The following is a 57671-nucleotide window of genomic DNA, read 5'->3' as shown; positions in this document are numbered from 1 at the left end:
AATTTGTTACACCGCCTAAGTTAGGCGGTGTTTTTTTATCTATCAAAAATCTCATCCGCATATCTGGCAGCAATATCACTTTATTACTCTTCTTTCGGATTAATTATCGTTATATCAACACAAAGTGTATGGCTTTGCGATGAGCCTCAACATTATGCTAAGTAATGGTTGTCTGTAACGCGATCAAAAACAAAAAAGGCGCAAATTGATGTCTCAATTTGCGCCTTTTAACGTATTTTATCAGTCAGCTATGGACGGTAAACTTTTACGTTGCTGAAGCCTTGCTCTTGCAAGTAAAGCGCTTGCAGACGGCTCATCACACCGCGGTCACAGTAAAGTAGGTATGTCTTAGACTGGTCTAAGTCACCAAACTGTGTACCCAGCTTGTAGAAAGGGATATGTTTCACATCCACACCTTCGATTTCAAGTGGGTTATCGTCTTCCTCTTCAGGACTACGAATATCTAGCACAACCGCGTGCTCTTCTACCGCTTGAACTTGCTCTACTTCTGGTGCGGCTTGCTCAGACTCTTTCGCGATATCACGAATGTCCATCATGCGAGCTTCTTGAACCACTTGCTCAAGGATACTGAAGTCGAATTTCTCTTCTTCAGCTTCTAGCTTGCCTTTCACCGCTTTCACGGTTGGCTTCTTAGAGATAACACCACAGTATTCTGGCATTGTCTTTGCGAAATCTTCTGTGCCGATTTCACGTGCTAGATTGATGATGTCTTCTTTATCCCAGTTGATAAGTGGACGCAGAATCAGCGTGTCAGTTACGTTATCGATGTGGCGTAGATTGGTTAGCGTTTGGCTCGATACTTGACCTAGTGCTTCACCTGTTACCAATGCTTCGATCTTCATCTTCTGAGCGATCATGCCTGCTGCACGCATAAACATACGCTTCAAGATCACGCCCATTTGGCCGTCATCGACTTTCTCTAGGATTTCCGCAACCACAGGCTCGAAATCAACTGAGATAAAACGTACTTTTGCTGAAGAACCGTATTTGTTCCATAGGTAGTGAGAAACCTGCTTAACGCCGATTTCGTGTGCTGGACCACCTAAGTTAAAGAAGCAGTAATGTACTTTTGAACCACGCTTGATATGAAGATAGCTTGAAACACCAGAATCGAAACCACCCGAGATCAGGCTTAACACGTCTTCTTGCGTACCCAGAGGGAAACCACCTAGGCCTTTATGACGAGACAATACTTGGTTTAGCTTGTCGTTCGAGACTTCTACCTTGATCGTCACGTCTGGGTTTCGTAGCTTAACACTAGCGCTTTCAATCGCTTGATTTAAACCACCGCCTACATAACGCTCTAGTTCAATGGAGGTAAAGTCATGCTTGCCACGACGCTTCGCACGTACAACAAAGGTTTTATTTTCGAGTGCAGCACGGTTGAGTTCTAGCACTTGCTCGAAGATATCGTGCAAGTCTTTAAATTCAGTTTGCTTCACTTCCAGTACGTGGTGAATGCCTGGTGTATGAGTCAAAACCTCAAGAACTTCAGCGTGGAATTCGTTACTCTCAGAGGTCACTTCAATGTGATCACGACGGTTAAATACCGCGACAGACTCCGTGCGGCTCTTAATGATGTTACGAATGTTGCACTCTAAAATCTTTGTGAAGCGCTTACGCACAGATTCACTTTTTACAAAAATTTCTGGATGGGGCTTTACAATAAATTTCATAGTCTAATTCGCAGGTTAGTTTCGCAATCAACAAAGAGTGACACTCAACTTCAATACTTCATACGCAGTAAAACCGCGTTTCAGTCACAAAAAGTAGTCTGAGCTCACTTTTAAGGCGCAAGATTATACACCCAAGCGGATTGGAAAAACAAAAAAAGCGAGCAATCTGCTCGCTTTCTTATCTCTTTACTGACTTAAAACTAAAGCCTAGTTATTGAATTACCGGCACTTCTTCACTGTAGAGAGGCTCGCCTTGCATAATGCTGATTTCAACCCGTCGGTTAAGCGCGCGATTTTCATCAGAATCATTCGGTAACAAGGGTTCCGTATCCGCCATGCCTCGTACTCTTAAACGTTGATGAGAGAAGCCTCTCACTTTCTCCATCTCTTGCGCGACTGATACTGCACGCTGAGAAGAGAGATCCCAGTTAGAACGATAAAGTTCCGAGTCTAGCGGTCGATTGTCTGTATGGCCAGATACTCGCACAATGCCTGGCACGTCTTTTACTAGCTCTGCAATCTGACGAACTAAAGGACGAAACTTAGGCTGCAAGAAGGCCGAACCTTCTGGGAATGCACCTTTTTCACGCACACGTATAACAATCTGCTGACCGAGGTTTTCAACTTCAATGGCGCCTTGTTCAATCTCTCGCTCTAAGGCTTTCTTGATGCTTTCCATCAAGGTTTCCATCTCTTGCGACATCTCTTTAGATTGCTGTTGCTGCATGTCCGCTTCGGCAGATTCATTGTTTTGAGTTGACGTTTCTGGCGATTGCCCACCCGTTAACTTGCCTTCATCACGTTTTGTGCCACCAGCTCGATCAGACTCCCCTTCATGAAATTCGAGCGTCTGCTGAGTGATGTCCATGGTTTGCTGCATGATGACATCAATCGGAGTTGGTTCCGGCCGACCCGGTCGAAACTCTTGGGCAATAATGCTAGTACCTTTGGGAATGTCTTTCACTTCAAGCTGATTTTGCACACCGAAGGCAAATTTCATTGATCCTGCAATTTGTTTGAACTTCAGTACATCCATCTCAGAAAACGAGAGCAGAAGAACAAAGAAACACATCAGTAGCGACATCAAATCTGCAAATGTCCCCATCCATAACGGGAGGCCAGGTGGCGGACAATCGCATTTGTTATCTTCATCATCCATCACGACTCTCCAAGTTACTCGTCAATCTCAAGGGCACGTTTACCTTCATTGAGGTAGTTCTTCAAGTAACTATCGATCACTCGCGGGTTTTGGCCATCTTGAATCGCTAATACGCCATCCATGATCAAACGGCGATTTAGCGTTTCTTGGTCACGACGAAGAGAAAGCTTATCCGCAATAGGGAAAAACACCATATTAGACAGGATCGCGCCATACAATGTGGTCAAGAGTGCAACGGCCATTGCTGGTCCAATCGCTTTAGGGTCATCCATGTTTGAAAGCATCGCAACAAGACCAACCAAGGTGCCAATCATTCCCATCGCAGGAGCAACGTCGCCAAAGGCGCGAAATACGCCAGTACCTTGCGTATGTCGTTCATCCGTAAGCGCGATGTCTTTTTTGAGTGCCGCTCTCACAACGTCGGCATCATGGCCATCAACCAGTAGATCAATGCCTTTCTGCATGAATGTGTTGTTTATTTCCATCTCTTCAAGAGCAAGAAAACCACCTTTACGCGCCGCATCGGCCATTTCCACAATTTTTGCGATCAGGTCTTCGGGTTCATCCGCTTTAAACATGAAGGCTTTGCCAGCAATCTTTGTCGCACCAAAAAACTGTCCCATTGTGAACTTCATCAACACGACGAATATTGAGCCACCAACGACAATAAGGATCGACGTGACATCGACAAACATGCCGATGCTGCCACCAAGCACCATCGCCATAATGACGAATGCAAAACCACCAATCAAACCTAATAGGGTTGCTAAATCCACAAAGCACTCCTCACGCTATACTCAAATACTGCCATTGGGCGGATTATTACCTGTATCGACAACTCGCGCAGAATTTTTAGAAAAATCTTAGTTAATGGATCACAAATTACACTTAACAACCTCAACCAAAATATGGGGTTTCATCGCTTAGACTCGTTGAACGCTAATTTTGTGACAATTATATAAGGTTAAATTTGACCAAGTTACTAGGCTAAGGTAACTTTCGTGCATCTTACCCGAGGCTTGATTAAGGCAGAAAAAAGATGGCGGTCAAGAAACCAGAAAACATGACCTTTGAAGCAACCATTGAAGAGCTTGATAGCTTGGTTGATCAATTAGAAAATGGCGATCTTGCTCTAGATGATGCCCTGCGTAAGTTTGAACGAGGCATTGCCTTAGCTCGTGCAGGCCAAACTAAATTAAGCGACGCCGAACAGCGCGTGAGCATTCTTCTTAGTGAAGATGATGAAGCACCACTGAGTGACTTCAAACCAGATTCAGAATAACAATCAGTAGTGAGCAATGTGATGCAACAGACATTGACGTCTTTTCAACAAAGAAACAATCAGCAATTGAATTTGTGGCTCGATCAGCTTCCATATCAAGAGCAGCCATTGATTCAAGCAATGAAATACGGCCTTTTGCTAGGTGGAAAACGCGTTCGCCCTTTTCTTGTTTACATCACAGGTCAAATGCTCGGCTGTAAACCTGAAGACTTAGACACCCCCGCCGCTGCTATCGAATGTATACATGCCTACTCACTCATTCATGATGATCTGCCAGCCATGGACGATGATGAACTGCGTCGAGGTCAACCAACTTGTCATATTAAGTTTGATGAAGCAACCGCAATACTGACAGGTGATGCACTACAAACCCTTGCCTTCACTATTATTGCTGATGGTCAATTAAGCCCGGCGGCAGAAGCTCAACGCATCAACATGATCAAAGCATTAGCGCATTCTTCTGGTGCCAGCGGCATGTGTGTAGGGCAAGCCTTAGATTTAGGCGCGGAAAATCGCCAAGTTTCTCTTGAAGAACTGGAAGAGATACACCGTAAAAAAACCGGAGCTCTGATTGATTGTGCGGTAAAATTAGGTGCATTAGCTGCTGGTGAGAAAGGTATCGAGGTTCTACCTCACTTGGAGCGCTACTCAAAAGCAATTGGTTTGGCGTTTCAGGTTCAAGACGATATTCTTGATATCATCAGTGACACAGAAACACTGGGTAAGCCTCAAGGTTCCGACCAAGGTCTGAATAAGAGCACTTATCCTTCCCTGCTGGGTTTAGAGGGAGCCATAGAGAAAGCTCACACTCTGTTACAGGAAGCACTTCAAGCATTGGAAGCTATCCCATACAATACTCAGTTACTCGAAGAGTTCGCCCGATATGTCATCGAGCGCAAAAATTAACACTATAAGCGCGCATTTATATGACTCTTGATATTTCAAAGTACCCAACACTGGCGTTAGCAAATACACCGGAAGAATTACGTCTTCTTCCGAAAGAAACATTACCAAATCTGTGTGATGAACTGCGAACGTATCTGCTAAATTCAGTGAGCCAATCTAGCGGACACTTAGCGTCTGGCTTAGGCACCGTAGAGCTAACTGTCGCTCTGCATTATGTTTACAACACCCCTATCGACAAATTGATCTGGGATGTTGGTCATCAGGCTTACCCGCATAAAATCCTCACCGGACGTCGCGATAAAATGCCAACAATTCGCCAAAAGGATGGTCTACACCCTTTCCCTTGGCGTGAAGAAAGTGAATATGACACCTTATCTGTCGGCCACTCTTCAACATCGATTAGTGCAGGTCTTGGCATGGCCATCAGCGCACAAAAAGAAGGTAAAGGCCGTAAAATTGTCAGTGTGATTGGCGATGGCGCAATTACAGCAGGCATGGCATTCGAAGCCATGAACCACGCTGGCGACGTTCATCCTGATATGTTGGTGATTTTGAACGACAACGAAATGTCGATTTCAGAAAACGTCGGCGCCCTGAATAACCACCTTGCGAAGGTACTTTCTGGTAGCTTGTACACTTCTATCCGTGAAGGCGGTAAAAAAGTGCTGTCTGGTGTTCCACCTATTAAAGAGTTGGTTCGCCGTACGGAAGAGCACCTAAAAGGCATGGTAGTGCCTGGTACTCTGTTCGAAGAGTTCGGCTTTAATTACATTGGCCCGATTGATGGGCACGACGTCAATGAACTCGTCAAAACGCTGAAAAATATGCGTGAGCTCAAAGGTCCTCAGTTCCTACACATCATGACCAAGAAAGGCAAAGGTTATGAGCCTGCCGAGAAAGATCCTATCGGCTACCATGGTGTTCCTAAATTCGATCCAACGCATAATTGTCTGCCGAAGAGCAGTGGCGGTAAGCCAACTTACTCAAAGATCTTCGGTGACTTTTTATGTGACATGGCGGCCCAAGATCCTAAGCTAATGGCAATTACGCCAGCAATGCGCGAAGGATCAGGTATGGTGCGTTTCTCAAAAGAGTACCCAGACCAATACTTTGATGTGGCGATTGCTGAGCAGCACGCAGTGACACTTGCAACAGGTATGGCAATTGCGGGCGATCATCCAATCGTAGCTATCTATTCGACTTTCTTGCAACGTGGTTATGACCAACTGATCCACGACATCGCGATCATGGATTTACCAGTGATGTTTGCGATCGACCGCGCAGGTCTCGTTGGCGCAGATGGTCAAACTCACCAAGGTGCGTTCGATTTGAGCTTTATGCGCTGTATTCCGAACATGGTGATCATGGCGCCAAGCGACGAAAACGAGTGCCGACAAATGCTTTACACTGGCCATAAGCATTCTGGCCCGAGTGCGGTTCGATACCCTCGTGGTAGCGGCATGGGCGTAGAAATCGAAACTGAGTTTACGGCGTTAGAAATCGGTAAAGGGCGCATGGTTCGCCAAGGTGAAAAAGTTGCTATTCTGAACTTTGGTACTTTCTTGGGCAACGCGCTAGAAGCGGCAGAATACCTTAACGCCACTGTTGCTGATATGCGCTTTGTGAAGCCGCTCGATGAGGCATTGATTCGTCAACTAGCCGCAGATCATGACGTGCTCGTGACGTTAGAAGAAAATGTTATCGCGGGTGGTGCTGGCGCTGGTGTCGTTGAGTTCATGATGAAAGATAAAATCATTAAACCTGTGTTGAACCTAGGTTTACCAGATGAGTTTATTCATCAGGGAACACAAGATGAACTGCATGAAGAGCTTGGTCTCGATGCAAAAGGAATTGAAAAATCCATCTTGGATTATTTAGCAAAATAGAATGTAAAAAGGGATGTTCATAGCATCCCTTTTTTACGTTCAGTGTTTAGTTCATCCAGCCCGCATATTTTGCGACTAGAAACAGGGCAACACCGGCCATAGCTCCCGCCACGATATCATCAACCATAATACCCAGCCCACCGTGAACTCGCTTATCTAGCCACCCAATTGGCCAAGGTTTTACCATATCGAAAAAACGAAATAAGATGAAGCCAGTGATCAACCACTTCCATTCAGTGAGTGGAATATTCAGTGCAGGTACAATGCTCATCGTAATCCAAAAGCCTGCAAACTCATCCCATACGATTGAACCATGATCATGCACCTTCATGTCTGCAGACGTCACTTGGCATATTTGAATGCCGATCACACACGAAATCAGAACAACAATGACATACGCCGTAAATGGTAATTGTGCCAACAACAAAAAGAAAGGCACGGCCGCCAGTGTGCCCATTGTTCCAGGGATAAACGGGGATAATCCACTGCCAAAACCCGTCGCCAATAGATGCCACGGGTTCTTTAATGAAATCAGAGAAAGAGGGTTGGTCATATCCTTAAACCTATACTGCTAGTTTGGTTTCAATCGTCATGCCTGTGAGTTGCTCAATAGTAACAGGCTCTTAGCTAGAGCTTAGCTCAGATCATTTAAAGTGGTCGAAGCCACTTAAGTCCCAATCAAGTGGTTGATTGTTATCATGCAGCTCGAAGGTTCCATTTGGTCGGATTTGACCAATACATGTGACCTTACAGCCAGTATGAGATAAAGCGCTTTGTAACGAGCCTCGATTTTGCTCCGGCACGGTAAAACACAACTCGTATTCTTCGCCACTTGCTAAAGCATACTGCTGCGCGCTGATCTTATCATCTAAAAACTGGACTAATTCTGAAGAGATCGGTAGCTGAGAGACATCAATACTCACCCCAACCTGAGATCGCTGTAAAATGTGCTTAATATCAGAGATTAAACCATCTGAAATATCTATCGCCGACGAGGCTAAGCCAACAAGAGCTTGTCCAGCAAGCACACGCGGAGAACTAAGGTAATGAGCTCGCTCTAGTGCTTCCGCGCCGGCTCTGCTGCGCAGAGAGTCATCTAGAATCACATCCAAGCCAGCTTTTGCATCGCCAAGGTTTCCCGTTACATATACCCAATCCCCAGGCTTGGCTCCGGATCGCGTGAGCGCTTTGTCTTCAGGTACAAAACCTTGCACCGTGAGTGTCAGACACAATGGCCCTTTGGTGGTATCACCGCCTATTAACTGAATACCATAGTAATCAGCCAGTTCGAAAAATGCATCACAGAAAGGAGCAAGCCATTCTTCATCTGGCTCAGGCATCGTTAATGCAAAGCTCACCCACGCAGGCGTTGCGCCCATCGCCGCCAAATCACTGATGTTAGAAGCCAATGCTTTGTGTGCGACCCATGCTGGGTTCGCGTCGGCTAAGAAATGCGTTCCAGCTACCAATGTATCCGTGCTAATCGCAATCTGAACATTAGCTGGCGCTTTGACCAAAGCACAATCATCACCAGCGGCTAGATGGACATCTTTACGTTGGCTCTGACGACCGACGAAGTACTTGTCTATCAGATTAAATTCACCAGACATAATTCACTTACTTTTTGATGTAAAAGCTTTTGATACAAAAAAGGTCAGCATGTGCTGACCTTTTCATTGAAGAAATCGTTATTTCTTACGAATGTGAGGTGCTGCTTTATCAAGTACACCATTCACAAACTTGTGGCTATCTTCTGCTGCGAAAACTTTTGCAAGTTCAATCGCTTCATTGATAACAACTTTGTAAGGAACATCTTCGCGACGAGTCATCTCGTACATAGCAAGGCGAAGAAGAGCAAGTTCCATCATATCTAAATCCTGCATAGGACGAGAGATGTATGGACGAATTTTGCTATCTAGCTCAGCGTGGCTAAGTACAACACCGCTTAATAGTTCACGGAAGTAAGCTACGTCTGTCTCTGGAGCAGCAAGCGCTGGCTCAGATGCATGAAGTTCTTCTTCATCGTATTTGTCGCCAGACAAAAACTGTTCTTCAATCTTGGCAACATTCTCTTTAGTAATTTGCCATGAGTAGATCGCCTGTAGAGCGAATTGACGTGCGTTACGACGTGCGGCTGGTTTCACACTGGCCCCCATTAGGAATCAATTTCAGATAGTACATTAATCATTTCAAGTGCGCTTAGTGCAGCCTCTGCACCTTTATTACCAGCCTTGGTTCCTGCGCGTTCAATCGCTTGATCGATCGTATCAACAGTCAAAACACCAAATGCTACTGGAATGCTGAATTCCATAGACACTTGTGCTAGACCTTTGTTCATTTCACTACAAACATAGTCAAAGTGAGGCGTTCCACCGCGAATAACAGACCCTAGAGAAACAATAGCGTCGAATTTGCCAGTTTTAGCAACACGCTGAGCTACTAGAGGTAGTTCTACGGCACCTGGACAACGCACAACCGTGATGTTGTCTTCGCTTACTTGTCCGTGACGCTTTAGTGTATCGATCGCACCAGAAAGTAGGCTTTCGTTAATAAAACTGTTGAAACGAGAAATAACGATAGCAATTTTTGCATTTGGCGCTGGGAAGCCACCCTCGATCACTTTCATAAGCTTTCCTTTAACTCTATTTATAAGTGAAATATGTTCATCAAGTGAGAATCGCCGGATTCTAGCACAAATTTGTGAGCAATATCTAATGGAAATTGGAGGCAAATCACCGGTTCCTAGCCATTGACGAGTTAAGCACGTCAAAGACTAGGAACTTATTGTTCGGTTGTTACTCGCAGACGTACTCAACAACGTTCAGACCAAAACCACCTAACGCGTGGTACTTTTTGTTGGTCGATGACAGAAGACGCATATCATGTACACCGAGATCCGCAAGAATCTGTGAACCAACGCCAACACGGCGAGACGTGCCTTGTTTTTTAGCAAGCGTTGGGGCTTCACCTTTGTCTTGCGCTTCGAACATCTTCACGCGATGAATAAGTAGATCGGTCGATTCTTCATGGCCAAGAACAACCAGCACACCGCCTTCTTCACCAATGCGTGTCATTGCCTTATCTAGTGTCCAGCTGCGCTCTGCATTACGATCGCTACGTAGTAAGTCGGTAAAAACGTCTTGAAGATGAACGCGAACCAGTGGCGCTTTTTCTTTCAAATCGCCCTTGCACATTGCGTAGTGCACTTGGTTATCAATGGTGTCTTTGTACGTGACTAACGTGAACTCGCCAAACTCTGTCGGTAACTTACACTCTGCCACACGTTCAATCGTTGTCTCAGTGTTATTGCGGTACTCAATTAGGTCGGCAATAGTGCCCAATTTAATACCGTGCTTCTCTGCAAAGATCTCTAGATCTGGGCGACGGGCCATCGTGCCGTCGTCATTTAAGATCTCAACAATCACCGATGCTGGCTCTAAACCAGCAAGACGAGCCAAATCACAGCCAGCTTCAGTGTGACCTGCGCGAGTCAGTACACCGCCGTCTTGAGCTGCGAGAGGGAAGATGTGACCAGGCTGCACCAAATCCGCAGCTTTAGCGTTTGGCGCGACTGCTGCTTGAACGGTACGTGCGCGATCTGCGGCTGAAATACCAGTCGTTACCCCTTCTGCTGCCTCAATCGAAACAGTAAAGTTGGTGGTGTATTGCGCATTATTGTCTTGCACCATTGGTGGCAGACCTAGACTTTCGCAACGATCTTTGGTCATGGTTAAACAAATCAGGCCACGGCCATAGGTTGCCATAAAGTTGATGGCTTCCGGCGTAATATGCTCGGCAGCCATGATCAAGTCACCTTCATTCTCGCGGTCTTCATCATCCATTAGGATGACCATTTTGCCTGCGCGAATATCATCAATAATTTCTTGTGGCGTACTGATTGGCATAGTCTGTTATCCCGTTATTCTAAAGTTGTTATTGCGACAGCAATGAAAAATTACGTTGCAGTGAATGCTAGTTAGGTCAATAGTTTGAGCTTTGCATTAAGCAAGTCAATGAATCTCGCGGTGTTCTGTGAGTCTGCTCTTTATCGCATGCCTCACGCAGCCACTCCCAAGACTTATGCAAAACCGTTTTGCTGTAAAAAGTCCATCGTGATACGAGACTCGGCCTTATCTTCTTGTTGTCCTTGCAGTAAACGCTCCATATAACGCGCAAGTACATCAACTTCTAAGTTGACTTTGCGCCCCACTTGAAACTGGTCAATCGTAGTTTCTTCACTCGTATGAGGAACGATCGTCAGCTTAAAAGCATTTTTACGTAAGTCGTTGACGGTTAGGCTAATACCATCAACAGTAATCGAGCCTTTCTCTGCAACGTACTTGCTAATTTCCGCAGGCATTGCAACCCAAAACTCTATCGCACGGCCAACTGAATTGCGTTCGACAATTTCACCAACCCCATCGACATGGCCAGAAACGATATGTCCACCCAATCGCGTTGTTGGCAACATGGCTTTTTCTAGATTCACCTTATCGCCTACTTGGTATTCAGCAAACCCAGTTTTCTTCAAGGTTTCTAATGACAGATCAGCACTGTAATAGTGGCTTCCGAAGTCAACTACCGTTAAGCAAACACCATTGGTCGCAATGCTATCGCCTAACTTAACGTCTGACATATCAAGCGTACCCGTTTCAACCGTGACGGTGATGTCTTCGCCCTTCGGCGTAATCGCAGCTAACTTGCCAACTGCTTCTACTATTCCTGTAAACATACTATTTCTTATCTAATTTCATTACGTTTTATGGTGGCGGTGATGCGAATGTCTACCCCAACCATACGAACGTCTGTAATGTTTAAATCTATGACGTCAGCCATAGCGCTTAACCCTAAAGCACCGATAAGCCCCCGACCATCGCTGCCCATGAGTTTTGGCGCAAGGTAAACAATGAGCTCATCTACAAGATTAGCCTTTATCATCGCACTCGCTAGCGTAGCTCCAGCTTCAACCCATAAGTGATTGATGTGGTGCTCATCCGAGATACGTTTTAATGTCGTTGATAAGTCAATTTGGTCAGCGCTGTCCAATAGAGGGATACAGTCTCCATCAGAGCGAACAATAACTCGCTCTCCATCGGTATGGAACAGCTTGAGCGCATCAGTTAAATGGTTCTGACGATCTAAGATTACACGTACTGGTTGACGAAGCTCTTCTTGTAAATACTGCGCTTGAACACTATCAGGTAAGTCATCCCAGCGCACGTTGAGTGATGCATTATCATCAATCACCGTTTTGCTAGTAGAAAGAATGCCACCACTTATCGCTCGATAACGCTGCACATCTTGGCGGGCCGCTGGGGAGGTGATCCATTGGCTCTGACCATTACTGAGTGCGCTTTGCCCATCCAAACTGGCTGCCATTTTTAATTGAACAAACGGCATGCCTGTACGCATGTACTTTATAAAACCAGGGTTAAGGGCAAGGGCATCTTGCTCTAACAAGCCGATTTGTACTTCAATTCCGGCATCACGTAACATCTGGATGCCGCGACCTGCAACTTTCGGGTTTGGGTCTACCATGGCGCAAACCACACGTGCCACTTTGGCTTTAATCAGCCCTTCGGCACATGGCGGTGTACGGCCGTAATGAGAGCAAGGTTCTAGCGTCACATAAGCGGTTGCACCAACTGCTTTTTCACCCGCCATGCGCATCGCGTGCACTTCGGCATGCGGCTCACCAGCACGATGGTGATAGCCTTCACCGACAATTTCTTCATCACGAACGATGACACACCCTACATTTGGATTAGGGGCGGTGGTATAAATGCCACGTTCCGCTAACTTAATAGCTCGTGACATCATGGCGAAATCTAAATCAGAAAACGCTCTTTCAGGAGTGTGTTGAGTCATGAGCTACTCAGTCTTCTAGGCGGGCAATCTCTTCGCCAAACTCGCGAATATCTTCAAAGCTGCGGTAAACGGAAGCGAAACGAATGTAAGCCACCTTATCGAGCTCTTTGAGCTGGTCCATGACTAAATTACCAATCATTTCACTCGGAACCTCTCGCTCACCCGTCGCACGCAGTTGTGATTTGATCATACTGATCGCTAACTCTATAGAATCGGCACTCACTGGGCGTTTCTCTAAAGCTCGTTGAATACCGCCAACCATTTTATCTTCATCAAATGGTTCACGGTTGCCATTCGATTTGATCACTTTAGGCATCACTAACTCTGCGCTTTCAAACGTAGTGAAACGCTCGCTACACGCCAAGCACTGACGGCGACGTCGAACTTGATGGCCATCAGCCACTAAGCGGGAATCAATAACTTTGGTATCGTTCTCGGAACAAAAAGGACAATGCATATCACCTCCATATCTATACCAAAATAACCTCATGAGCAATCACGGATAACCACGCGTTCATGGTTATACGGACTCTATTAAAGCTATTTGGGTATAACGCTTTCAAACCGAAATAAAAGCTCATGTAGTGTAGCGGAATTGGTATGTTAGACAAAACAAAAAGGGGCGCAAAGGCCCCTTTTTCACTCAAGATCTCGTCGAATGTGTTAACTGCGTGCTAAGTAGTTCGCTTTACCAACCCACTTGTAGCTAGTTAGCTCTTCTAAGCCCATCGGACCGCGTGCATGTAGCTTTTGCGTAGATACTGCGACTTCTGCGCCAAGGCCAAATTGCGCACCGTCTGTAAAGCGCGTTGAAGCATTCACATAAACCGCCGCCGAACCGACAGAATTGATGAACAGTTCTGAGTTTTCCAAACTATTGGTCATGATCGCATCTGAGTGGCTCGCGTTATGGACACGCATATGAACAATGGCATCTTTCACATCAGACACAACTTTTACACCAAGAGTGTAGCTCAACCATTCCGTATCAAAGTCACCTTCAACAGCATCGCGAATTTGTGTTGCTTGAGCCATCAGTGCTTTTGCCTTAGGCTCTGTCACGAAGGTCACTTTATCGTTCATGCGCTCTACGATCATTGGTAGGAATTGCGCTGCAATTTTTTCATGCACGAGCAGCGTATCTAATGAGTTACACGCAGATGGACGTTGAACTTTAGAGTTCTCAACCACATTCAGGGATTTCTCTAGATCAGCGGATTCGTCGACAAAGATATGGCTGATACCAAAGCCACCAATAATCACCGGAATCGTGCTGTTTTCTTTACACATTTTGTGTAGGCCAGCACCACCGCGTGGAATGATCATGTCGACGTAATCGTCCAACTTAAGCAATTGAGAAACAAGCTCACGATCTGGTTTTTCAATGTACTGCACAGAAGCGGCTGGAAGGTTCGCCTTTGCGAGCGCAGACTGAATAACCTTCACTAATTCCATATTCGAGAAAAAGGTCTCTTTGCCACCACGTAAAATGCTTGCGTTGCCGGTTTTCAAGCACAACGCTGCAATATCAATGGTTACGTTTGGACGCGCTTCATAAATTACGCCCACGACACCAAGCGGCACACGACGACGAGACAGTGACATCCCATTTTCCAGTACCTTACTGTCTATTTCGCTGCCTACAGGATCGTTCAAGCTAATGACGTTGCGAACATCATTCGCAATTGCAGTCAGTCGTTCTTCATTAAGCAAAAGGCGATCGAGCAGCGCATCGGTTAAACCCGCTTCACGGCCAAGTTCGATGTCTTTAGCGTTTGCCGCCAAAATAGCAGCAGAGTTTGCTTCTAGCTCATCAGCAATGATGGCTAATGCTTGGTTCTTTTGCGCAGTTGACGCTGTCGCTAATTCGAAAGCTGCATCTTTAGCAGCTTTACCCATATTCGTTAAATCCACTTTGCTTCCCTCTAATTCTATTCCTGAATGACGACCAAATCATCGCGGTGAATCACCTCAGAGCCATAATCATGCCCCAAAATAGAGATGATATCTTTACTGTGTTTACCAGTAATTTTAGTTAGGTCATCACTTGAGTAGGCGCTGATGCCACGAGCCACCAACTTACCGTGAGCGTTTGTTACACGCGCCACTTCGCCTCGTGCGAAGTCACCACTAACTTTGATGACCCCTTTAGCAAGTAGGCTACTGCCCTTGCCGACCACAGCATTGACTGCACCATCATCAATAACGATGTCGCCCGATGCCGCAGGTCCCGCTAGAATCCAGCGTTTACGGTTCTCTAAGGCTTCAGCGCAAGGTAGGAAGCGCGTGCCCTGAGGTTCAGCACTTAAAGAGTCAAAGATAACATTCGGCGCACTACCAGCAGCAATAATAACCTCGATACCTGCGCGGCGAGCGATGTCTGCGGCTTGCAGCTTCGTTGCCATACCACCAGTACCCAATGTTGTACCGCTTCCACCTGCGATTTTACGCAGCGTATCGTCGATGGTTTTTACTTCCTTGATAAGCTCTGCGTTCGGATCTTTGCGAGGGTCAGCAGTAAACAGACCTTTTTGGTCCGTTAAAAGCAAGAGCTTATCTGCACCACATAAAATGCCTACCAAAGCGGAAAGGTTGTCGTTATCGCCAACTTTAATCTCGCTAGTCGCAACGGCATCATTTTCGTTTACGATAGGAACAATATCGTTCGCAACGAGCGCATTAATAGTGTCACGCGCGTTAAGGAATCGCTCACGATCTTCTAAATCGGCACGGGTTAGTAGCATTTGGCCAATCTTGATACCATAAATACCAAACAAAGACTCCCATGTTTGAATCAAGCGACTCTGCCCCACCGCGGCAAGTAACTGCTTACTCGCCATCTCGTTGGGCAATGCGGGGTAACCAAGATGCTCACGGCCTGCTGCAATCGCACCAGACGAAACCATTACGATTGAATGGCCTTGTTTTTTAAGCTCAGCACACTGGCGTGCTAACTCAACCATGTGTGCACGGTCGAGTGCCAGAGTGCCGCCTGTCAGCACACTTGTACCCAGTTTCACAACGACAGTTTGTGGTTGTGAAACAACTGCATTTTGTTGATTCGTTGTCATGATGTCTTCTGAAGTGAAAAACAAATAAAGAGAGGATGTTTTAACAATCAAATAGGGAATTAACAAGAGAAAAGGTGCGTTTTCGCACCTTTTTGTTTGGTATTAAATGAAAACAACCAAATTAAGCGAAATCGAAAGACTCCGTGTGATATTCGACTTCTAATTTGAAGTGTTCTTCTAAAGTATCAACCAGCTTTTGATGGAATGTGCTCTGCGTGAGATACACTTCCTCTACCACTTTTTTGGGAAGGGCTTCAGATACCCATTGCCCTTCTTTGTTGTACTTGCCAATATGATATTTAGCAGTAAAGCCTCCCTCGATGGATTCCAAATCCATCCACCAGCCCCAAAATTCACGCTTCTCAGGCGATTTTTTGTCGTCTACACATACAGATAAACAATCAAAATAATAGCGCCCTTCTTGCGATTGTGGTTCGCGCAGGTAAGGCCCTATCGCCTTCAACTTTGACATCAAGCGAAAGTGAGTCGGGCCCTGAGTCGTCTCTGACATATGAATCTCCGTTTTCATAGTTAAAAGTAAACACCCAAGAATGATTATTATTTTTAATTATCATGAGCTTATTTTTTGCTCAGATATATCACTCTTAACTAATTTAGGAGAATTGTCACCCTAATAATTCATCTTCTAGCCACTTTATGGCTAAATCGAGGGATTGCTCATATCCTTTTGTAATTGTTTTGGAACTGATTTTTTTCGCTCTACCATACTGGCTAAATAGAGCAACAAGTTGATTATCACTGTGTGGCGACACTGGATCGCCTTCAAGACTCAAAGCCAAAATAGGCACTTTGGTTTTTCGACTGCTCAGGAAGCCCTGAACCTTCAATGACCACGCCATCATCTGACCAGCCATGCTATTAATATCAACCGCATTTTTCCCCAAACGGGAAGCCAAAAGATCTAAATACATCTTCGGCATTTTTTGTAACTTCTGAGGGGAAGTAAAAATATCATGTACGGGCGCGCCTAGAGCGACACAAGCTTTGATCTTTTCCTGCTCGACAAAAGAGAGTCTGATCATGGCATTACCACCAAAACGAAACCCAACTAACCCCACTTTGTGATGATCAACCCAAGGTAGCGAGTAAAGCTCATTCAATACCGCTTGATGTAGGCAACTTGAATTCTCGGTCAAGGGCCAATGAGAGCTATGCCCTACCGAAGGCATGTCTACGGTTAACATCGCAATATCTCGCGGTGCAAGACGATTACGGAACAAACGCCACATGTCGGTTTGTAGAGTATCCAAACCAGCGCTCACCATGACCACAGGCAACTGTTTATCCGTTCTTGGTAAATGGAGGTTCGCGATGATTTTGCGATTTTGGTAAGGCACTTCAATTTGCTTGATGGTGTACTTAGTTTTTTCTGCGCCGTCAGAATACGCTTTGTTTGCCAGTACTTGAGCCTGCGATGCCAAGTTATCATTTTTTAAATGTGGGTAGCCTGCAATACTAAAACACAAAGAAGCAGTGAAGAGTTCATCCGCTGCCTCTTCTCCTTGCATTTCATTTGCTCGCTTCTGATGATCCATACCAAGCTTGATCCACTCAAATGTCCAGTTACCACTGTGATAACCCATTACAGTGTCTAACCAATCATCATTGGTTCGCGAGTGAGATGATGAAGCAATTTTGGACAGTACGCCTTCCATTTCGATCGGAGACAATCCTTGCCAAGCCCATTGCAAGCGACGCAAATGACGATACCAAGCACGATCACCCTGCGCTTCTCGTTCATCAAGTATTTTTTTACTGGTCGGCATGTACTGGGTAAGCGCGGAGGTTTCTTTTGCTTGCTTATGTTTCACGAACAAAGTTTCGGAAAGATTTTTACTGACGTCTTCAGACATAGGAAGAACCCTAGGCTATTAGCATGATTTAATATCATAATAAAAAAAATGCCCCTATAAAGGGGCATTTCTCAATATTCTTTAACCGCGCTTATTTTTGCTTGCGGTTTACTGGCTCAGCATACTGGATTGACATATCCCAAGGCTGCTCGATCCAAGTGTCTTGAGCAATATCTACAACGTAATCATCCAGCAGCTCTTTGCCTGATGGTTTCGCACACACAGCGATCATTTTCGCTTTTGGATACATCTCACGTAGTTTGCGCGCTGTATCACCACTGTCTACTAGGTCTTCAACGATTAGGTAACCTTCGCCATCACCTTCAGGTGCTTTTAGTACCGTCATATCGCGCTGATGATCATGGTCGTAGCTTGAAATACAGATTGTATCAACGTAACGAATACCCAGTTCACGAGCTAAAATAGCGCCAGGAACCAAACCGCCGCGGCTTACCGCCCAAATTCCTTTCCATTGCTCAGCTGGCATTTGTTTCTCAGCCAGTTCACGGCAGTAAGTCTGCATTGCATCCCAAGTGATAATGAATTTTTTACTCATTGTAATAACCTAATAATTTGAAAATATGCATCCTCAAAATCTAGCGAAGTCACTCAAAAGCGGAATGCTCACTAACTTCTCCAAAATGTTTGGAGACGAGGATTTCAAGCTGCGCAAACGATTATTCTACCGAAACACACCGCTAATACCAACGGTGATATCAAAATTCTCTGCCTATTCCGCAGAAAAACCGTCTTCTGTGAACAACGTAAAAAAGAAAAAGCCAGCGTGAATAAATCCACACTGGCTTTTTGCTCGAGAAATTAACCGACGAGGTATTTAACGATGAAGATGGCTGACATCACCCATACACTCATCGACACTTCACGGCCCTTACCGCTGAATAACTTGATCGCCGCGTATGCGATAAAGCCTAACGTGATACCTTCTGCAATCGAGAATGTTAGCGGCATAACTAAACAAGTCACAACAACTGGGGACGCTTCAGTTAGGTCACGCCAATCAATGCTTACTAGCCCAGACAGCATCAAGATCGCCACATAGAATAGCGCACCTGACGTTGCATAAGCAGGGATCATACCCGCAAGTGGTGAGAACAATAGAGCAAGTAGGAAGAGTACACCAACAACCACGGCTGTTAGACCAGTACGCCCACCCGCAGCCACACCAGAAACGCTTTCAATATAAGATGTCGTGTTAGAGGTACCAAGTAATGCACCTACTGACGTTGCTGTTGAGTCTGCAAGTAACGCTTTGTTTAAACGAGGGATGTTGCCATTCTCATCAGTTAGACCTGCTTTTTGAGAAACGCCAACGAGCGTACCTGCGGTGTCAAATAAATCGACAAATAGGAAAGCAAATACGACGGAAATCATGCCTACTTCAAACAAACCAGAGAAATCCAGTTGCATGAAAGTTGGCGCAATGCTTGGTGGCGTTGACATAATACCGCCCCACTGCACATCACCAAATAGAAGACCAAGCGCTGTAACGCCAAGAATGGCGATCATCACCGCACCTTTCACACCACGATGAACCAGTGCAATCGTAAGAAAGAAGCCAATCGCGGCCAATACAGATGGCAATGATGTGATCTCTCCCATAGAAACTAATGTCGCAGGGTTATCAACGACGATACCTGCATTTTTTAATGCGATAAACGCTAAGAAAAGACCAATACCAGCTGAAATACCTGTTCGTAGAGAATGCGGGATCGAGTTAATAATCCACTCACGGATCTTAAATACGCTTAAAAGAATGAACAGAAGGCCAGAAACAAATACAGCCGCTAACGCAACTTGCCACGTATAACCCATTCCCAATACAACAGAGTAAGTAAAAAATGCGTTCAGGCCCATTCCTGGTGCCTGTGCGATTGGGTAATTCGCAACAAATCCCATAATAAAACAGCCGATTGCGGCAGCAAGACAAGTCGCGACAAAAATGGCACCACGGTCCATACCGGTATCCGACAGGATCGCTGGGTTTACAAAAATAATGTAAGCCATAGTTAGGAAGGTCGTAACACCTGCAATGATCTCAGTACGCACATTTGTGCCATTTTCACTGAGTTTAAAAAGCCTCTCGAGCATGATCGAATCCTGTAAAGGTAAAAAAGTAAACGGTTGCGTAATCGATTGGCGGGAATTATAAAGTTATCAAATAGCAAATTCTAGATAGAATCTTCACTCTAATGCGTTTTTTTTCTTTGGATATGAAACACATTCTCTAACCTATCAAAGTAGGCAAAGGAATATATTCTTACAAAACAATAGGTAACCTAGATAACACAGTTCCCTAAAAGAGAATAAAAACTGAGCAATGTACTAAACTTTCAGATGAAAAAGGCCCATTTTTAACATGGTATCTAACAGATTTGGTGGAAAAGTCGATAAAACCGAAGAATGGGGAATAGAAGAAGGCTTTGATGACAATAAGTGAGTCAGGAAGAGCAAATAGAGATAAAAAAACGCCACCCAATTTGGGTGGCGGTGAATCATGTCAGCACTATCACTGAAAAAAAATTCCAATTTATAGGGGTGAACAAACTGTTCGAGTCACATGCGTTGACTTCACTTAGTAGCCAAAGCTTGTTGGGTATACAAAGTTACCGGTGTAAACAGACTTGCTATTCCAGAACATTGTACTTGGTAAACCTTTCATAACTATCACCTTTTAAATCAATTAAACATTCGTTGATTTCTCGGTTCCTTGGAGGCGATAAAACGGACTCATCCTTTGAGCATTTCATTCTTCTCTCAGAAGCTGGTTACAAATATACCACCAAGAAATTTAATTACAAGCATTTTAGTGACTGGAATCACAAAAAATGCACAAATTGACCTTTATCAAAGTTTACGTGTAATTAAATTACAATTTTATGAATTAAAAAATAAAGCCACTTTCAGAATGTATGATAGAGAACACATAGTGCTTGTTATTGTATTCACAAACTGTGACAGTTCTGAGAGAAATCCTTGTGATCGCGACTACTCGTACTCCTTATCTGGTGGTATGCTAACGGCAATTTGAAGGCCAAATCGTCTAGCATTTAATGCTACCTTGACAATATTTTTACGGTATATATTTGGCAAAGCACATCAAAAGGAGTCCTCCGTGTCTGAGTTCCATTCTGAGATCAGTACCTTATCACCTGCTCCACTTTGGCAGTTTTTCGATAAGATTTGTTCTATCCCTCATCCATCGAAACATGAAGAAGCATTAGCACAGTACATTATCAACTGGGCAACAGAGCAAGGCTTTGACGTTCGCCGTGATCCAACCGGTAACGTGTTCATCAAAAAGCCCGCGACACCAGGAATGGAAAATAAGAAGGCTGTTGTACTTCAAGCACACATCGACATGGTGCCGCAGAAAAACGAAGACACTGAACACGACTTCACCAAAGATCCAATCCAGCCTTACATCGATGGCGAATGGGTAACTGCGAAAGGCACGACGCTTGGTGCAGATAACGGTATTGGTATGGCTTCTTGCCTTGCTGTATTGGCATCTAAAGATATTAAGCACGGTCCACTCGAAGTTCTGCTGACGATTGATGAAGAAGCAGGCATGACTGGCGCATTTGGCCTTGAAGCTGGTTGGTTAGAGGGTGAGATTCTTCTAAATACAGACTCTGAGCAAGAAGGCGAAGTCTACATGGGTTGTGCAGGTGGCGTTGATGGCACCATGACTTTCGATATTTCTCGAGAATCAACGCCTGCAGGTTTTGTAACACGCCAACTGACGCTGAAAGGCCTAAAAGGTGGTCACTCAGGTTGTGACATTCACACAGGTCGCGGTAATGCCAACAAATTACTTGGTCGTTTCCTTGCCGGTCATGCTCAAGAGCTTGATTTACGTTTAGTCGAATTCCGTGGTGGTAGCTTACGTAATGCAATCCCTCGCGAAGCGTTTGTTACTGTCGCGCTTCCTGTCGAAAACCAAGACAAACTTGCTGAGCTGTTCAACCACTACACTGAGCTGCTTAAAACTGAATTGGGTAAAATCGAAACAGGTATCGTAACCTTTAATGAAGCGATCACGACTGACGCGCAAGTATTTTCAATCGCCGATCAGCAACGATTCATTGCGGCACTTAACGCTTGTCCAAACGGCGTAATCCGTATGAGTGATGAGGTGGAAGGCGTTGTTGAAACTTCTCTAAACGTTGGTGTGATCAGCACAGAAGAAAATAAAGTCACCGTGCTTTGCTTGATTCGTTCTCTCATTGACTCTGGCCGTAGCCAAGTGGAAAGCATGCTGCGCTCGATTACTGAGCTAGCAGGCGCACAAATTCAGTTCTCAGGCGCTTACCCTGGCTGGAAGCCAGATGCAGATTCCGAGATCATGGCAATTTTCCGTGATATGTATGAAGGCATTTACGGTCATAAGCCGAACATCATGGTCATCCATGCTGGTCTTGAGTGTGGCCTATTTAAAGAACCATACCCACACATGGATATGGTTTCTTTCGGTCCAACAATAAAATTCCCTCACTCTCCAGATGAGAAAGTGAAGATTGATACTGTTCAGTTGTACTGGGATCAGATGGTCGCGCTTTTAGAAGCGATTCCAGAGAAAGCATAATTCAATCACGAAAAATGACAAAGGGTGCCATACGGCACCCTTTTTTTGGTTTAGTTGAACCCAACTACACACGGTTTTGCGCGTAAGCGGCTAATTCATCCATTGAGGTTTGTGCAGCAACTTCACCATCAATGTAGTAAGTAACAAACTCACCATCGCGTACACCCATGAGTGTCGCCTTTTCACCGTTACTGTAAGTAATATCCATTTGAACAGTGTTCTCATCGATTTGCTGCATTCGCCCCTGCTCAATGACACGGTTATCCGCTAATGGTGCGATTGGTGCCGTCGTTAACGACTTATCTAACTGGTGATTGACATCAATGTAAGTATCTACCTTTGTATCGAAGATATGTGGCTTACCATTTAACGGGTTCTTACCCGTCCAAAATTCTAGAGAGTTAAACACGATATAATCCGCTGCGATCGCGACACCATAAACAGGCGCTAAAAGCATATTTAGACCACCTCGAGCGTAACGGTTGTCAACAGCTTTCAAGTTAAACCCCATAACATAACCTGTCACGGCATTACTACCTACGCAACCTGAAAGTGAAACTGCTACCGCAGTCAATGCACCAATTTTAGCAATTGCCTTTTTCATCAAAACCTCTAGTTAGAAAGTGTGAAACCTCAAATTCGGCGCGGATATTATCGGATAAAAAGTAGGGTTAAAAGTCCGTTTTTTTGTCCTCCATGAACAGTATTATTTTTAATACAGTCACATTTTTTAAGGCTATTATTGCGCACTCTTCTCTATGTCTTGTTATGTATTAAACTGATAGAAAAGATCATATTGAAAACAAAAACTTCACACATACCAAAATTTCACGCATGACGATTAAAGTAATTTGTCGTGTCCTTAATGAGAATGATTAGTGCGATTTTGCAGCAATTGTTACATTGCTGATGACGCATTTGACAGAGATGGTTTATGGCCAGAAGTAAAAAAAGCAAAGTGTTTGAGCTCTTAGGACATCAAATACAACCAGGACAACGATTAGAGATCGAATTTGAAGCAGCGAAGCTATATACACATTCGCCTTTATCTATTCCTGTGGAAATCATCCATGGGAAACAAGAAGGACCAGTGTTAATGGTGAATGCTGCTATCCATGGTGATGAGCTTAATGGCGTAGAAATCGTTCGTCAGATCATTAACCAACTGGATCCACAAAAACTGAAAGGCACTGTCATTGCAGTACCTATCGTTAACGTTTTTGGTTTCATCCATAAATCTCGTTACTTGCCCGACCGACGAGATCTCAACCGTTGCTTTCCTGGCAGTGAAAAAGGCGCACTTGCATCTCGTATGGCACACGGGTTCTTTAACAACATTGCCAAGCGTTGTGACTACATTTTGGATCTACACACAGGAGCCATTCACCGCACGAACTTGCCACAGATTCGCGCAAACTTAAGCAACCCAGAAACTCTACGTATTGCTCAAGCATTTGCGACGCCAGTGATTGTTGATTCAGCATTGCGTGATGGCTCTTTACGCAGTGAAGCAGAAAAATGCGATATTCCAGTGCTCACCTACGAAGCTGGCGAAGCATTGCGTTTTGATCCACTTTCGATAAGCGCTGGTGTACTCGGGGTTCGGCGCGTAATGCAAGCCATTGGTATGTTGCGTGCGAGCAGGAAAAAGCTGCCTGAGCCTATCATAGCGAAGTCCACCAGCTGGGTTCGCGCGTCAGGTAACGGCATTTTGCGTACTGTCGTTAATCTGGGAGACAAAGTAGAACAGGGGGAAACGCTCGCTTATATTAGCTCTCCTCTTGGTCATGATGAGATAGAACTAAAAGCCCCGAAGCGTGGTTTGGTTATCGGTCAACAAACATTACCATTGGTGAACGAAGGCGATGCAATTTTCCACCTTGCCTATTTTAACCAAGGTGATAATGCTTTAGAGCAAGCAGTCGAAAGCTATATTGAAGGCCTCACTGAATTCGATGCCGAGCCGCTGACAACCGGACAGATACCGTTAGAAACTCAGTAATTCCTATCAAATAGGCGCCTGATTAGCTCAAAAGGAGCAACAGTGCTCGCACTATCTTGTTTAAAGCCAATAAGCTCAGCGTCCATGATGCTGGGCTTTTTGTTTTATGTACGCTAACGATACTTATCGTAGTTTCCACGAATGGATAAAAAACTTTACAATCCGTCGCAAAAACACATTTGATAATTAATCTCATTATCATTTATTAATCGTAATAATGTTCTTATAATCCCAGCTTCATAAAAACACTATAAATCATCAATATGAAACGATTAAAAAGTCATCCATTCAAAGTAAATCTCATTTCACTGGCTTTGCTCTTCCCTCTTTATTCATATGCCGAGACAGCGCCAAATGAAGAGCTTGAAGTCATAGGCGTTCGTTATGCCAAACCTATTACCATTGCTGAGCCTGCGCAAACCACCATTAATTGGTCAGAGATTGAAGAGCAACAGTACTCTAATTTTGCCTCAATGATCGATGCCGTTCCCGGTGCATCAATAGATGGTGGCGGTCGTTCTGGTGGCGAACGTATTAACATTCGTGGTTTTGATGATCCAAGCGATATCGCCGTCTTTGTCGATGGCGCTCCAATTGGCTTTCAACAATACCGCTACGGTACCTTCTTTTTTGATCCGTTCTTAATTGGCGAAGCAGAAATTATCAAGGGCGCGCACGACTATCGAGCACTCAACGGGAAGTTTGGTGGCTCCATTCGCATTAAAACCAAAAGTGTCGATGATCTCCTGTACGGCGAAAGAAACTTTGGTGCTCGCATCTCAAGTGCATACAACACCAACGGCGATGAGAACGCCTACACGCTAACACTCTATGGTAAAAACGATACTGGTTTTTATTTTCTAGCGAATGGCTCGGTAAAAGATTCTGATGACATTAAAGTCGGAGGTGGTGAAACGCTAGATTACTCAGGTTATGAGCAAGAAAACATGCTCGTAAAGGTCGGTTATGAAAATAACGATCACGAGTTTGAAATTAGCCATACTCGCTACAAAGATGAAGGTCGTAAACCTTGGGCTAACCGTCGCGGAAAAATGCCTAACATCACCGAATACAATATCAAGAAATACGGCTCATTAGAAAAAGCCCAATACGCTTACACCGTCGATAACAAATACACGGACAACACCACAACCATCTCTTACCACTACATGCCGACTAACCCGTATATTGATTTCAATATCAAAATGGCACGTTCCGAAAACGATCGTCATTGGGTTCGCCCTGACGTAGCATTCGAGAAAATGTTCGTTTCTGTTGGCAGTTACGGTCATGAGTCATGGCTGAGTTACGAGCGTGACTACGTTGATGTGTTTAACCAAGCACAATTCGGAGACCACACTCTAGTCACTGGGCTTCAATATCAAAAAACCGATAGAGACTCGTTAGTATTCAACGCATCATACGACAGTAATGAAGCGAAAAACTACGGTTGGTACACCCCTTACTACGAACCATCTGGCACGCAGTCAATTTATGCCGCTTACATTGCTGATCACTATCAAGCAACAGACCGCCTAACAATCACACCTTCTCTGCGTTACGAATACATCAAGAGTGAAGGAAAAGGGAACGCAGCGCCGGATTATAATGATCCAGCTGCCGGACATGACTATGGTGAAACGACGCATAAAGGCTTTAGCCCACGTTTGGATATCGACTTTGATGCGAGCAATAATACGCGTTTAAACGCCTCCTACGCCTACGCTCTAAAAGCACCAACCGTTGATAACATCTACTCAGTGCAATATGCGCGCGCTACCGCTACGGCTACTGCTTTGAATCTGGACGTGTCTCGTATCCATGCTTATCAAGCAAGCGTTATCAACTTAACGGAAGGGCTGGTGAACTCTCGCGATAACCTCGCAACAGAGTTAACTATGTTCTATAACGATGTTAGCGACACAGTTGATATACGAACGGGCGAAAACCTCGACAAAAATACTACTGAGTTACAAAGCTGGAATACAAACCTAGATGGCTTTAAAAACTATGGCTTTGAGCTAATTTCACAATACCGGATTGAAGATTTCTACAGTAATTTCTCAGCAAGTTACATTCGCGGCAAAAACAAAGGTAGCCTATCTGACTCTACAGGTTCAGATGATGATCATCCTGATGTACCGCCATTAAACATTAATCTGGGTTTAGGTTACGAATGGATTCCTGGTTTACGTACGGGCTGGGAAGTCCGTTGGTATGATGCGCAAACCAAAACCAAGGCAAGCGGTAACAATTTAAAAGTGAAATCGCCAAGTGAGCAATACACGCTACAAAACGCTTACGTGGTTTGGGAAATACAACAAGTCGAAGGCTTGAGCATTGGCGCGGTTGTGAAAAACTTAACCGATCGTTACTACGAAGCATACCTATCTAATGGCGTGCCTTCGCCTGGTCGCGAAGTCAAACTGCACCTCACTTATCAATACTAACCATACCTAAAAGATGCAGGGCAGACATTAACTGCCCTGTTATATCGTATCCAATGGCCATAATTGCACGCTGTTTTATTTATCAGTATTATCATTTCCTTTTGCTTGCATACACATTATGAACAATCTAAAAACACGGCTTCTTCTGATTTGCTTCTTCCCTGTAGGTAGCCTAGCGCAAGCTTCTGAGAACATTGCAGACTACTTACAAGAACAAAGCAAGCACCAAGTTTCAGAAGATTTTTACGCACAGCCAGCAGCAAATAACCTGAATCTAGATGCAAAAACTAACTCTTTAACTTGGCACGAAGATGGTAAGCCGGATCACTGTCGTTACGCCAAGCAGCCCAAAGACGTCGCAACACATTTCGACTACGGTGAAGCAAACGATCTATCTGACGGCTTACAACACTTTGATTTACCAGAGAGACATTCTGCAAAGGTCAAATCGACACATCGCACTTATGCTAATAACCCTCACCTTCTTCCTGGCAATAAACAATTTGCCGCCCCTGAAGACGGCACGTTTAGCCTGTCCGTATCGTCGGATTGTTTTTAGCCGATATAAATAAAAAATGCCCTGAGACAAAACTCAGGGCATTTTCACTATTTGTTTGATGGGTAACGTCACCATCTCACCGATTTAAACTTATTCTTCGTCAGTGTCTACTTCGGTTTCACGTGCTTTGCGGGCTTCTTCTTTACGAACTTTTGCCGCTAGTTGTTCTGCTTCACGCTCTTGACGTTGCGCTGCTTTACGCTCGTTACGAACCACTTGGTTTTGGATAAACCCAGCCAGTTCTTGTTCAGCCCAAGCTTGTGCTTTCTCTTCGCTGTCAAAGCCTGTTTCACGCTTTGATACTACAGTCTTACGAGATGTCACTTGGCGAGTGATTTCTGCGCTCCAGCCGTTACGTTTTTCAGTGACGCGGATAGCAAATTTTGGATTCTTAGACATTTCTTTCATTTCCTAAGGGATTTAGGGATCAATCAGGGATTCGGTCAACTTGATAACTCCATCTAAGCTGAGCTGTTTAACACCATCCCTTGGTAAGCGCGGTATTAGAGCATAAAAGTAATCTAAACGCTGCAAGTTTTTTACGCTAGATAATAGATGACAAAGAAGAGACAGAACAAAGCAACGTTTCGCCAAGTCACTAGAAAGAGCGACGAAGAAAAAAGAAAGCGCTGGTCTCTCAACCAACGCTTTACTTAAGCTAGATTAACCTTTGGTTAATTAACCGATATTCTTACGGGCATTTTGGAACATACGCATCCAAGCGCCATTTTCACCCCAACCTTCCGGAGCCCAAGAATTTGCAACTGTGCGGAATACGCGCTCTGGGTGAGGCATCATGATAGTTACGCGACCGTCTGCTGTTGTTAAACCGGTAATCGCGTTTGGCGAACCATTCGGGTTGTTCGGGTATTGTTGTGTTGGGTTACCGAGGTTATCCACGTAACGAACCGCAACCGTACCTGATGCTTCAATCGCTGCTAGGTGCTCTGCATCACGTACTTCTACACGCCCTTCTCCGTGGGAAACCGCGATTGGCATACGCGAACCAACCATGCCGTCGAAGAATACAGAATCAGATTTCTGAACTTCAACTAGACTAAAGCGCGCTTCAAAACGCTCAGATTCGTTGCGCACAAAACGTGGCCACAAGTCTGCACCTGGGATCAGCTCTTTCAGGTTTGATAGCATCTGACAACCGTTACATACACCTAAAGAGAACGTCTCTTCACGGTTGAAGAAGGCTTGGAACTGTTCACGAGCTTGTGCGTTAAACAGGATAGACTTAGCCCAACCTTCACCCGCACCTAGTACGTCGCCGTAAGAGAAGCCACCACAAGCTACTAGGCCATGGTATTCATCCAGTACCGCTTGGCCCGTTAGGATATCGCTCATATGGATGTCGGTTGCTTCAAAGCCTGCTCTGTCAAACGCTGCTGCCATTTCGACGTGGGAGTTAACGCCCTGCTCACGTAGGATTGCCATCTTAGGTTTAGCACCTTTCGCAATGTACGGTGCTGCAACGTCTTCATTTACGTCGAAGCTGAGCTTAACGTTTAGACCCGGGTCAGAGTTGTCTTTCTTAGCTTCATGCTCTTGGTCTGCACACGATGGGTTATCACGTAGACTTTGCATCTTATGCGTTGTTTCAGCCCAGATAACGCGTAGTTCGGTACGTGAACGTTCAAGCACAACTGCATCACCAGAAGTGATAACAAAGTCGTCTGAAGCTTCAACAGAACCAATCACATGTGAGCATGCCTCTAAGCCGTTTGCCGCCAGAGTAGATAGAACTGAATCTAGATCATCATTCTTAACTTGAACAACCGCACCTAGCTCTTCGTTAAATAGAACGGCTAGCGCATCGTCACCCAGCTTTGCGATGTTCGCTTTTACGCCACAGTGACCCGCGAACGCCATCTCAGCCAGTGTAACAAAAAGACCGCCGTCGCCTTTATCGTGGTAAGCCACTAGCTTGTCATCACGTACTAACGCTTGCATTGCATCAAAGAAGCCTTTTAGCTGCTCTGCATTATCTACGTCAGCAGGTTTGTCACCCAGCTGTTTGTATACTTGTGCCAATGCTGTCGCACCTAAGCGGTTTTTTCCGTTACCCAAGTCAACAAGAACTAGAGAGGTATCTCCTTTGTCAGTGCGTAGTTGTGGAGTCACGGTCTTACGTACGTCTTCCACACGACCAAATGCCGTGATAACTAGCGACAGTGGAGAAGTGACTTCTTTGCTCTCGCCGTTTTCTTCCCACTTGGTTTTCATCGACATGGAGTCTTTACCAACTGGGATAGTCAAACCTAACGCAGGACACAATTCTTCACCAACCGCTTTCACTGCTTCGTAAAGACCCGCATCTTCACCTGGGTGACCCGCTGGAGACATCCAGTTCGCAGACAGTTTAATGTGTTTAATATCACCGATGTCTGTTGCCGCAATGTTCGTTAGTGACTCACCAACGGCTAGGCGAGCCGATGCTCCAAAGTCTAGTAATGCCACTGGCGTGCGCTCACCCATCGACATTGCTTCGCCATAGTAAGTGTCGTAGCTTGCCGCTGTTACTGCGCAGTTTGCTACTGGTACCTGCCAAGGACCAACCATTTGATCACGAGCAACCAGACCCGTTACTGTTCGGTCACCGATAGTAATTAGGAATGTTTTTTCTGCAACAGCAGGAAGACGAAGTACGCGATCCACCGCTTCATTAAGCTCAATACCATCACGAACAATGGCAGGGCTTTCCACTTTTAGTGTGGTTGCGTCACGGTGCATCTTCGGTGGCTTACCAAGCAGGATATCCATTGGCATATCGATTGGCGTATTGTCGAAGTGAGAATCTTCTAGCGTTAGATGACGCTCTTCTGTCGCCACACCCACCACTGCATACGGTGCGCGTTCACGCTTACAGATGGCGTCGAATGCTTCCATGTTTTCTGGCGCTACCGCTAGAACGTAACGTTCCTGTGATTCGTTACACCAGATTTCCAGTGGGCTCATGCCCGGCTCATCGTTTGGTACATCGCGTAATTGGAACTTACCGCCACGCTCACCGTCGTCGACAAGTTCAGGCAATGCGTTAGAGATACCGCCTGCACCCACATCGTGGATAAATGCGATTGGGTTATCGTCGCCTAACTGCCAACAACGGTCGATCACTTCCTGACAGCGACGTTCCATCTCTGGGTTTTCACGCTGTACCGAAGCGAAGTCCAGATCTTCTGCTGACTGACCAGATGCCATGGAAGATGCCGCACCACCACCAAGACCGATGTTCATTGCCGGACCACCAAGTACGATTAGGCTCGCACCTACAGGGATCTCTTTCTTCTGTACGTGTTCATCGCGGATGTTACCCATACCACCAGCAATCATGATTGGTTTGTGGTAACCACGAATTTCTTCACCCGCATGAGAAGTGACTTTTTCTTCGTAAGTACGGAAGTAACCCAATAGATTTGGACGACCAAATTCGTTGTTGAATGCCGCGCCGCCAAGAGGGCCTTCAAGCATGATGTCTAACGCATTCACAATACGACCCGGCTTGCCGAAGTCGGTTTCCCATGGCTGTTCAAAACCAGGAATACGTAAGTTAGAAGTTGTAAAACCAACCAGACCCGCTTTTGGCTTACCGCCGATACCCGTCGCGCCTTCGTCACGAATTTCACCGCCTGAGCCAGTCGATGCGCCCGGCCATGGAGAGATTGCCGTTGGGTGGTTGTGCGTTTCTACCTTCATCAAGATGTGCGTATCTTCATGGTGGTACGTGTATTGACGAGATTTAGGGTCAGGGAAGAAACGCCCCGCTTTAGAACCTGTCATAACGGCTGCGTTGTCTTTGTATGCAGACAGCACATAGTCAGGTGTCGTTTCAAAAGTGTTTTTGATCATTTTGAACAAAGACTTAGGTTGATCTACCCCGTCGATAGTCCAATCTGCGTTAAAAATTTTGTGGCGACAATGCTCTGAGTTCGCCTGAGCAAACATCATCAATTCAATGTCGTTTGGGTTACGCCCAAGCTTAGTAAAGTTCTCTACCAAGTAATCAATTTCATCTTCTGCGAGTGCCAAGCCAAGGGAAACGTTTGCCTCTTCAAGCGCCAGACGACCGCCAGCTAAGATATCAACATGTGCTACAGGCTTAGGCTCTGCAACAGTAAATAATGCTGATGCGGCTTCAAATTCTGTGAATACTGTTTCCATCATGCGGTCGTGAATTAACGCTTTAACAGCGTCAGCTTGAGCTTCTGATAGAACAACTGAAGATTCGACATAATAAGCCGTACCACGCTCTAGACGTTTCACTTTATCCAGACCACAGTTAACAGCGATATCGGTAGATTTAGAAGACCAAGGCGAGATAGTGCCAGGACGAGGCGTGACAAGAAGTAGAAGACCTTCAGGCTCATGCTCTTCGATGGTTGGGCCGTAAGTTAGTAACTTTTCAAGTTTTTCTAACTCTTGGTCATCAAGGTCTGACTTTAGATCGGCAAAGTGCATAAACTCGGCATAAATGCTAGTTACAGGCAGATCTTGTTCACGACAAAGTTCCAGTAGTTTATTAACACGAAACTCAGAAAGAGCTGGGGAGCCACGCAAAATTCTCATGTGCTTAGGTCTCTTATGCAATTGATTAAGGTGATATTGGAATAAATTCAGACACTTAAAATAAGCCCTGTCGAACCTATGCCGATTCCACCTCGTCATTGCGAGCGCATTATATAGTAATTGTTTTTGTGATGTAACATCAAAAGCAACCGTTTGCGTCATTTTTTTTGTCAAATTTGAATTACAACTAAAATGTCGATAAAACACACAATGTCACGTTATAAGTGTGTGATTCACTTTGCCCCATGAGCTCGCTTTGATATAAAGGCAAATAGAAATTTTCCAAGATGTACCTATTAATGCAAATAAGTCACTTCAACCGGCTCAAGCGCAGTGCTCTAATTTTAGTTTCTGTTCTTTTGCTCTCTGCTTGCCAGATTGAGTCGGAGCCCAAAAGTGAATTTGAAAAAATTCAAGAACGTGGTGTGCTTCGTGTTGGCACGCTAAACAATCAGCTCTCCTACTACATAGGTCCCGATGGTCCCGCAGGGTTGGATTACGAATTGGCGCGTCAGTTTGCGGAGCAGCTCGGCGTCAAACTCGAGATTAAACCAGCCTTTCGCCAGGCTGAGCTTTTTCCTGCTCTTAAGAAAGGAGATATCGATATCATCGCTACGGGTTTAAATCAAACGTCACAAGCAGTCAAACGATTTAGACCAGGCCCTGCCTATTATTATGTAAGCCAACAAGTGGTATATAAAAAAGGGCAACTTCGACCACGTGATATCGAACAACTCATTGAATACCAAGCCTCGAAAGACGACGAGTCCGACGAAGATACAAATGCAGGCGCTCAAACATTAAAGATCGTTGAACAATCGCAATATGTTCCGACCCTAACAGCGTTAAAGAAGCAGTATCCAGAACTTCAGTTTGAAATTGTTGGTGATGCTGACACGAGAGACTTACTCAAATACGTATCGAAGGGTGAGTTACGTTTTACTGTGACTGATTCGGTGGAACTTTCCCTAGCTCAACGCCTTTACCCCGATCTTGCGCTCGCGTTCGAACTTACAGAAGATCAACCTGTGTCTTGGTTTACTCGACGTTCTGAAGACGAAAGCTTGTATGCAATGCTGATAGAGTTTTTCGGTAACATCAAACAATCAGGAGAACTGTCCACCCTCGAAGAGAAGTACATTGGTCATATTGAAGCATTTGACTACGTTGATACTCGCGCATTCATTCGAGCTCTGGATGACAAATTGCCTAAGTGGGCACCTTTATTCCAAAAGTACAGCGAAGAGTTCGACTGGCGCTTAATTGCAGCATTGGCGTATCAAGAGTCACACTGGAAACCAACAGCAAAATCGCCAACGGGTGTTAGGGGGATGATGATGCTGACTCTGCCAACGGCGAAAAGCGTCGGGGTAACAAACCGTTTAGACCCTGAGCAATCTGTTCGTGGTGGTGTCGAGTACTTACGTCGCATTGTAGGTCGCGTGCCTGATAGCATCAACGAGCATGAAAAAATATGGTTTGCGTTAGCTTCATACAATATTGGTTACGGCCACATGATGGACGCACGACGACTCACCAAAGCACAAGGTGGCGATCCGAACGCTTGGGCCGATGTAAAAGATAGGCTGCCTTTACTGCGTCAGAAGCGCTATTACAGCCAAACTCGCTATGGGTACGCCAGAGGCGATGAAGCGCGTAATTACGTAGAAAATATTCGACGTTACTACCAATCCATCATTGGTCATGTCAGCCAACAGCCAGCGATTGATGAGAATAGCGATGACTTGCAAGTGATTCCGCCGCTCAACCCCGACATTTTGATATCGGGCGCAGTAGAGACCGTCGTAGAACAAGTCTCTGGCGCTTCTGACGTCACGGTTGAAGAAGACACCGAACAAGAAAGCATTGAAGAATAAACCCGCGGTAAACTAAAAAATGACGAGCCTATGAAGCTCGTCATTTTTGTTGAGTCCTAACGAAAACTTATCTAGACTCCAATATTCTGAGTGACACCAACCACACTCAACCATTCCTTTGGTTGGTCGCCTTTTCTTCATCGTTAGTAAAACTGATTGCTTTGTAACAGATTACTTTACAACCACATGGTTTAGCTCACTTGATGAAGCGGCGCTTTCGGCTACACTCTGCCGAAATAACGTCACTCCTATTATTAAGCATCGTATTGAAATTGTTTGCTGGCTCTGTGCAATGCAGAAGTCAAATGAAGAACGTTTAAACCATACAATGTTTAGTGCGATTATCGAGCCTATTGCCAAACATCGATGAGCCGCGCTTTACTGGTATAAGTCTTGTCTGCAGGAGGTTTTGAATATGAGAAGACGTAGAGTGCAGTCAAAGCGTTTAAATAACACAGTAGCTGCTATCCGACGTAAACGTAAACTGACATGTATGAAAAAGAAAGTAAGTTCACGTAATCGTGTTTTTGTACATTTAGTCAATCACTAGTGCGTCCAAGCAAACATCTACCACGTTGTAGGTGTTTGCTAGCCCTCACTACTCCCACTACCTTGCTCGCTCTCTCGATTTTCTAATGCTTTTTGTGCTTGCTTCTTCGCTTTAATTTCCTTTCGGCGACGCTTAAAAAACGCTTGTAGCTGAGTGCGGCACTCATCTTCTAGCAGCCCCTTTTCAACTAAGGCGTAATGGTAAGCGGCTTGGCTTTCAAACAAATTAAGCACTGTTCCTGCAGCTCCAGCTTTTAAATCTGGCGCTCCAAAAACAACCCGCTTAACGCGGCTATGCAATAAGGCTCCGGCACACATTGGGCATGGCTCAAGTGTTACATATAACGTCGTATCCAGAAGGCGGTAATTTTCTAGCTTTTGGCCTGCTTTACGCAGTGTTTGGATCTCAGCATGTGCGGTAGCGTCATGGGTGCCAATAGAGCGGTTCCAGCCCTCAGCGATAATTTCACCATCTTTGACAAGCACTGCGCCGACAGGTACTTCCCCCTCAGCTTCTGCTTGCTCAGCAAGCTCCATCGCTCTGCGCATAAACAATTCATCTTGAGGGGAAAACGGATGGTTAGACAAAGGAGGCTCCAAAGAAACAAAAAACGATTGAAGTCAGGAATTTTATCACCAACTTCGGTTTCACTACAGCAACACATCACGGGACAAAGTCTGCAACTCTAAAAAACTAGTTACAAGACCTATCGATGTTCGTTTTACGAGAACAAAAAAGCGCAGATCGAAGACCTGCGCTTTTTGGCTGCCAATTAGCGGCTTTCACACCCTACACGTTTTTACATTGTGTAAGTGTAAGGAGCTTGAATGCCTAGCGGGATACCTACCATCCAATAAGCAACTAGGAAGATAGACCAACCGATCAGCATTGCGATCGAGAATGGCATCATTAGTGACGCAAGCGTACCGATACCAGCCGACTTCACATAACGCTGACAGTAAACCACTACAAGAGGGAAAAATACCATTAGAGGCGAAATGATGTTCGATACAGAGTCCCCCACACGGTAAGCCGCCTGAGACAGCTCAGGCGAGATACCAACCGCCATTAGCATTGGCACTAGGATTGGACCAATTAAAGCCCATTTTGCAGATGCCGAACCAATAAGTAGGTTTACAGACGCGGTTAGAAGTATCATACCGATGATGGTCACTTCACCTGGTAGGTTCATCGCTTTTAAGCCTTCTGCGCCATACAACGCTAGCATCGTACCGATGTTTGACTGAGCAAATGCAGATAGGAACTGAGCACAGAAGAACGACATAACAATGTATGCGCCCATGGTTGACATAGTATCAGCCATCGCTTTGATAATGTCGTTGCTGGTCTTGAACGTTCCAGACACTTTACCGTAAACGTAACCAGGAATGATAAACAGAATAAAGATCAACGGCACGATAGACTTCATTATCGGTGCTGAGAAGGCAGTAATTTCACCTTCAGGCGAGCGAAGTGCTGATGTTTCTGGAATTAACGCTGCAACAAGTAAAGCAATACCCGCCATCATTGCCCAACCTGCATAACGGAATGCTTTTGATTCCAGTTCAGTAAATGAACCTAGGTTTGGCGCGGTTTCCGCATCATCATCAATTGGCATTTTTGATAAACGAGGCTCGATGATTTTCTCTGTCACGTACCAACCAATCCCCACAATAATGATAGAGGATAGGCCAGTGAAGAAGATGTTCGCTAATGGGTTAACCACATATTCAGGATCAAGAACCTGCGCCGCAGTTTGCGTAAAGCCAGCCAATAGCGGATCGATACCTGAAGGGATAAAGTTTGCAGAGAAGCCACCAGATACACCTGCAAATGCTGCCGCAATACCTGCTAAAGGGTGACGACCTGCCGCATGGAAGATAATACCGCCAAGAGGAATAACCAGAACATAGCCTGCATCTGCCGCAGTATGCGATACAATGGCAACCAAAATAAGCATTGGAGTAAGAAGCTTAGCTGGCGTGAAGTTCAGCATCTTCTTAAGACCCGTCGTAATAAAGCCCGAAGAATCTGCAACACCCACACCTAGCATTGCGACAAGTACGATACCCAGTGGCGCAAAGCCAGTAAACGTCGTCACCATGTTAGCAAGGAAACTTGCTAGCGCTTCGCCCGTAAGTAAGTTGGTGATAGTAAGAGCTTCGCCCGTTCGAGGGTTTGGAAGATCGAATGATACATTCGACAAAAGTGCTGACGCCGCCCAAGTAATGATCAATGCCCAGAAGAACAAAATCGCAGGATCAGGAATTTTGTTACCTGTCCTCTCGATAAAGTTTAAAAAGCGCTCCATCCCGCTCGGCTTCGATGATGGTGCCTTATTTACAGCTTGGTTACTCATGGTAACTCCATAGTGAATGATGTTGGTGCCAAGGCCTATTTGAATAATTATAACGACCTACTATCCAACGAGTATTCTAGTAAACACTAATGGAGAAAGCACAAGGTTCTAGATTTTTTTTCATAATTGGAGACATATTTTGCAAAAACACCACTTCAATTAAACATAATAAAAACAGTAGCACATCAACTCAATTAACAGTTCAAAAACCATTTATTAACCGTGACAAATCCGGTATCAAACAGGAATTACACCCGCATTTGTCTCAGCCCATGTATGCAATTGAACTTAGTTTTCGAATTCACTGTACTGTGAAGTCATAGTTTTCAGCTGAACGGATTGCGTCTGCCCCATTCTATCTTCCCAACTTGTTGTGATGATGATCGTCTTTAGTGAACCTGATACAGTAGCAGGTGGCACATCCCACTCCACCGTGTACGCTCCAGTGGCGGAAGATCCTGTCACGATAGAGGCAAAACTGGCAGTAGAAATCGTAGAAAGCGCATCCGAAGCACCACGCGTTCGGAACCATTCGAGTTGGTTTTCTGCTAGACGAAGTGCTTCAATACTTTTTATGGCATATTCAGATTCACGTTCTAGATACACGTTTAGCTTAGTTAAACCTAGAGCCCCAACACCGATAAGCAGAAAAGAAATTAGAACTTCAAGAAGGTTAAAACCTTTTTGTTTAGAGATCATTCCAGGAGCCTCGCTGCCACTTTAGTTTCTCAATGTACTTGCCGCTCTTTCCACCATTGTAGGCAGGTATCAAAGATCCATTTAATTTTATAGTTCTATCTTCTGCATCTAACCCTATCCCGCCATCAAGCTTCAATGAACCATCTAGCAAAAAAGCATATTTATTAAAGTCATTATTAATATCATGCTTGTGAAAAGAAGTAGGGGTTACACCTATATCATTTTTAGAATCAAAAAGATCAATCCATATTTCTTTAACATCCAACACAGTTGGCTTTGAAAGGTATTGGTAAAGAAGTCCATCAAAATAACTCATACTTTGACTGTAGAGAACACCATCATAAATAATAAGCTGAATAGCATTATCTACAGGCTGAGTAGTAGAACCAAAAATATTTCCTGATATTGCGCAACTGCCATCGACCCAAAACCTTCGTTTTCCAGCAGCGTAAGCATTAGCTAACTTAGTATGGCATGACTTAACCCAACCTTTAGGTGTCTTACCGCTAGCAATTACAACGCCAACAGGATCCGCTTTAATCTCGTTTTTGAGTTTTGCTACGTTAACTGCGTTGAAATCCATAGTGAATAAGTCTTTGAAAACCGAAATATTTGCAACATTTTCTTTGATATCTTCATTTTTATTCGAAGTGCTAGTAGTAGCTAGGTAGGTTGGACGTTTGGTTTCTTCAAATAAATTGGATTTGTGCGAATTCTTACAAGTAAAGCTAGGAGCCCCTAAAATCCCAGTAGCATGACTACTGACTGAACTGTCCACCGTCAGAAAGTGCTCATCAGAACCACTTACACTTGCTACATAACTCACGGTTCCACCAGCAATAATAGATGTACACTCACTGTCAGACGACAAACCTTTTGCTTTAGGGACAAAGTGCATTGAGCCAGTAAGCTCTACCGACGCACTCGTTTTTAGTACAGCACCAAGGCCGTTCCCTGTCGAAATTATCACTTTACTTAAATTTGTATTTCCCTCTTTAGATGTAACCAAATATTCATAATCGCTGAGTTTTTTTATCGTAGTAGATACTGTACAGCCTAGTAAAGTAATTGTTCCGGAAGGAGGAAGAACTAACATCTTCTCCTTTATTTGTGCAAAAGCACATTCCAGTCCTCCTTCAGCCTTCCAATGTTCTTGTCGAGCTTTTAGTTCATTCTGAGCCACTTTTAATTGAAAAAATACTCCCTTTGATGATGCGAGAGATGTAATCAAAGCAAACAATAATAGTATGGATGTTACTAACAACGTCGTGTACCCAGAACATCCAAATTTAGATCTCATTGCCAATTCCTTTGCTTAATTGAAAACTCTGCAACTTGATTAATTACGCCATCTACAGTTTGTAAAGCCAAAGTAACATCCGTTACAGCGCTAATATTTGTGCCATTCGTTACGACATCAGAATTTACTGTAAAACTCGTCACTTGAAAAATATCTTCATCAAATAAAGAACGACAAAAATCCACACCATCAAAAGACAGTATTTTGGCTTGGGATACTACGCCATTTTCACAGATTACAAGTTTGCTATCTCGCTTCTCATACTTAATATTTCTATAGTTTTTATTTAGCGGAGAGTCATCTCTAAAATAAACAAAACCAATAGAAGATGCACCACTGATTGTAATTGTTTCCAAGGCTCCGGATAATTTAAGAGACATACCATGACCACCATCATAACCAGCCCTTTGAATATCTTCTTTCATAACAGATAAAGTGATATTAAGACTTTGCAATAAATTTAGCTCTAAGCTTTTTTCTTTTGCTGTTTTTTGTAAACTCAAGAATATAGAGCCCACTACACTAAGAACAATTAACCCAATTAAAGAACTAATCATTAATTCAATTAAAGAGCTACCTATTTGATAGCGTTTGTTAGCACTGACGGTAATCATATAACTTCGCTCCAGAATTACTACAAATCTTAATCCTCCCAGGAGGGTTTGAGATCTTTGCTTGTAGTTTTATGTTTTGAGCATTGGTTGGGAAAAACTCTATATTTCCTCCTTGGGGCCGTCCACGGACCTCATCGAAGCTTATTTTTTGATTATCGTAACTGTGCTTCAAAGATAATTCAGAGTATGCGGAGCCGGAAAGGTTTAAGATTACTCCCCCTGAGCCGCTAGATGAGTCAGTTAACTGTAGAGACCATGCCCCTTGACTGACAACAACGTTTTTAGCCATGGAGAAATGTATATATAACTTTTGATTTCTCATTACCGCCTCGGACTTACTTTGGCTTAGAAAACCAGCTAATTCAGTTGCCAATCGCTGCATTTGCACAGTTTGTGAAACACGGCTAAAGCTTGGAGCTGCAAACGCCAATATAATACTCAGTACAGCAACAGTAATAAGAAGCTCCAACAACGTAAACCCGCGAGGCATTTCCCAAATTCCTATGTAAACGGCAAAAGGGCCGTAATTCATCTTGCACAGATGCTATCACCTGCCAAAAATAGGCGGAAAAGTGAAAAGGAAACTACTCGTGATGATTCGAATTTCTCGTTGTAACGGCTACAAAAAAGGATTGAGAGGGATGACATTGATCGAATTACTGGTAGCTGTAGTGATTGTCGGGATCATTGCTGCAGTCGCATACCCCTCTTACACTAATCATGTAATCAAGTCTCATAGGACGGTTGCCTTGAGCGATCTTAGTCGAATTCAGCTAGAGCTAGAGACATCTTATGATGGTGGGTACGACTGGAGTCATATTCTCTCTGGAGGCACATGCACTCTATGTGACTCAGACACAAATAGATTTTCTTTCGATATTGCGAGCTCTGCAAGTACGGCCTATACCATTACAGCAACAGCAAAATCGGCTCTGGGACAAGACGACGACGAGTGCTTGACTGGTTCTAAAACGATTACTTTAACGTCAACAAATGTCGAAGAACCAAGTGATTGCTGGAATTAGGAAGAACACCGAGATGCAAAAAGGCCTGCATTTTAGCAGGCCTTTGTATTTGTGCTTTTCACTAACGTCTTAGCTGGTTAAATCATCAAAGAACTTTTTCACACCGTTGAAAAAGCCTTCTGATTTAGGCTTGTGCTTTGTCGCCGCTTCACCACCACAAGACTCTTCAAACTCTTTGAGCAGTTCTTTTTGGCGTGAGCTTAGGTTTACTGGTGTTTCAACAACCAACTTAACAATAAGATCACCAACACCGCCACCGCGAACGCCTTTCACACCTTTACCACGCATACGGAACATACGACCTGTTTGCGTTTCTGAAGGCACTTTTAGGCTTACGCGACCATCTAGGGTTGGTACTTCAACTTCACCACCTAGAGCTGCCATCGCAAAGCTTACTGGCACTTCACAGTATAGGTTGTTGCCATCACGCTCGAAGATATGGTGCTCTTTCACGTGCACTTGTACATACAAGTCACCCGCTGGTGCTCCCATTTCTCCCGCTTCACCTTCGCCAGATAGACGAATACGGTCGCCAGTATCAACACCTGCTGGGATCTTAACGTTAAGTGTTTTTGTTTTCTGCTTACGACCTTGACCATGACACTCATTACAAGGGTCTTTAATGATTTTACCTTTGCCGTGACAGGTAGGACAGGTTTGTTGCACTGCGAAGAAGCCCTGGCGCATCTGTACTTGACCATGACCATGACAGGTACCACATGTTTCAGCAGATGAACCTTTCTTCGCGCCACTACCATCACAGGTATCACAGTGTACTAGTGTCGGTACTTCGATCTCTTTCGTTACACCACGAACCGCTTCTTCTAGCGTCAATTCCATGTTGTAACGTAGGTCAGCACCTCGCTGGGCACGGTGGCCACCACCGCCACGACGACCACCACCAAAGATGTCACCGAATACATCGCCAAAGATGTCGCCGAAATCAGCACCGCCGCCGCCAAAGCCGCCGCCACCGAAACCACCGCCGCCTTGTTCAAAAGCTGCATGACCGTATTGGTCGTACGCCGCTTTCTTTTGAGGGTCGGTCAGAACTTCGTACGCTTCTTTTACTTCTTTAAACTTGTCCGCCGCAGAATCATCACCCTGGTTTCGGTCTGGGTGGAATTTCATCGCTAGACGCTTATACGCCTTTTTGATATCGCGCTCTGAGGCATCACGGCTTACGCCTAATACTTCGTAAAAATCACGTTTTGACATGTTCTTCGTCACCAGTTAATTACTACAAACGGCATCGATTCACCGCTTGGTGTTTGTATCGTTCTAGGTAAGTGCACTTGTCTGCAACATACTTAACTAGAAAGACAGCGTTTACAAACAGACGGGCGTAAGAGTTGCCCCAAACGCCCGCACACGAAGTCTTATCGACCCCAGATGGCTATGCAGCCATCTGGTTAAGAAATATTATTTCTTGTCGTCTTTAACTTCTTCGAACTCAGCATCTACAACGTCGTCTTCTTTAGACTGTGCACCTGCGTCAGCACCTTGTGCTTGCTGCGCTTGAGCTTGTTGTTGAGCGATTTCCATCAGCTTTTGAGAAGCAGTCATTAGTGCTTGAACTTTAGCATCGATAGCTTCTTTGTCTTCGCCTTTACGTGCTGTTTCTAGCTCAGAAATTGCTGCTTCAATCTTCTCTTTCTCTTCTGCAGGTAGCGCTTCACCAGCTTCTTCTACTTGCTTACGAGTACCGTGAATCATTTGGTCAGCTTGGTTACGTGCAGTCGCTAGCTCTTCGAACTTCTTGTCCGCTTCTTTGTTAGCTTCTGCTTCTTGAACCATTTTCTCGATGTCTTCATCGCTTAGACCGCCAGAAGCTTGGATAGTGATCTTCTGCTCTTTACCAGTCTGCTTGTCTTTCGCAGACACGTGTAGGATACCATCCGCATCAAGGTCAAACGTAACCTCGATTTGTGGCATACCACGTGGTGCAGGCTGGATGCCTTCTAGGTTAAATTGGCCTAGAGACTTGTTGTACATCGCTTGCTTACGCTCACCTTGTAGAACGTGGATAGTTACCGCGCTCTGGTTGTCTTCCGCTGTAGAGAAAACTTGGTTCGCTTTAGTTGGGATAGTTGTGTTCTTCTCAACTAACTTAGTCATCACGCCACCCATTGTCTCGATACCTAGAGACAGTGGAGTTACGTCTAGTAGTAGTACGTCTTTAACGTCACCAGCAAGTACACCACCTTGAACTGCAGCACCCATTGCTACTGCTTCGTCAGGGTTTACGTCACGGCGCGCTTCTTTACCAAAGAACTCAGCAACTTTCGCTTGAACCATCGGCATACGAGTCTGACCACCAACTAGGATTACGTCAGTGATGTCGTTTACTGATAGGTCAGCGTCAGCTAGAGCTACTTTTAATGGCTCAAGAGAGCGTTGTACTAGGTCTTCAACTAGAGATTCTAGTTTTGCACGAGTCACTTTAATGTTCATGTGCTTAGGACCAGTTGCATCTGCAGTAACGTAAGGTAGGTTTACGTCTGTTTGAGAAGTAGAAGAAAGCTCGATTTTCGCTTTCTCTGCTGCTTCTTTAACACGCTGCATTGCTAGTGGGTCGTTCTTAAGGTTGATGCCTTGCTCTTTGTTGAACTCATCAACCAAGTAGTTGATTAGACGGTTATCAAAGTCTTCACCACCTAGGTGAGTATCACCGTTAGTTGCTAGAACTTCGAATGTTTTCTCGCCTTCAACTTCATCAATTTCGATGATTGAAATATCGAATGTACCACCACCAAGGTCGTATACCGCGATAGTGCGATCGCCGCCTTTCTTATCTAGACCGTAAGCTAGTGCAGCTGCCGTTGGTTCGTTGATGATACGTTTAACTTCTAGACCTGCGATACGGCCAGCATCTTTTGTCGCTTGACGCTGAGCATCGTTAAAGTAAGCAGGTACTGTGATAACTGCGCCAGTTACTTCCTCACCAAGGAAGTCTTCAGCAGTTTTCTTCATTTTCTTAAGAACTTCAGCAGAAACCTGAGGAGCTGCCATTTTTTGGCCTTTCGCTTCTACCCAAGCATCACCGTTGTCAGCCTTAACGATTTTGTAAGGCATGATTTCGATGTCACGCTGAACTTCTTCGTCTTCAAAACGACGACCGATTAGACGCTTAATTGCAAATAGCGTGTTTTCTGGGTTAGTTACTGCTTGACGTTTCGCTGGTTGACCTACTAGCGTCTCACCGTCAGTGTAAGCAATAACCGATGCAGTAGTACGTTCGCCCTCTGCGTTTTCAATTACACGTGGTTTGTCGCCGTCTAATACAGCAACACATGAGTTAGTAGTACCTAAGTCAATACCAATGATTTTACCCATCTGGCTATCTCCGAATAAATTCTATTTTCGTTTGGTTATAACCCCAATGTGGGGGGAGGAGAATCGGGTTTCAACCCTTGCTCACAAACAAAAATAATCAATGTTTGCTTCTCTATGCCACATAGATAAGGGCGGCAAAATGCTTTTCAAGGGCAGAATTAAAAAAAAGCGTCTTTTTTCGAAATTTATGTGTTTCTTTCTGATTAGTTGGGAACTCGTCACACTGCTGTAGCGCAACAAAACGTCATTTCCCAGATAAATTTATTTATGCCCGACTCTTCCTAAATAAAAAACGAGCTCATAAGAACTCGCTTCAATATTAGGGTTAAAATAAATTATTCAAGGTATTAGGCGTTCGCTTGAGCAGGCTCAGCATCAACACCTTCTTCTTTACCTATCTCACCTTCTGTTTTTGCAACAATGGTGTTCACTGCCGTGTCGCCGACAACGTTCGATGATGTACAGAACATATCATTAATACGGTCGACCGCTGCAATGATTGCCAAACCTTCAGGTGGTAAGCCTAGCTGGTGAAGCAAAACGCCTACCATTACCACGCCGCCCCCAGGAACGCCGCCAGCACCAATAGATAACAGAAGAATAGTTAAGCCAAGTGTAAAGATGTCTGCGGTGTTAATTGGCTGGCCAAAAGCGTTCGCAACAAACATCGTTGCGAGAGCAATATAGATAGATACACCAGACATATTCATCGTTGCGCCTAGTGGTACACCGAAGCCAGCAACCGATTTAGAGACCTGAAGCTTTTCTGTCAGTGTGCGCATCGTTACCGGGATAGTCGCATTTGAGCTCGCGGTAGATAGAGAGAAAAGAATCTGCTCACGAGTTGCACGTAGGAAAGTCTTTGGAGAGGTTCCTGTCGCAATACTCACTGCCATTGGGTAGAAGAAGAAGATCCAGAACACCAACATCGCAACCACCAAAGCCACGTAACCGGCAACGGACATTAATGTATTGGCGTTTAGCGTTGCACCTAGTTGAATCATTAGTGCGAACACACCATATGGTGCAAGACTCATCACTAATCCAACCAATTTCATCATGATTTCATTTGCCATTTTGAATGTGCGAATAGCTGGGCCACCACGAGAATCCAAAGCTTGAATTGCAAGCCCCGTCAAAATTGCCATAAAGATGATTTGCAGCATGTCGCCGCTAGCAAACGCTTGTACAGGGTTGCTAGGAACAATGTTAACAACTAAAGAGAAAATGTCCGGCGTCTCTGTCGTTGTCAGCTGTACAGCCTCAGATACCGTTCCTGCTAGATTGGCGCCCGCTCCTGGCTGGAAGATCAAGCCGACAGTCAAAGCCGCCGTAATCGCAATGATGGTGTTAAGAATGTAAAGGGTAAAAGTTTTTCCACCAAGACGACCAAATGCACTGATGTCTTTCAAGTCAACAATGCCGCATACGATTGAAACGTAAACTAAAGGAACAACAAGCAATTTGATCAGTGAGACGAACATGCCGCCAACACCTTCTGCTGCTCCAAGTAGGTATGTATCAAAAATCGCAATACCGCTAAATAAGTACTGAATTGCTGTCCCCAGCACAAGGCCGGCAAACAAGCCTATAAAAATCTTACTAGAAAGCGATTTATCCATTATAAATCTCCGATATGTTGTGTTTACTATTTACATTTTTGTAGTTATATATGCTTACTTTTAAAGCATTAGTCGCAAATCATACACACCGAAGTTACAAAATAAAGTGATAATTTACATTTTTGTTAACGAAATTGTTTTGGAAAAAATGACTATATTTACATTCCTATGCAGAACAAACATTCACACAGCGAATGATTACAACCACTTATAGCCCTTTCCGTTAATAAACACGCAGCGAGATGAGAGAAAATCTCCTATAGGAAAATAATTAACCAATAGGAAAAAATATGAAGGGGATCAAATTTTCATTTATCGATATACAACGAAGTTCGATGCAGTCATTTATGTTTAAAACAAAAAAGCGCCCATCAAAAATGATGGGCGCTTTTATATTTAAAAAACAGGTAGTTAAAGTTACTTAGCAACCATTACCATTGCCGGACGAATCACACGGCCGTTTAGTTCGTAACCTTTTTGCATAACAAACATAACAGTGTTTGATTCATGATCAGGGCTCTCCTGAATCGACATCGCTTGATGGAACTCTGGATTGAATGCTTCACCTTCAGGGTTGATTGCTTTCAAGCCAAATTTCGCGACAACGTCTACAAACGTTTTATGTGTTAGTTCAACGCCTTCTAGGAACGGCTTCACAGTTTCATTCTCTGTATCTGCCGCTTGAATTGCACGCTCTAGGTTATCAATAACAGGAAGCAGCTCTTCTGCAAACTTGTTCAACGCAAACTTACGTGCTTTATCGATCTCTTGCTCAGTGCGACGACGCATGTTTTCTACTTCAGCTTTAGAACGCAACACCGCATCTTGTTGCTCTTTTACTTTTGCCTCGCTAGACAATAGTGCCGCTTCTAGTTGAGCAATCTTAGCGTCTGTCTCATCACCAAGCTCTTCAAGCTCAGCTTCAACTTCTTGTGCTTCAGCTTCTACTTTTTCAGCCTCTTCGATGATTTGATCAAGCTCTTCTTCTGTAACTTTGTTTTCTTCGTTGCTCATGATATCTCCAGAATTCAACATAATGCCCTTAAAGCCATGCGCGTTTTTGCGGGCTTTAACCACATAAAAATTCGCATATTTAGGTGACTTGCCATTATTATGGGGATGAAGATTCCTGATTCAAGCCTCTTTAATGCGGAAATGCTATGAAAAATCCATGTAACGTGATCGCGATTATCGGAAAACCAAGAGATCAACAAGCAATTCAAACTCATAAAGAGTTGTACCAATGGTTGACCTCTGAGGACTATAAAGTATTCATTGACGATCGCCTTGCCGCAATACTGGATGATATCCCACAGAGTCAGTTTGCTAGCTTAGTTGAACTAGGAAAAAATGCCGATCTAGCCATTGTGGTTGGTGGCGATGGCAACATGCTAGGTGCAGCAAGAATTTTATCCCGATTTGATGTACCAGTTATAGGCGTGAACCGCGGAAATTTGGGCTTCTTAACTGACTTGAACCCAGACGACTTCCAAGCGTCTCTGCAAGCGGTACTCGACGGTGAGTACATTGAAGAGGAGCGTTTTCTTTTAGAGGCGGAAGTACACCGCCACGGACAAATAAAGAGCCATAACGCTGCGCTAAACGAAGCCGTACTTCACCCAGGGCAAATTGCTCATATGATTGAATTTGAAGTGTATATTGATGAAAGCTTCGCCTTCTCTTTACGGGCCGACGGTTTGATTGTCTCCACTCCGACTGGCTCGACGGCATATTCACTTTCTGGCGGCGGCCCAATTCTTTCTCCTAGCTTGAATGCCATTTCACTCGTGCCAATGTTCCCGCATACATTGTCGAGTCGACCTTTGGTGGTTGATGGAAAGCGTCGAATTAAATTGGTGGTATCACCAGAAAACCGTGGAACACAAGAAGTTAGCTGTGATGGACAAGTCTCACTTCCAGTTACCCCTGGCGACGAAATTCACATCTATCAAAGTCCAAATGTACTAAAGCTCATCCATCCAAAAGACTACAGCTACTATCACGTCTTACGGAATAAGCTTGGCTGGTCTAGTAAATTGTTCTAACACTTGTTACTCAGGGTAATAACTTCAATAAAAAAGCCAGCAGCTCAATTGCTACTGGCTTTTGGCTTTCTTAGACAAGAAATAGACACAAAGTAGTGAGGCGACACGATATTTGTCATCATTAAAGAGAAGCTTATAAATTTTGATCCTGTGGGCAAACTTTACACAAAAGATAGAAAAGCAAATTCAATGATCTATGTCCGGTGATATTCTCACCATGAATAGAGTATTAACTCTATTTCATACAATCAATAAAGGACATATTATGAAGAAAACCATCATTCTGTCTGTTCTCAGTACATTAGCACTTATTGGCTGCCAATCAGAGGAAACGCAAGTCAACAGTGTGTCCAATGCAAAAGCGGAAGATATCACTAAGACGAAACGGGCCCTAGCTCAACAATTGAGTGAGAATTATGCTGCCATTGAACCCATGCTGAGAAGAGATATTACTCCGCAACAGACTAACGTGTCTGTATCAGCATTTGTTAAGCAAAACCCTAACTCAGAGTTCAGCCGCCAGCTTGTACAAGCTGACACTCAAATTCGTAGCTGGAAAGGTATTTCTGAATACTCTGATCAGTTGTTAGAAGTTCGCTTGGCAAATGAAGCCATGATAACAGCATGGCAAAGTGGCGAGGTCGAGCCATTATTTGCATTTGAACCAAGTGGTGATGATGAGAATTGGCAATACATCGAAGCATTTGATGTTTATGGCAACATCCATCAACTCGATGTTTACCAGCTCCCTGAGGTACCTGTACTTGTCGTTGATAACAATAGCTCTGCAGAGCTAAAAGCAGGCTTGCAAGCTATGCAAGCTGAGATGAAAAAACTCGGTCAACCAGCTTTAGTTCAACCATATATTGCTGATGAACAACGCCAAAATACACCGCTATTGTCAAGTAGCGCAGTGGGCGAAGCGGCTCCAATTCAAACCACGCAGTTGAAAAAGATCCGTCTAGCCGATGACAAAGAACCTTGGATCTCTGGCAAGGCAGAAATCTACGCTATCGTAACGGGCGTCAATCCAAGTCGTGATGAACCTACTCTCGATTTGGTGGAGCTTCCATACTTAGACTACGATAACCAAGATTACTATCCAAATCAGATCATTATTCACTGGTCTCGTTACCGCTGGGGTGCGGCAGACATTGTGCTCATGGAGCAAGATGACGGCACAGACTATAAACAATTGGCAAAACTCCTTGTTCAAGTTGCCGAAGAAGTATTGAAAGCGATTCCAGATCCAGAAGTTCAGGCTTACGCGATTATTCCGCAAATCACGAACAAGATCATCGACACTATCCCCGATGGTGTACTCACGAATGATGATGACTTCGTCGACGTTTACTACACTCTAATGCAAGATACTTCATACGTAGATCACCCAGGTGCAGGTGTGAATGCAGTCGTCACACTAGAACCACTAACGATTAACCCAACTCGTCCGTAACCTGTTCAATTTTAATGAGTCGTTGTAATCACATCGGCTCATTTTTCCCACTTCATCACAAAAAAACAGCCTACAAAGAAAATTTTCCCTACCTGACTTTACTGTATAAAGAAACAGTATATACTGTTCTCTTATACAGTATTGTTCAGTTATACAGGTAAATAAAATGCTGGCTCATCTAAGTGTTAATAATTTTGCGATTGTTAAGTCTTTACAACTAGAGCTTTCTAAGGGCATGACCACCATTACAGGTGAAACAGGCGCGGGTAAATCCATTGCTATCGATGCTTTAGGGCTCTGCTTAGGCGGACGAGCCGATGCCGGCATGGTGCGACAAGGTGAAGAGAAAACCGAAGTTAGCGCCGCTTTTTTATTGGACAACAACTTACATGCAACACGTTGGTTAGAAGATAACGATCTGCTAGATGGCAGTGAGTGTATTTTGCGTCGTATTATCACAAAAGAAGGCCGCTCAAGAGCCTTCATTAATGGCAGCCCTGTTCCACTATCACAACTCAAATCTCTAGGGCAGCTACTTATCAATATCCATGGGCAGCACGCTCATCATCAATTGATGAAAAGTGAGCACCAAATGGCCATGCTCGACCAATATGCTGGGCATTTAAACCTACTAAAAAGCACACGAAGTGCTTACCAGCATTGGCGTCAGGCGGATAATAACCTCAAGCAGCTAAAAGAAAATAGCCAGCAAAACCAGGCGCAAAAACAGTTGCTTGAATACCAAATCAAAGAACTGAATGAGTTATCGCTAGGTGAAGAAGAATTTGCAGAGCTCGAGCAAGAGCATAAACGACTATCCAACAGTGGTGAACTCGCCACTACCTGTCAGCAAGCCATCGAACTTATTTACGAAGGTGAAGAAGTCAATGCGCTTGGTATTTTGCAATCGGCCAATCACTCCCTAATTCAATTAGCCGAATTAGATGAAAAGCTATCTGAGCTACCTAACATGCTGTCAGAAGCGATGATTCAACTTGAAGAAACGAAGAATGAATTACGCAGCTACTTAGATGGCATCGATGTTGATCCAGCTCGTATGGCTTATGTAGAAGAACGTTTTTCTAAAGTGATGTCTGTAGCTCGTAAACACCACGTAATGCCAGAAGAACTCTACCAGCATCATCAAGATCTTCTGGCCCAAGTAGAAGCGTTAGATTGCTCCGATGAACGTTTAGATGAACTTGCTCAAGAAGTAGAACACAAGTACCAAAGCTTTCTAACACAAGCAGAAAAACTGCACAAATCACGCAGCCGTTACGCAAAAGAACTGAACAAACTGATCACACAAAGCATGCACGAATTGAGCATGGATAAAGCAGTATTCAGTATCGAAGTTAGCAATGACAACACGCACCCATCGCCGCTTGGCATGGACAGCGTGTGCTTCTTAGTATCGACCAACCCGGGACAACCATTGCAACCTATAGCAAAAGTTGCGTCAGGCGGTGAGCTATCACGTATCTCTCTAGCTATCCAAGTGATCACCGCTCAGAAAGTAGATACACCAAGTTTAATCTTCGATGAAGTGGACGTAGGTATTAGTGGCCCAACAGCTGCCGTAGTGGGCAAAATGCTACGCAAGCTTGGCGAATCTACTCAAGTATTGTGTGTCACTCACCTCCCTCAAGTTGCCGGATGCGGCCATCAACAAATGTTTGTTGCTAAGCAAACCAAAGCAGGCCAAACCGAAACCCAAATGCACGCATTAGATGAACAACAACGTGTGGCAGAATTAGCTCGCTTACTTGGTGGTAGTCAAATAACCGACTCAACGTTGGCAAACGCAAAAGAACTGCTTATCGCCGCTTAATAAATCGACAAGGGATGAGATATGGATATCAGAGCAATACACAAAACCAACTGCTTAGATCTCATCCCTATTTTTATTGAGTTAGAACATTACTACTTCAAAGAAAAAGCTTCATCAAAACACGATCTGGTCCATTATCTAAAGAGCCAAGTCTTCTCTGAACATTCTGGTGTTAATATCATTGCGGTTTACGATAATGATGACGTCGTAGGCTTTGCATCTTATACCGTCATGTTCCCTGCCCCAAAACTCTCAGGGCAGATGTACTTAAAAGATCTGTTCGTATCTTCGAAGGTTCGAGGAAAAGGGGTTGGTCTCAAGTTAATGAAGTATCTGGCATCTTTGGCGATCAAGTGTGGATGCCAAAGGTTGGACTGGACAGCTGAAAGTAGTAACCCTACCGCAGGTCAGTTTTACCGCTCAATTGGTGCAACACTAATTCATGAAAAAGAGTATTATCGTTTTTCAGGTGATGCATTACGCGAATTCGCCAAAACCGACTAACGAGTCACTAGGCTTGGCTCACCGCTGAAAGCGTCCATCACCCTATCTCCGATTGAAATGTGCTCTTCGTCACCTAACTAATACGTCATGTGGTGACATTTACCGCCTAATATCGGTGAATAAATGCAACTCAACTCAAAATTCGTTGTCAGATTGTCTACCATACGACGCATAGCTTTTTACATCTGCGTCGAGCTTGTTTATTATCAGCGCAGTATTTTAAAGGTTACTAAGAAATTATTATGCAATTAAAGAAGTGGTTAGTTGCCGTACCATTAGCAATGACATTGCTGACAGGATGTTCGGTATTGGAAAGACTGGTTTATCGTATTGATATCAACCAAGGCAACTATGTAGAACAAAGTGCGGTTGATAAATTAAAGTTTGGGATGACTAAAGCACAGGTTCGCTTCGTATTAGGGTCGCCAATGCTTATTGAAAACGGCTATCCAAACACTTGGTATTACATCTATCATCATACTCCTGGCCATGGCGAACCAGTACAGAAAGATCTGATTGTAAACTTTAATGACCAAGGCACACTCGCAGACATCAGTGGTGACTTTCCAAAAAGTGACGCATTTTACGAGCAAATTCAGTAAACTGACTTTTGCAAAAAAACCTCCCGTTTGGGAGGTTTTTTATTATATAGAAATCACGTTAGTCAAACTTTGAGTAACTCACATGAGCTATTGGGTTTATATTAATCCTGCTTATTTTTACGTACAGAACTAGGCTTGCCACCGGTGACTGGGTCTGCACTTCCCTCGGCTTTAGCCTGCTCCGCCCTTTTACGGCGAATCTCTTTCGGATCGGCGAGTAACGGACGATAAATCTCTATTCGGTCTCGATCTCGAACGGTCGCATCCAACTTCACGTTACGACTAAACACACCCACTTTGTTCTTGGACAAATCAATTTCAGGGTACAACTCCAATACACCGGATTGTCGAATGATCTCTTCTACCGTTGCGTGATTATTTACCACTAAGTTAAATACACGCTGTTCATGAGGAAGAGCATAGACAACCTCAACGTGAATCATATCTGACTCAATACTCATAACACTCGTAGACCTGTTTTGCGCGTTTAGTAAATGCATTTACCATATTACTAGTAAGCTCGTTAAAAATCTTACCGAAGGCCATCTCAATCATTTTACTTGAGAATTCAAACTCAAGCTTTAGTTCAACCTTGCAAGCTTGCTCATCTAGCGCGGTAAAAATCCAACCACCACGCAACGTCTTAAACGGGCCATCCACCAAGTTCATCATAATTGCCTGACCGGGGATCAACTCATTTGAAGTCGTAAACGTTTTGCTGATTCCAGCCTTCGCCACATCGACAGAAGCCACCATACCATTCCCCGAAGACTCAATGATTCTAGAGCCCGAGCAACCAGGCAGAAATTCAGGGTATTTAGCAACATCATTAACCAGATTGAACATCTGTTCGGCGCTAAAAGACACAAGCGCAGAACGGCTGACTTGCTTCATACATACTCCTATCGATACATGTACAGATTTAAAGCTACTCGCCAATTTTACTTTTATTCCACGATTGCGCAAATAAAAGGATTTCCTATCCGATATCCAACCCGTATAATGACGCTATTATGGCAAAGAAAAAAACGAAACAAAAAGCGGGTAGCAATACTATCGCGCTGAATAAAAAAGCTCGCCACGAGTATTTCATCGATGATGAAATCGAAGCTGGCTTGGAGCTCCAAGGTTGGGAAGTGAAAGCCCTTCGCCAAGGTAAAGCCAATATTTCTGAAAGTTACGTATTTATGCGTGACGGTGAAGCCTTTGTGAGTGGCATGACAATCACTCCTTTAAATCAGGCATCGACACACGTTGTGGCGAATCCTACACGTGTGCGTAAACTACTAATGAGTCGTCGTGAGCTGGATAATCTATTCGGACGTGTAAACCGTGAAGGTATGACATTAACGGCCCTCTCACTGTACTGGTCTCGCTCTTGGGTGAAACTAAAAATTGGCGTAGCAAAAGGTAAAAAGCTGCACGATAAACGTACGGATCTAAAAGAAAAAGACTGGGCAAGAGAAAAAGCACGCGTAATGAAGAGCGCGCTGCGTTAATCTTGACCACTTAAACGCATAGTACTGGACAGCCAATGCTTTTCTGTTACTATGCGAATATTACCTGGGGCTGATTTAGGATTCGACGGGAATTCAGAAGTCTGAGGTGCATGCCGAGGTGCGGTAGGCCTCGTTAACAAACCGCAAAAAAATAGTCGCAAACGACGAAAACTACGCACTAGCAGCTTAATAACCTGCTAAGAGCTCTCTCGCCCTAGCTTCCGCACGTAAGACGGGGATCAACGAGGGATCAAACCCAAACGCGCTAGCCCGGATTCTCCCGCCTGAGAGATGAACGGCGAATTTTAATTCAGGCTAGTCATTCATTAGCGTGTCGGTTCGCAGGTGGGTGGCGAAATTAAAGATCGACTAAGCATGTAGTACCAATGATGAACGGTTTTCGGACGCGGGTTCAACTCCCGCCAGCTCCACCAAACGTTTGGAAAGGGCGGTAACTCTTTGAGTTATCGCCCTTTTTGTATTCACCACTTCGATATTAGGCTGTTTGTACTACATTTTGGTACTAAAACATGCGCTATTTATCTATCTCTAAATCTGGCATTTGGCAGTTTCGCTTTCAAATACCCTCAGAGCACCGACACCTATTCGATGGGCGCAGGGAAATCAAACGTTCACTAAAAACATCATGCAAAGATAAAGCTACGCTTTTGGCATTAGAACTAGAGATACAGGTTCGTCGCACCATTATATCCCCGACTGCAACCACAGCACCAAAGCAAGTCAGACCCATTCAGAACGAAAAAAAGCACCCACCAGCAAAACAGAAAAAGCTTAAGGTGTTATGCCCAGAAAAGATGCTAGAGCGCTTTTGTCTTTATAAGGCTCAGCATATTTCTCCTAAGGCCGTTGGAATGCTGAAAGCTAAGTGCAAAACCGTTCTTGATTTAGTTGGAAAATCCCATCTCCCTTTAATTCGCAGACGCGATGCAGAAGACGCAGTGCAGCTATTGCGACATTACCCCGTAAACATGAAGAAACACCCCCAGTTCAAAGGCCTAACAGCCAAGGAGGCAGTTAAACTCAATAATAGCCTTAATATGCCTACACTCAGTGAAGAGTCGGTAAAAGATTATTGTCAGAAAGCGTCAGGATTCTTTGAGTGGTGCCATTTGAACGAATTTACTGATATCAACCCATTCAAAGCAATTCGCTTCCGCAAGCAACGTAAAGATAGTGAAGCCAAAAACGCATATGCAAAAACAGACTTACAGAAAATTTTTAGTACAGAAATTCATGCGAAGGGAGACTTCATACATCCCTACTACTACTGGCTCCCTCTCTTAGCTTATTTTACAGGTGCTCGGCAGAATGAACTGTGCCAACTCTACAAAGCGGACATTTATCAACAGAGTGGTATTTGGGTGATCCGAATTGATGATCGATATGAGGGACAGAAACTAAAAAATGTAACGAGTCGTCGCGTTATCCCAATTCACCGACAATTAATAGAACTTGGATTCATTAAATACCTACACTCAATCAAACATGAGCGTGTGTTTCCTGAACTGAAAAATTCACGAGATGGTTTTGGTAGCACCGCCTCTAAGTGGTATGGACGCTTTAAAACCAAACTTGGTTTTGGCAAAGGGCATGACTTTCATTCTTTCCGTCATACGGTAGCGACACAACTTAAACAAAAGCGAGTTTCCCATATTGTGGCTGGTGCGATACTAGGTCACACCTTGAATAACATTACCTACGACCGCTACGGGAAGGATCTGAACATTGAGCAAGTGATGACTGTCGTAAACCTGATTGAACCCCTCCCCTTAGATAAGGTGCCAAACTATTCAACTGAGTGACCCTAGCGACCTCTTAAACAGTTATGTGGCTTTAATTTTGGGCGTGATTTCACGCCCAAAAAAAATAAACCCATTAGCTCTTTATTTCAAAATTCAGCTCAAAGCAACCAAATAAACAACTTAAAAACAACAACTTAAAAAACAAGTTGCAGTTAAGTATGCATACATGTATGTGATTGATAGGTTGCTAGTTTTTTTTCTTTACGGGCGTGAAAGACCTTCTTAGATTGATTGGAAAGCAATCGAATAATTAGGAACTATTATGAATTTATCCTCTTCTGTAGCACAAAGCTTACGCTCAAATTTCAGAGATACTGTAAATCTCGAAGCTATCCTCAGTCTTAAAATACCAGTGCAACGAAGCCATAAGACACTAGAACCACTAACAGGTGTCGAACTACTAGATGCTTATACAGATTCACGTATCAAACTCGGCAAATCTAAGCTAAAAAACATCCAGCAAGATCATGAACTTCTTGCGAGAGTATTGCACCTTATCGGTTTTGATGACTTAAACGAGCTTGATCGTTCAGGCGCTGAAAACGTTCGAGACGCCTTGAGCCACTATCCCACAAACGCAAAGAAACACTCTGAGTTTGCGGGACTAACAGGGTACGACGTAATCTTCAAAAATGCGGCCTTGCCAAAGCCTAAACCATGTCTATCCCTTACAACCGTCAAAGGGATAATCGAAAAATTCTCTACTTTTCTTAACTGGAGCAAAGCTCATGGATACGTTAAGGACAATGTATTCTATCGACTTCCAAAAAAGAGTGAAAAAGGTGGTCGGAAACGCCTATGCTTTTCCGACCACCACCTTGCTGCCATTTTCAACATGACAGACTACAAATCTCATCGCTACCTTCATTCTTATTACTACTGGGTACCACTATTGTTACGTTACACAGGGGCAAGGCTAAATGAAATCTGCCAACTAATCTTTGATGATGTAACTCAAGTTGATGGTGTTTACTGTCTTAAGATTAGGGAGAACTTCCAAGGGCAGAGTGTCAAAAATAGTTCATCTATCAGGCTGATCCCTATTCATAATGAATTGATTGCAAAAGGTTTCTTATCATTCGTAGATTCAAAAAACGATGGTCGTCTCTTCCCAGAGCTGCCTCTTGTTGATGGCTACTACTCGACTAACGCTTCGAAGTGGTTTAGTCGCCGTAGAGATTCATTGGGTTTAGGTAAAGGGTTAGATGCACACTCTTTCCGACACACGTTCATCAATGAGTTGAAACAGTTAGGAATTTCCAAAGAGATTATAGAGTGCATTGTTGGCCATAAACATAATTCCGAGTCGTTTGATACGTACAGTGAGCAATACCATCCTAGAATTCTTGCTCCTGTTGTTAATATGATAGATACGAGCCATACCGCATATATTCGCCCATATAATTTAGCGTGATATCTATTTAAACAGCACCACCACAACTAAAAAATATTTTATTAACCCATATATTTTGGGTGAACGGCTTCGCTCACTCAAAATTTACTGAAAGTTTATTTAATGAAAAAAAACACATTGGAAACACTCATTGAACTCGCTATCAATGAGGACTTAGATAATATTAAACAGAACGCTGCTGAGAGCGTTTTTATCTTTGACCGTTTAGTTCTCAAAGGACAGTCAAGTACTCTTTTTGCACCACCGAATGCTGGCAAAACCTTATTAATCATCAACCAACTAAAACAAGCTCATGCAGCAGGTCTTACTAACGATCTATCGGTCTTTTATATAAATGCTGATGACACTCAAAATGGAGTTATTGAAAAAACTGAAATTTTGGAAAGTATTGGGGTTCACGTGCTTGTTCCCGGATATAACGGCTTCGAATCACATTCTCTGTTAGCCATCTTAGACGGATTATCTGATGATGATGCAGCAAAGGATGTTGTGATCATTGTGGATACTCTTAAGAAGTTCGCTGACACAATGGACAAAAAACATATGCGTAGATTTGGTATCACTGTCAGAGATTTTGTTATGAGGGGGGGAACCTTTATCGGTTTAGGTCATACCAACAAAAATCGAGATGGCGACAACAAACTTGTCTATTCTGGGACATCAGATCTTGTCGAAGACGTAGATTGTATCTACATGATGGACATTAAATATGACAATACTGACGAAAATGGAACCCAAACAAAACACATTCAACTGATAAACCAAAAACTCCGTGGTAATAATGCCCTTGAGCTGACATTCGCATACCAAAAAGCAGAAAATTTGAAGTATGTTGATATGATAAATTCTGTTCGCAATATCGATGAAAACACGCATAAAAAGGCAAAATCTTTACAAGATGAAGTGTTTAAATATAATGATTATCTTGATAAGTACCCTGATGCTGTTTCATTAATAAAGTCTGTTTTAGATGGCAATAAGATGGATAAAACGGAATTAAGAGATTTTCTTTTAAAAAACACAACATATGGCCGTGACAAGTGCGCTGAAATAATTGACCGTGTATCCGGTAAGCTCATCAACTTTGAGGTTAGCGGAAAAACAGGGGCTTTGTTGCTTAATTCGATGAGAAGACATGGTAGCCCCATGTTGTTCAGTTCTTAAACAATATACTGAGTTTCAG

At 44.1% G+C, this 57671-nt stretch carries 50 protein-coding genes and 1 other RNA gene; 19 read left to right on the top strand and 32 right to left on the bottom strand.

Going from position 1 to position 57671, the window contains the following annotated elements; genetic code table 11:
• Window positions 1-248 precede the first annotated feature (248 nt).
• From thiI to pomA, 3 genes are all read right to left on the bottom strand, one after another.
• Entirely contained in the window at window positions 249-1697 is a 1449-nt protein-coding gene (thiI, locus tag R7Z41_RS18270; RefSeq protein WP_005383617.1) for a tRNA uracil 4-sulfurtransferase ThiI, read from the bottom strand.
• A gap of 211 nt (window positions 1698-1908) precedes the next feature.
• Window positions 1909-2856, bottom strand: a complete 948-nt coding sequence (locus R7Z41_RS18265) for a flagellar motor protein MotB (RefSeq protein WP_047102078.1) — start codon at window positions 2854-2856, stop codon at window positions 1909-1911.
• A 14-nt stretch (window positions 2857-2870) separates the two neighbouring features.
• Window positions 2871-3632, bottom strand: a complete 762-nt coding sequence (gene pomA, locus R7Z41_RS18260) for a flagellar motor protein PomA (RefSeq protein WP_005381564.1) — start codon at window positions 3630-3632, stop codon at window positions 2871-2873.
• Window positions 3633-3895: 263 nt separating this feature from the next.
• On the opposite strand from pomA, the gene xseB reads away from it, so the two are divergent.
• Genes xseB through dxs form a run of 3 tightly spaced genes read left to right on the top strand, consistent with a single transcriptional unit; the run spans window position 3896 to window position 6930 of the window.
• Window positions 3896-4138 carry an exodeoxyribonuclease VII small subunit gene (gene xseB, locus R7Z41_RS18255; protein ID WP_005381566.1) on the top strand — a complete coding sequence of 81 codons (243 nt, stop codon included), beginning with the start codon at window positions 3896-3898 and terminating at the stop codon, window positions 4136-4138.
• A 21-nt stretch (window positions 4139-4159) separates the two neighbouring features.
• Window positions 4160-5044: a (2E,6E)-farnesyl diphosphate synthase gene (gene ispA / locus R7Z41_RS18250; protein ID WP_206970852.1), complete on the top strand. Its 885-nt coding sequence runs from the start codon at window positions 4160-4162 to the stop codon at window positions 5042-5044.
• A 20-nt stretch (window positions 5045-5064) separates the two neighbouring features.
• A complete protein-coding gene (gene dxs / locus R7Z41_RS18245; RefSeq protein WP_005383623.1) occupies window positions 5065-6930 on the top strand; it encodes a 1-deoxy-D-xylulose-5-phosphate synthase in 1866 nt (621 codons plus the stop codon).
• A 46-nt stretch (window positions 6931-6976) separates the two neighbouring features.
• On the opposite strand, the gene pgpA is transcribed toward dxs, so the two are convergent.
• The 14 genes from pgpA to R7Z41_RS18175 form a co-directional block, all read right to left on the bottom strand.
• Window positions 6977-7483: a phosphatidylglycerophosphatase A gene (pgpA, locus tag R7Z41_RS18240; RefSeq protein WP_206970853.1), complete on the bottom strand. Its 507-nt coding sequence runs from the start codon at window positions 7481-7483 to the stop codon at window positions 6977-6979.
• A 91-nt stretch (window positions 7484-7574) separates the two neighbouring features.
• Window positions 7575-8540 carry a thiamine-phosphate kinase gene (thiL, locus tag R7Z41_RS18235; protein WP_005381570.1) on the bottom strand — a complete coding sequence of 322 codons (966 nt, stop codon included), beginning with the start codon at window positions 8538-8540 and terminating at the stop codon, window positions 7575-7577.
• A gap of 78 nt (window positions 8541-8618) precedes the next feature.
• Window positions 8619-9086, bottom strand: coding sequence for a transcription antitermination factor NusB (gene nusB / locus R7Z41_RS18230; protein ID WP_005381571.1), 468 nt, complete (start codon window positions 9084-9086; stop codon window positions 8619-8621).
• Window positions 9086-9556 (bottom strand): 6,7-dimethyl-8-ribityllumazine synthase, encoded by a 471-nt coding sequence (gene ribE / locus R7Z41_RS18225; protein ID WP_005381572.1) that lies wholly within the window; start codon window positions 9554-9556, stop codon window positions 9086-9088. The genes nusB and ribE overlap by 1 nt, the downstream gene beginning before the upstream one ends.
• Before the next feature lie 169 nt (window positions 9557-9725).
• Entirely contained in the window at window positions 9726-10835 is a 1110-nt protein-coding gene (gene ribBA / locus R7Z41_RS18220; protein WP_115385781.1) for a bifunctional 3,4-dihydroxy-2-butanone-4-phosphate synthase/GTP cyclohydrolase II, read from the bottom strand.
• Window positions 10836-11008: 173 nt separating this feature from the next.
• Window positions 11009-11662 (bottom strand): riboflavin synthase, encoded by a 654-nt coding sequence (locus R7Z41_RS18215; protein WP_005381574.1) that lies wholly within the window; start codon window positions 11660-11662, stop codon window positions 11009-11011.
• 8 nt (window positions 11663-11670) lie between these two features.
• The gene (gene ribD, locus R7Z41_RS18210) at window positions 11671-12798 is read right to left on the bottom strand and encodes a bifunctional diaminohydroxyphosphoribosylaminopyrimidine deaminase/5-amino-6-(5-phosphoribosylamino)uracil reductase RibD (RefSeq protein ID WP_206970855.1); all 1128 of its coding nucleotides are present in this window, start codon (window positions 12796-12798) and stop codon (window positions 11671-11673) included.
• 7 nt (window positions 12799-12805) lie between these two features.
• On the bottom strand, window positions 12806-13255 hold the full coding sequence (nrdR, locus tag R7Z41_RS18205; protein ID WP_005381578.1) for a transcriptional regulator NrdR: 450 nt from the start codon (window positions 13253-13255) through the stop codon (window positions 12806-12808).
• 206 nt (window positions 13256-13461) lie between these two features.
• On the bottom strand, window positions 13462-14712 hold the full coding sequence (locus R7Z41_RS18200) for a glutamate-5-semialdehyde dehydrogenase (RefSeq protein WP_025768889.1): 1251 nt from the start codon (window positions 14710-14712) through the stop codon (window positions 13462-13464).
• Between the two features lie 17 nt (window positions 14713-14729).
• The gene (gene proB, locus R7Z41_RS18195; RefSeq protein WP_005383771.1) at window positions 14730-15869 is read right to left on the bottom strand and encodes a glutamate 5-kinase; all 1140 of its coding nucleotides are present in this window, start codon (window positions 15867-15869) and stop codon (window positions 14730-14732) included.
• A 121-nt stretch (window positions 15870-15990) separates the two neighbouring features.
• Window positions 15991-16380: a sigma factor-binding protein Crl gene (gene crl, locus R7Z41_RS18190; protein ID WP_005381584.1), complete on the bottom strand. Its 390-nt coding sequence runs from the start codon at window positions 16378-16380 to the stop codon at window positions 15991-15993.
• Between the two features lie 115 nt (window positions 16381-16495).
• A complete protein-coding gene (gene frsA / locus R7Z41_RS18185; RefSeq protein WP_005381586.1) occupies window positions 16496-17743 on the bottom strand; it encodes an esterase FrsA in 1248 nt (415 codons plus the stop codon).
• A gap of 91 nt (window positions 17744-17834) precedes the next feature.
• On the bottom strand, window positions 17835-18299 hold the full coding sequence (gene tet(34) / locus R7Z41_RS18180; protein WP_005381590.1) for an oxytetracycline resistance phosphoribosyltransferase domain-containing protein Tet(34): 465 nt from the start codon (window positions 18297-18299) through the stop codon (window positions 17835-17837).
• 263 nt (window positions 18300-18562) lie between these two features.
• A complete protein-coding gene (locus R7Z41_RS18175; RefSeq protein ID WP_005381592.1) occupies window positions 18563-19852 on the bottom strand; it encodes an NCS2 family permease in 1290 nt (429 codons plus the stop codon).
• Window positions 19853-20876: 1024 nt separating this feature from the next.
• On the opposite strand from R7Z41_RS18175, the gene R7Z41_RS18170 reads away from it, so the two are divergent.
• On the top strand, window positions 20877-22349 hold the full coding sequence (locus R7Z41_RS18170) for an aminoacyl-histidine dipeptidase (RefSeq protein WP_005381594.1): 1473 nt from the start codon (window positions 20877-20879) through the stop codon (window positions 22347-22349).
• A gap of 64 nt (window positions 22350-22413) precedes the next feature.
• On the opposite strand, the gene R7Z41_RS18165 is transcribed toward R7Z41_RS18170, so the two are convergent.
• Entirely contained in the window at window positions 22414-22953 is a 540-nt protein-coding gene (locus tag R7Z41_RS18165) for a DUF3332 domain-containing protein (protein WP_005381596.1), read from the bottom strand.
• Between the two features lie 330 nt (window positions 22954-23283).
• On the opposite strand from R7Z41_RS18165, the gene R7Z41_RS18160 reads away from it, so the two are divergent.
• The 3 genes from R7Z41_RS18160 (at window position 23284) to R7Z41_RS18150 (ending at window position 27360) form a co-directional block, all read left to right on the top strand.
• A complete protein-coding gene (locus R7Z41_RS18160) occupies window positions 23284-24351 on the top strand; it encodes a succinylglutamate desuccinylase/aspartoacylase family protein (RefSeq protein ID WP_017820600.1) in 1068 nt (355 codons plus the stop codon).
• 263 nt (window positions 24352-24614) lie between these two features.
• Window positions 24615-26801: a TonB-dependent receptor domain-containing protein gene (locus R7Z41_RS18155; protein ID WP_213866987.1), complete on the top strand. Its 2187-nt coding sequence runs from the start codon at window positions 24615-24617 to the stop codon at window positions 26799-26801.
• A 118-nt stretch (window positions 26802-26919) separates the two neighbouring features.
• Window positions 26920-27360, top strand: a complete 441-nt coding sequence (locus R7Z41_RS18150) for a DNA-directed RNA polymerase subunit beta (RefSeq protein WP_213866988.1) — start codon at window positions 26920-26922, stop codon at window positions 27358-27360.
• Window positions 27361-27450: 90 nt separating this feature from the next.
• Here the strand turns inward: R7Z41_RS18150 and R7Z41_RS18145 are convergent, their stop codons facing one another.
• Together R7Z41_RS18145 and purL are read right to left on the bottom strand one after the other, a co-directional pair.
• A complete protein-coding gene (locus R7Z41_RS18145; RefSeq protein ID WP_025998700.1) occupies window positions 27451-27759 on the bottom strand; it encodes a DUF3622 domain-containing protein in 309 nt (102 codons plus the stop codon).
• A gap of 279 nt (window positions 27760-28038) precedes the next feature.
• Window positions 28039-31932, bottom strand: a complete 3894-nt coding sequence (gene purL, locus R7Z41_RS18140; protein ID WP_225478067.1) for a phosphoribosylformylglycinamidine synthase — start codon at window positions 31930-31932, stop codon at window positions 28039-28041.
• A gap of 299 nt (window positions 31933-32231) precedes the next feature.
• Between purL and mltF the strand changes: the two genes are divergently transcribed.
• Entirely contained in the window at window positions 32232-33809 is a 1578-nt protein-coding gene (gene mltF / locus R7Z41_RS18135; protein ID WP_025998701.1) for a membrane-bound lytic murein transglycosylase MltF, read from the top strand.
• 588 nt (window positions 33810-34397) lie between these two features.
• Here the strand turns inward: mltF and tadA are convergent.
• The 6 genes from tadA to R7Z41_RS18105 all read right to left on the bottom strand — a co-directional run bounded on the left by tadA (window position 34398) and on the right by R7Z41_RS18105 (window position 39821).
• Complete coding sequence (gene tadA / locus R7Z41_RS18130; protein WP_136976140.1) at window positions 34398-34946, bottom strand: tRNA adenosine(34) deaminase TadA; 549 nt, start codon at window positions 34944-34946, stop codon at window positions 34398-34400.
• Window positions 34947-35158: 212 nt separating this feature from the next.
• Window positions 35159-36718 (bottom strand): AbgT family transporter, encoded by a 1560-nt coding sequence (locus R7Z41_RS18125; RefSeq protein WP_017635695.1) that lies wholly within the window; start codon window positions 36716-36718, stop codon window positions 35159-35161.
• 288 nt (window positions 36719-37006) lie between these two features.
• The gene (locus tag R7Z41_RS18120; protein ID WP_206970860.1) at window positions 37007-37417 is read right to left on the bottom strand and encodes a prepilin-type N-terminal cleavage/methylation domain-containing protein; all 411 of its coding nucleotides are present in this window, start codon (window positions 37415-37417) and stop codon (window positions 37007-37009) included.
• Complete coding sequence (locus R7Z41_RS18115) at window positions 37407-38717, bottom strand: hypothetical protein (RefSeq protein WP_064369023.1); 1311 nt, start codon at window positions 38715-38717, stop codon at window positions 37407-37409. Before R7Z41_RS18115 ends, R7Z41_RS18120 begins: the two co-directional genes overlap by 11 nt.
• Window positions 38714-39331 carry a PilW family protein gene (locus R7Z41_RS18110; RefSeq protein ID WP_005383755.1) on the bottom strand — a complete coding sequence of 206 codons (618 nt, stop codon included), beginning with the start codon at window positions 39329-39331 and terminating at the stop codon, window positions 38714-38716. The genes R7Z41_RS18115 and R7Z41_RS18110 overlap by 4 nt, the downstream gene beginning before the upstream one ends.
• The gene (locus tag R7Z41_RS18105; protein WP_031780847.1) at window positions 39312-39821 is read right to left on the bottom strand and encodes a GspH/FimT family pseudopilin; all 510 of its coding nucleotides are present in this window, start codon (window positions 39819-39821) and stop codon (window positions 39312-39314) included. The genes R7Z41_RS18110 and R7Z41_RS18105 overlap by 20 nt, the downstream gene beginning before the upstream one ends.
• 103 nt (window positions 39822-39924) lie before the next feature.
• Here R7Z41_RS18105 and R7Z41_RS18100 point away from each other — a divergent pair, with 103 nt between their 5' ends.
• Window positions 39925-40356 (top strand): type IV pilin protein, encoded by a 432-nt coding sequence (locus R7Z41_RS18100; RefSeq protein ID WP_017820588.1) that lies wholly within the window; start codon window positions 39925-39927, stop codon window positions 40354-40356.
• 69 nt (window positions 40357-40425) lie between these two features.
• Here the strand turns inward: R7Z41_RS18100 and dnaJ are convergent, their stop codons facing one another.
• The 4 genes from dnaJ to grpE all read right to left on the bottom strand — a co-directional run bounded on the left by dnaJ (window position 40426) and on the right by grpE (window position 46328).
• Window positions 40426-41574 (bottom strand): molecular chaperone DnaJ, encoded by a 1149-nt coding sequence (gene dnaJ, locus R7Z41_RS18095; protein ID WP_005381620.1) that lies wholly within the window; start codon window positions 41572-41574, stop codon window positions 40426-40428.
• 204 nt (window positions 41575-41778) lie between these two features.
• A complete protein-coding gene (dnaK, locus tag R7Z41_RS18090; protein WP_005381623.1) occupies window positions 41779-43692 on the bottom strand; it encodes a molecular chaperone DnaK in 1914 nt (637 codons plus the stop codon).
• A 347-nt stretch (window positions 43693-44039) separates the two neighbouring features.
• Window positions 44040-45314: a dicarboxylate/amino acid:cation symporter gene (locus tag R7Z41_RS18085; protein ID WP_005381625.1), complete on the bottom strand. Its 1275-nt coding sequence runs from the start codon at window positions 45312-45314 to the stop codon at window positions 44040-44042.
• Window positions 45315-45731: 417 nt separating this feature from the next.
• Window positions 45732-46328, bottom strand: coding sequence for a nucleotide exchange factor GrpE (grpE, locus tag R7Z41_RS18080; protein ID WP_021034134.1), 597 nt, complete (start codon window positions 46326-46328; stop codon window positions 45732-45734).
• Window positions 46329-46474: 146 nt separating this feature from the next.
• On the opposite strand from grpE, the gene nadK reads away from it, so the two are divergent.
• The 5 genes from nadK to bamE all read left to right on the top strand — a co-directional run bounded on the left by nadK (window position 46475) and on the right by bamE (window position 51752).
• Window positions 46475-47359, top strand: coding sequence for an NAD(+) kinase (nadK, locus tag R7Z41_RS18075; protein WP_053302984.1), 885 nt, complete (start codon window positions 46475-46477; stop codon window positions 47357-47359).
• Window positions 47360-47624: 265 nt separating this feature from the next.
• The gene (locus tag R7Z41_RS18070) at window positions 47625-48815 is read left to right on the top strand and encodes a DUF3103 domain-containing protein (RefSeq protein WP_005383752.1); all 1191 of its coding nucleotides are present in this window, start codon (window positions 47625-47627) and stop codon (window positions 48813-48815) included.
• 166 nt (window positions 48816-48981) lie between these two features.
• Window positions 48982-50646, top strand: coding sequence for a DNA repair protein RecN (recN, locus tag R7Z41_RS18065; protein WP_225478063.1), 1665 nt, complete (start codon window positions 48982-48984; stop codon window positions 50644-50646).
• A gap of 21 nt (window positions 50647-50667) precedes the next feature.
• On the top strand, window positions 50668-51150 hold the full coding sequence (locus R7Z41_RS18060; protein ID WP_005381636.1) for a GNAT family N-acetyltransferase: 483 nt from the start codon (window positions 50668-50670) through the stop codon (window positions 51148-51150).
• A 242-nt stretch (window positions 51151-51392) separates the two neighbouring features.
• Window positions 51393-51752, top strand: a complete 360-nt coding sequence (gene bamE, locus R7Z41_RS18055; RefSeq protein ID WP_017820585.1) for an outer membrane protein assembly factor BamE — start codon at window positions 51393-51395, stop codon at window positions 51750-51752.
• 101 nt (window positions 51753-51853) lie between these two features.
• Here bamE and R7Z41_RS18050 read toward each other — a convergent pair whose 3' ends face one another.
• Together R7Z41_RS18050 and R7Z41_RS18045 are read right to left on the bottom strand one after the other, a co-directional pair.
• On the bottom strand, window positions 51854-52213 hold the full coding sequence (locus tag R7Z41_RS18050) for an RnfH family protein (RefSeq protein ID WP_005381640.1): 360 nt from the start codon (window positions 52211-52213) through the stop codon (window positions 51854-51856).
• On the bottom strand, window positions 52203-52646 hold the full coding sequence (locus R7Z41_RS18045; protein ID WP_005381641.1) for an SRPBCC family protein: 444 nt from the start codon (window positions 52644-52646) through the stop codon (window positions 52203-52205). The genes R7Z41_RS18050 and R7Z41_RS18045 overlap by 11 nt, the downstream gene beginning before the upstream one ends.
• Before the next feature lie 119 nt (window positions 52647-52765).
• On the opposite strand from R7Z41_RS18045, the gene smpB reads away from it, so the two are divergent.
• From smpB to R7Z41_RS18020, 5 genes are all read left to right on the top strand, one after another.
• The gene (gene smpB, locus R7Z41_RS18040; protein ID WP_005381642.1) at window positions 52766-53251 is read left to right on the top strand and encodes an SsrA-binding protein SmpB; all 486 of its coding nucleotides are present in this window, start codon (window positions 52766-52768) and stop codon (window positions 53249-53251) included.
• A gap of 66 nt (window positions 53252-53317) precedes the next feature.
• Window positions 53318-53685: a transfer-messenger RNA gene (gene ssrA, locus R7Z41_RS18035) on the top strand.
• A gap of 96 nt (window positions 53686-53781) precedes the next feature.
• Window positions 53782-55074 carry a site-specific integrase gene (locus R7Z41_RS18030; RefSeq protein ID WP_318136393.1) on the top strand — a complete coding sequence of 431 codons (1293 nt, stop codon included), beginning with the start codon at window positions 53782-53784 and terminating at the stop codon, window positions 55072-55074.
• 262 nt (window positions 55075-55336) lie between these two features.
• Window positions 55337-56488, top strand: coding sequence for a site-specific integrase (locus tag R7Z41_RS18025; RefSeq protein ID WP_140272036.1), 1152 nt, complete (start codon window positions 55337-55339; stop codon window positions 56486-56488).
• A gap of 102 nt (window positions 56489-56590) precedes the next feature.
• Window positions 56591-57652, top strand: a complete 1062-nt coding sequence (locus tag R7Z41_RS18020; RefSeq protein ID WP_318136392.1) for a hypothetical protein — start codon at window positions 56591-56593, stop codon at window positions 57650-57652.
• Window positions 57653-57671 lie beyond the last annotated feature (19 nt).

It is taken from the genome of Vibrio sp. 1457 (genome assembly GCF_033340195.1).
In the GTDB taxonomy this organism is placed as follows: Bacteria; Pseudomonadota; Gammaproteobacteria; order Enterobacterales; family Vibrionaceae; genus Vibrio; species Vibrio alginolyticus.
This window is presented reverse-complemented; position numbering and strand designations above follow the sequence as displayed.

Bases quoted from the DNA above. Each gene is read 5' to 3' on its own strand.
- R7Z41_RS18165 (WP_005381596.1), bottom strand. From the start codon at position 22,953: ATGAAAAAGGCAATTGCTAAAATTGGTGCATTGACTGCGGTAGCAGTT.
- dnaJ (WP_005381620.1), bottom strand. From the start codon at position 41,574: ATGTCAAAACGTGATTTTTACGAAGTATTAGGCGTAAGCCGTGATGCC.
- R7Z41_RS18100 (WP_017820588.1), top strand. From the start codon at position 39,925: ATGATTCGAATTTCTCGTTGTAACGGCTACAAAAAAGGATTGAGAGGG.
- thiL (WP_005381570.1), bottom strand. From the start codon at position 8,540: ATGTCTGGTGAATTTAATCTGATAGACAAGTACTTCGTCGGTCGTCAG.
- R7Z41_RS18105 (WP_031780847.1), bottom strand. From the start codon at position 39,821: ATGCCTCGCGGGTTTACGTTGTTGGAGCTTCTTATTACTGTTGCTGTA.
- R7Z41_RS18060 (WP_005381636.1), top strand. From the start codon at position 50,668: ATGGATATCAGAGCAATACACAAAACCAACTGCTTAGATCTCATCCCT.
- bamE (WP_017820585.1), top strand. From the start codon at position 51,393: ATGCAATTAAAGAAGTGGTTAGTTGCCGTACCATTAGCAATGACATTG.
- R7Z41_RS18155 (WP_213866987.1), top strand. From the start codon at position 24,615: ATGAAACGATTAAAAAGTCATCCATTCAAAGTAAATCTCATTTCACTG.
- R7Z41_RS18110 (WP_005383755.1), bottom strand. From the start codon at position 39,331: ATGATTACCGTCAGTGCTAACAAACGCTATCAAATAGGTAGCTCTTTA.
- R7Z41_RS18265 (WP_047102078.1), bottom strand. From the start codon at position 2,856: ATGGATGATGAAGATAACAAATGCGATTGTCCGCCACCTGGCCTCCCG.
- R7Z41_RS18160 (WP_017820600.1), top strand. From the start codon at position 23,284: ATGGCCAGAAGTAAAAAAAGCAAAGTGTTTGAGCTCTTAGGACATCAA.
- grpE (WP_021034134.1), bottom strand. From the start codon at position 46,328: ATGAGCAACGAAGAAAACAAAGTTACAGAAGAAGAGCTTGATCAAATC.
- ribD (WP_206970855.1), bottom strand. From the start codon at position 12,798: ATGACTCAACACACTCCTGAAAGAGCGTTTTCTGATTTAGATTTCGCC.
- ribBA (WP_115385781.1), bottom strand. From the start codon at position 10,835: ATGCCAATCAGTACGCCACAAGAAATTATTGATGATATTCGCGCAGGC.
- R7Z41_RS18050 (WP_005381640.1), bottom strand. From the start codon at position 52,213: ATGAGTATTGAGTCAGATATGATTCACGTTGAGGTTGTCTATGCTCTT.
- R7Z41_RS18150 (WP_213866988.1), top strand. From the start codon at position 26,920: ATGAACAATCTAAAAACACGGCTTCTTCTGATTTGCTTCTTCCCTGTA.
- crl (WP_005381584.1), bottom strand. From the start codon at position 16,380: ATGTCAGAGACGACTCAGGGCCCGACTCACTTTCGCTTGATGTCAAAG.
- R7Z41_RS18175 (WP_005381592.1), bottom strand. From the start codon at position 19,852: ATGCTCGAGAGGCTTTTTAAACTCAGTGAAAATGGCACAAATGTGCGT.
- xseB (WP_005381566.1), top strand. From the start codon at position 3,896: ATGGCGGTCAAGAAACCAGAAAACATGACCTTTGAAGCAACCATTGAA.
- nrdR (WP_005381578.1), bottom strand. From the start codon at position 13,255: ATGCATTGTCCTTTTTGTTCCGAGAACGATACCAAAGTTATTGATTCC.
- ribE (WP_005381572.1), bottom strand. From the start codon at position 9,556: ATGAAAGTGATCGAGGGTGGCTTCCCAGCGCCAAATGCAAAAATTGCT.
- nusB (WP_005381571.1), bottom strand. From the start codon at position 9,086: ATGGGGGCCAGTGTGAAACCAGCCGCACGTCGTAACGCACGTCAATTC.
- R7Z41_RS18085 (WP_005381625.1), bottom strand. From the start codon at position 45,314: ATGGATAAATCGCTTTCTAGTAAGATTTTTATAGGCTTGTTTGCCGGC.
- dnaK (WP_005381623.1), bottom strand. From the start codon at position 43,692: ATGGGTAAAATCATTGGTATTGACTTAGGTACTACTAACTCATGTGTT.
- R7Z41_RS18025 (WP_140272036.1), top strand. From the start codon at position 55,337: ATGAATTTATCCTCTTCTGTAGCACAAAGCTTACGCTCAAATTTCAGA.
- R7Z41_RS18215 (WP_005381574.1), bottom strand. From the start codon at position 11,662: ATGTTTACAGGAATAGTAGAAGCAGTTGGCAAGTTAGCTGCGATTACG.
- R7Z41_RS18125 (WP_017635695.1), bottom strand. From the start codon at position 36,718: ATGAGTAACCAAGCTGTAAATAAGGCACCATCATCGAAGCCGAGCGGG.
- R7Z41_RS18045 (WP_005381641.1), bottom strand. From the start codon at position 52,646: ATGAAGCAAGTCAGCCGTTCTGCGCTTGTGTCTTTTAGCGCCGAACAG.
- purL (WP_225478067.1), bottom strand. From the start codon at position 31,932: ATGAGAATTTTGCGTGGCTCCCCAGCTCTTTCTGAGTTTCGTGTTAAT.
- recN (WP_225478063.1), top strand. From the start codon at position 48,982: ATGCTGGCTCATCTAAGTGTTAATAATTTTGCGATTGTTAAGTCTTTA.
- smpB (WP_005381642.1), top strand. From the start codon at position 52,766: ATGGCAAAGAAAAAAACGAAACAAAAAGCGGGTAGCAATACTATCGCG.
- dxs (WP_005383623.1), top strand. From the start codon at position 5,065: ATGACTCTTGATATTTCAAAGTACCCAACACTGGCGTTAGCAAATACA.
- R7Z41_RS18145 (WP_025998700.1), bottom strand. From the start codon at position 27,759: ATGTCTAAGAATCCAAAATTTGCTATCCGCGTCACTGAAAAACGTAAC.
- R7Z41_RS18115 (WP_064369023.1), bottom strand. From the start codon at position 38,717: ATGAGATCTAAATTTGGATGTTCTGGGTACACGACGTTGTTAGTAACA.
- thiI (WP_005383617.1), bottom strand. From the start codon at position 1,697: ATGAAATTTATTGTAAAGCCCCATCCAGAAATTTTTGTAAAAAGTGAA.
- R7Z41_RS18020 (WP_318136392.1), top strand. From the start codon at position 56,591: ATGAAAAAAAACACATTGGAAACACTCATTGAACTCGCTATCAATGAG.
- R7Z41_RS18070 (WP_005383752.1), top strand. From the start codon at position 47,625: ATGAAGAAAACCATCATTCTGTCTGTTCTCAGTACATTAGCACTTATT.
- R7Z41_RS18030 (WP_318136393.1), top strand. From the start codon at position 53,782: ATGCGCTATTTATCTATCTCTAAATCTGGCATTTGGCAGTTTCGCTTT.
- nadK (WP_053302984.1), top strand. From the start codon at position 46,475: ATGAAAAATCCATGTAACGTGATCGCGATTATCGGAAAACCAAGAGAT.
- proB (WP_005383771.1), bottom strand. From the start codon at position 15,869: ATGACAACGAATCAACAAAATGCAGTTGTTTCACAACCACAAACTGTC.
- pgpA (WP_206970853.1), bottom strand. From the start codon at position 7,483: ATGACCAACCCTCTTTCTCTGATTTCATTAAAGAACCCGTGGCATCTA.
- frsA (WP_005381586.1), bottom strand. From the start codon at position 17,743: ATGTCTGAAGACGTCAGTAAAAATCTTTCCGAAACTTTGTTCGTGAAA.
- ispA (WP_206970852.1), top strand. From the start codon at position 4,160: ATGCAACAGACATTGACGTCTTTTCAACAAAGAAACAATCAGCAATTG.
- mltF (WP_025998701.1), top strand. From the start codon at position 32,232: ATGCAAATAAGTCACTTCAACCGGCTCAAGCGCAGTGCTCTAATTTTA.
- R7Z41_RS18120 (WP_206970860.1), bottom strand. From the start codon at position 37,417: ATGATCTCTAAACAAAAAGGTTTTAACCTTCTTGAAGTTCTAATTTCT.